The organism is Exiguobacterium sp. s133 (assembly GCF_018618595.1).
Lineage (GTDB): Bacteria > Bacillota > Bacilli > Exiguobacteriales > Exiguobacteriaceae > Exiguobacterium_A > Exiguobacterium_A oxidotolerans.
The window spans coordinates 403441-461111 of sequence record NZ_JACSMK010000001.1 but is presented as its reverse complement, the minus strand read 5'-3'; the positions used below and the strand labels follow the sequence as shown (position 1 = coordinate 461111).

55 protein-coding genes and 1 tRNA gene (2 of these 56 only partly in view) are annotated in these 57671 nt (G+C 47.2%); 48 read left to right on the top strand and 8 right to left on the bottom strand.

The genetic code is table 11. The annotated features are described in order from the left end of the window. The 6 genes from KNP96_RS02310 to trxA form a co-directional block, all read left to right on the top strand. Positions 1 to 344, top strand: the final stretch of a protein-coding gene (locus tag KNP96_RS02310; protein ID WP_034800851.1) for a YitT family protein. 550 nt of this gene lie to the left of the window's left edge; only the last 344 of its 894 coding nucleotides appear in the window; its start codon lies off the left edge, out of view; it ends in the stop codon at positions 342 to 344. A 219-nt stretch (positions 345 to 563) separates the two neighbouring features. After that, a complete protein-coding gene (locus tag KNP96_RS02305; RefSeq protein ID WP_214768712.1) occupies positions 564 to 2237 on the top strand; it encodes an AMP-binding protein in 1674 nt (557 codons plus the stop codon). 72 nt (positions 2238 to 2309) lie between these two features. Then, positions 2310 to 2888 (top strand): fatty acid metabolism transcriptional regulator FadR, encoded by a 579-nt coding sequence (locus KNP96_RS02300; RefSeq protein ID WP_051667299.1) that lies wholly within the window; start codon positions 2310 to 2312, stop codon positions 2886 to 2888. 77 nt (positions 2889 to 2965) lie between these two features. Further along, on the top strand, positions 2966 to 3739 hold the full coding sequence (locus KNP96_RS02295) for an electron transfer flavoprotein subunit beta/FixA family protein (protein ID WP_214766538.1): 774 nt from the start codon (positions 2966 to 2968) through the stop codon (positions 3737 to 3739). A 15-nt stretch (positions 3740 to 3754) separates the two neighbouring features. Continuing rightward, complete coding sequence (locus tag KNP96_RS02290) at positions 3755 to 4717, top strand: electron transfer flavoprotein subunit alpha/FixB family protein (RefSeq protein ID WP_214766536.1); 963 nt, start codon at positions 3755 to 3757, stop codon at positions 4715 to 4717. Between the two features lie 190 nt (positions 4718 to 4907). Next, positions 4908 to 5216, top strand: coding sequence for a thioredoxin (trxA, locus tag KNP96_RS02285; RefSeq protein ID WP_029331102.1), 309 nt, complete (start codon positions 4908 to 4910; stop codon positions 5214 to 5216). 453 nt (positions 5217 to 5669) lie between these two features. Here trxA and KNP96_RS02280 read toward each other — a convergent pair whose 3' ends face one another. Next, positions 5670 to 6047, bottom strand: a complete 378-nt coding sequence (locus KNP96_RS02280; protein ID WP_214768710.1) for a VOC family protein — start codon at positions 6045 to 6047, stop codon at positions 5670 to 5672. 20 nt (positions 6048 to 6067) lie between these two features. Next, entirely contained in the window at positions 6068 to 7390 is a 1323-nt protein-coding gene (locus KNP96_RS02275) for a dihydrolipoyl dehydrogenase family protein (RefSeq protein ID WP_214768708.1), read from the bottom strand. 82 nt (positions 7391 to 7472) lie between these two features. Between KNP96_RS02275 and uvrC the strand changes: the two genes are divergently transcribed. Continuing rightward, on the top strand, positions 7473 to 9257 hold the full coding sequence (uvrC, locus tag KNP96_RS02270; protein WP_214768706.1) for an excinuclease ABC subunit UvrC: 1785 nt from the start codon (positions 7473 to 7475) through the stop codon (positions 9255 to 9257). Between the two features lie 108 nt (positions 9258 to 9365). Here the strand turns inward: uvrC and KNP96_RS02265 are convergent, their stop codons facing one another. The 3 genes from KNP96_RS02265 to KNP96_RS02255 form a co-directional block, all read right to left on the bottom strand. Continuing rightward, positions 9366 to 9521 (bottom strand): hypothetical protein, encoded by a 156-nt coding sequence (locus tag KNP96_RS02265; protein ID WP_214768704.1) that lies wholly within the window; start codon positions 9519 to 9521, stop codon positions 9366 to 9368. A 66-nt stretch (positions 9522 to 9587) separates the two neighbouring features. Further along, complete coding sequence (locus tag KNP96_RS02260) at positions 9588 to 10202, bottom strand: PH domain-containing protein (protein ID WP_214768702.1); 615 nt, start codon at positions 10200 to 10202, stop codon at positions 9588 to 9590. Between the two features lie 95 nt (positions 10203 to 10297). Next, positions 10298 to 10717: a YslB family protein gene (locus KNP96_RS02255; protein WP_214766528.1), complete on the bottom strand. Its 420-nt coding sequence runs from the start codon at positions 10715 to 10717 to the stop codon at positions 10298 to 10300. Between the two features lie 224 nt (positions 10718 to 10941). Between KNP96_RS02255 and KNP96_RS02250 the strand changes: the two genes are divergently transcribed. From KNP96_RS02250 to KNP96_RS02125, 26 genes are all read left to right on the top strand, one after another. Then, positions 10942 to 11559 carry a succinate dehydrogenase cytochrome b558 subunit gene (locus KNP96_RS02250; protein WP_088838509.1) on the top strand — a complete coding sequence of 206 codons (618 nt, stop codon included), beginning with the start codon at positions 10942 to 10944 and terminating at the stop codon, positions 11557 to 11559. A 19-nt stretch (positions 11560 to 11578) separates the two neighbouring features. Then, a complete protein-coding gene (gene sdhA, locus KNP96_RS02245; protein ID WP_159173051.1) occupies positions 11579 to 13342 on the top strand; it encodes a succinate dehydrogenase flavoprotein subunit in 1764 nt (587 codons plus the stop codon). Continuing rightward, on the top strand, positions 13342 to 14148 hold the full coding sequence (gene sdhB / locus KNP96_RS02240; RefSeq protein WP_088837567.1) for a succinate dehydrogenase iron-sulfur subunit: 807 nt from the start codon (positions 13342 to 13344) through the stop codon (positions 14146 to 14148). Before sdhA ends, sdhB begins: the two co-directional genes overlap by 1 nt. Positions 14149 to 14203: 55 nt before the next feature. Beyond that, a complete protein-coding gene (locus tag KNP96_RS02235; protein WP_088837566.1) occupies positions 14204 to 14659 on the top strand; it encodes an acyl-CoA thioesterase in 456 nt (151 codons plus the stop codon). 65 nt (positions 14660 to 14724) lie between these two features. Beyond that, positions 14725 to 14988 (top strand): phosphocarrier protein HPr, encoded by a 264-nt coding sequence (locus tag KNP96_RS02230; RefSeq protein WP_012371023.1) that lies wholly within the window; start codon positions 14725 to 14727, stop codon positions 14986 to 14988. An 83-nt stretch (positions 14989 to 15071) separates the two neighbouring features. After that, entirely contained in the window at positions 15072 to 15881 is an 810-nt protein-coding gene (gene racE, locus KNP96_RS02225) for a glutamate racemase (protein WP_214766522.1), read from the top strand. Further along, on the top strand, positions 15878 to 16633 hold the full coding sequence (gene rph, locus KNP96_RS02220; RefSeq protein ID WP_214766520.1) for a ribonuclease PH: 756 nt from the start codon (positions 15878 to 15880) through the stop codon (positions 16631 to 16633). The genes racE and rph overlap by 4 nt, the downstream gene beginning before the upstream one ends. Continuing rightward, entirely contained in the window at positions 16630 to 17226 is a 597-nt protein-coding gene (locus KNP96_RS02215; protein WP_214766518.1) for an XTP/dITP diphosphatase, read from the top strand. The genes rph and KNP96_RS02215 overlap by 4 nt, the downstream gene beginning before the upstream one ends. Positions 17227 to 17232: 6 nt before the next feature. Then, positions 17233 to 17739 (top strand): metallophosphoesterase family protein, encoded by a 507-nt coding sequence (locus KNP96_RS02210; RefSeq protein ID WP_214766516.1) that lies wholly within the window; start codon positions 17233 to 17235, stop codon positions 17737 to 17739. Between the two features lie 67 nt (positions 17740 to 17806). After that, positions 17807 to 17880, top strand: a tRNA-Arg gene (locus KNP96_RS02205). 104 nt (positions 17881 to 17984) lie between these two features. Continuing rightward, complete coding sequence (locus KNP96_RS02200) at positions 17985 to 18509, top strand: hypothetical protein (RefSeq protein WP_235195165.1); 525 nt, start codon at positions 17985 to 17987, stop codon at positions 18507 to 18509. 26 nt (positions 18510 to 18535) lie between these two features. Further along, on the top strand, positions 18536 to 19543 hold the full coding sequence (locus KNP96_RS02195) for a hypothetical protein (RefSeq protein ID WP_214768701.1): 1008 nt from the start codon (positions 18536 to 18538) through the stop codon (positions 19541 to 19543). 112 nt (positions 19544 to 19655) lie between these two features. Then, the gene (gene tig, locus KNP96_RS02190) at positions 19656 to 20948 is read left to right on the top strand and encodes a trigger factor (RefSeq protein WP_088837559.1); all 1293 of its coding nucleotides are present in this window, start codon (positions 19656 to 19658) and stop codon (positions 20946 to 20948) included. 233 nt (positions 20949 to 21181) lie between these two features. Beyond that, the gene (clpX, locus tag KNP96_RS02185) at positions 21182 to 22447 is read left to right on the top strand and encodes an ATP-dependent protease ATP-binding subunit ClpX (protein WP_088837558.1); all 1266 of its coding nucleotides are present in this window, start codon (positions 21182 to 21184) and stop codon (positions 22445 to 22447) included. Between the two features lie 69 nt (positions 22448 to 22516). Continuing rightward, positions 22517 to 24826, top strand: a complete 2310-nt coding sequence (gene lon / locus KNP96_RS02180; RefSeq protein ID WP_088837557.1) for an endopeptidase La — start codon at positions 22517 to 22519, stop codon at positions 24824 to 24826. Position 24827: 1 nt separating this feature from the next. Continuing rightward, the gene (gene yihA, locus KNP96_RS02175) at positions 24828 to 25409 is read left to right on the top strand and encodes a ribosome biogenesis GTP-binding protein YihA/YsxC (protein WP_088837556.1); all 582 of its coding nucleotides are present in this window, start codon (positions 24828 to 24830) and stop codon (positions 25407 to 25409) included. A 268-nt stretch (positions 25410 to 25677) separates the two neighbouring features. Then, entirely contained in the window at positions 25678 to 26829 is a 1152-nt protein-coding gene (locus tag KNP96_RS02170) for an AI-2E family transporter (RefSeq protein ID WP_214768700.1), read from the top strand. Positions 26830 to 27029: 200 nt separating this feature from the next. Continuing rightward, positions 27030 to 28370 (top strand): glutamyl-tRNA reductase, encoded by a 1341-nt coding sequence (gene hemA, locus KNP96_RS02165; RefSeq protein WP_088837554.1) that lies wholly within the window; start codon positions 27030 to 27032, stop codon positions 28368 to 28370. An 82-nt stretch (positions 28371 to 28452) separates the two neighbouring features. After that, the gene (hemC, locus tag KNP96_RS02160) at positions 28453 to 29379 is read left to right on the top strand and encodes a hydroxymethylbilane synthase (protein ID WP_088837553.1); all 927 of its coding nucleotides are present in this window, start codon (positions 28453 to 28455) and stop codon (positions 29377 to 29379) included. Next, positions 29369 to 30055 (top strand): uroporphyrinogen-III synthase, encoded by a 687-nt coding sequence (locus KNP96_RS02155; RefSeq protein WP_214768699.1) that lies wholly within the window; start codon positions 29369 to 29371, stop codon positions 30053 to 30055. Before hemC ends, KNP96_RS02155 begins: the two co-directional genes overlap by 11 nt. Continuing rightward, positions 30052 to 31041, top strand: a complete 990-nt coding sequence (gene hemB / locus KNP96_RS02150) for a porphobilinogen synthase (protein WP_214768698.1) — start codon at positions 30052 to 30054, stop codon at positions 31039 to 31041. Before KNP96_RS02155 ends, hemB begins: the two co-directional genes overlap by 4 nt. Next, on the top strand, positions 31038 to 32348 hold the full coding sequence (gene hemL / locus KNP96_RS02145) for a glutamate-1-semialdehyde 2,1-aminomutase (protein ID WP_214768696.1): 1311 nt from the start codon (positions 31038 to 31040) through the stop codon (positions 32346 to 32348). The genes hemB and hemL overlap by 4 nt, the downstream gene beginning before the upstream one ends. 334 nt (positions 32349 to 32682) lie before the next feature. Then, the gene (locus tag KNP96_RS02140; protein ID WP_214768694.1) at positions 32683 to 35319 is read left to right on the top strand and encodes a valine--tRNA ligase; all 2637 of its coding nucleotides are present in this window, start codon (positions 32683 to 32685) and stop codon (positions 35317 to 35319) included. A 56-nt stretch (positions 35320 to 35375) separates the two neighbouring features. Continuing rightward, complete coding sequence (locus KNP96_RS02135) at positions 35376 to 36626, top strand: bifunctional folylpolyglutamate synthase/dihydrofolate synthase (protein ID WP_214768692.1); 1251 nt, start codon at positions 35376 to 35378, stop codon at positions 36624 to 36626. Between the two features lie 73 nt (positions 36627 to 36699). Continuing rightward, positions 36700 to 40296, top strand: a complete 3597-nt coding sequence (locus KNP96_RS02130; protein ID WP_214768690.1) for a DUF5057 domain-containing protein — start codon at positions 36700 to 36702, stop codon at positions 40294 to 40296. A gap of 17 nt (positions 40297 to 40313) precedes the next feature. Continuing rightward, positions 40314 to 41003, top strand: coding sequence for an ankyrin repeat domain-containing protein (locus KNP96_RS02125; RefSeq protein ID WP_214766497.1), 690 nt, complete (start codon positions 40314 to 40316; stop codon positions 41001 to 41003). A gap of 42 nt (positions 41004 to 41045) precedes the next feature. On the opposite strand, the gene KNP96_RS02120 is transcribed toward KNP96_RS02125, so the two are convergent. Genes KNP96_RS02120 through KNP96_RS02110 form a run of 3 tightly spaced genes read right to left on the bottom strand, consistent with a single transcriptional unit; the run spans position 41046 to position 43739 of the window. Then, entirely contained in the window at positions 41046 to 42617 is a 1572-nt protein-coding gene (locus KNP96_RS02120) for a type II secretion system protein (RefSeq protein WP_214766495.1), read from the bottom strand. Between the two features lie 17 nt (positions 42618 to 42634). Continuing rightward, complete coding sequence (locus KNP96_RS02115; RefSeq protein WP_088837546.1) at positions 42635 to 43252, bottom strand: PilW family protein; 618 nt, start codon at positions 43250 to 43252, stop codon at positions 42635 to 42637. Next, complete coding sequence (locus tag KNP96_RS02110; protein ID WP_214768689.1) at positions 43215 to 43739, bottom strand: type IV pilus modification PilV family protein; 525 nt, start codon at positions 43737 to 43739, stop codon at positions 43215 to 43217. Before KNP96_RS02110 ends, KNP96_RS02115 begins: the two co-directional genes overlap by 38 nt. 173 nt (positions 43740 to 43912) lie before the next feature. Here KNP96_RS02110 and KNP96_RS02105 point away from each other — a divergent pair, with 173 nt between their 5' ends. The 15 genes from KNP96_RS02105 to KNP96_RS02035 form a co-directional block, all read left to right on the top strand. Next, positions 43913 to 45247, top strand: coding sequence for a VanW family protein (locus tag KNP96_RS02105; protein WP_251135702.1), 1335 nt, complete (start codon positions 43913 to 43915; stop codon positions 45245 to 45247). Positions 45248 to 45272: 25 nt separating this feature from the next. Then, positions 45273 to 45590, top strand: a complete 318-nt coding sequence (locus KNP96_RS02100; RefSeq protein ID WP_088837544.1) for a hypothetical protein — start codon at positions 45273 to 45275, stop codon at positions 45588 to 45590. Between the two features lie 8 nt (positions 45591 to 45598). Next, entirely contained in the window at positions 45599 to 47263 is a 1665-nt protein-coding gene (locus KNP96_RS02095) for a GspE/PulE family protein (RefSeq protein ID WP_088837543.1), read from the top strand. After that, on the top strand, positions 47260 to 48303 hold the full coding sequence (locus KNP96_RS02090; RefSeq protein WP_088837542.1) for a type IV pilus twitching motility protein PilT: 1044 nt from the start codon (positions 47260 to 47262) through the stop codon (positions 48301 to 48303). Before KNP96_RS02095 ends, KNP96_RS02090 begins: the two co-directional genes overlap by 4 nt. A gap of 4 nt (positions 48304 to 48307) precedes the next feature. Then, entirely contained in the window at positions 48308 to 49525 is a 1218-nt protein-coding gene (locus tag KNP96_RS02085; RefSeq protein WP_088837541.1) for a type II secretion system F family protein, read from the top strand. A gap of 136 nt (positions 49526 to 49661) precedes the next feature. After that, positions 49662 to 50186 (top strand): type II secretion system protein, encoded by a 525-nt coding sequence (locus KNP96_RS02080; protein WP_214768688.1) that lies wholly within the window; start codon positions 49662 to 49664, stop codon positions 50184 to 50186. 55 nt (positions 50187 to 50241) lie between these two features. Beyond that, positions 50242 to 50997, top strand: coding sequence for a prepilin peptidase (locus tag KNP96_RS02075; RefSeq protein WP_088837539.1), 756 nt, complete (start codon positions 50242 to 50244; stop codon positions 50995 to 50997). 18 nt (positions 50998 to 51015) lie between these two features. Beyond that, positions 51016 to 52737: a type IV pilus biogenesis protein PilM gene (locus tag KNP96_RS02070; protein WP_088837538.1), complete on the top strand. Its 1722-nt coding sequence runs from the start codon at positions 51016 to 51018 to the stop codon at positions 52735 to 52737. Further along, positions 52734 to 53456 (top strand): hypothetical protein, encoded by a 723-nt coding sequence (locus KNP96_RS02065; protein WP_214766489.1) that lies wholly within the window; start codon positions 52734 to 52736, stop codon positions 53454 to 53456. The genes KNP96_RS02070 and KNP96_RS02065 overlap by 4 nt, the downstream gene beginning before the upstream one ends. 107 nt (positions 53457 to 53563) lie before the next feature. Further along, positions 53564 to 54142 (top strand): Maf family protein, encoded by a 579-nt coding sequence (locus KNP96_RS02060; RefSeq protein ID WP_088837536.1) that lies wholly within the window; start codon positions 53564 to 53566, stop codon positions 54140 to 54142. A 47-nt stretch (positions 54143 to 54189) separates the two neighbouring features. Beyond that, entirely contained in the window at positions 54190 to 54822 is a 633-nt protein-coding gene (radC, locus tag KNP96_RS02055; RefSeq protein ID WP_204251439.1) for a RadC family protein, read from the top strand. Between the two features lie 162 nt (positions 54823 to 54984). Next, entirely contained in the window at positions 54985 to 56019 is a 1035-nt protein-coding gene (locus KNP96_RS02050; protein WP_029331054.1) for a rod shape-determining protein, read from the top strand. 14 nt (positions 56020 to 56033) lie between these two features. Beyond that, positions 56034 to 56918, top strand: a complete 885-nt coding sequence (gene mreC / locus KNP96_RS02045; protein ID WP_088837534.1) for a rod shape-determining protein MreC — start codon at positions 56034 to 56036, stop codon at positions 56916 to 56918. Next, complete coding sequence (gene mreD, locus KNP96_RS02040) at positions 56911 to 57414, top strand: rod shape-determining protein MreD (RefSeq protein WP_088837533.1); 504 nt, start codon at positions 56911 to 56913, stop codon at positions 57412 to 57414. Before mreC ends, mreD begins: the two co-directional genes overlap by 8 nt. 3 nt (positions 57415 to 57417) lie before the next feature. Continuing rightward, positions 57418 to 57671 carry the beginning of a septum site-determining protein MinC gene (locus KNP96_RS02035; protein WP_214768687.1) on the top strand. The gene runs 421 nt beyond the window's last position, so only the first 254 of its 675 coding nucleotides appear in the window; its start codon is at positions 57418 to 57420; its stop codon lies beyond the right edge, outside the window.

Here is a 57671-nt window from a genome sequence, read left to right as displayed (position 1 = left end):
GTGAAGAAACGATGCTGTATACATTGATTGCAATCATCATCGGCTCTTATTTGATTGATCTCGTCAGCGAAGGCCTGAATGTTCGAGAAGCGGTCACAATCATTAGTCACCGTCAAGAAGAGATTGCGACTGTGCTGACGGAAACACTCGGAAGAAGTGCGACTGTCATCCATAGTCATGGTCATTTTACGAAACAAAAAAATGACATGCTCTATATGATTGTCGATAAACGCCAACTCGCGCCACTAAAACAAATCGTCGAAGCAGCAGACCCACGAGCTTTCGTCGTCATTCATAAAGTACGTGAAGTCATCGGAGAAGGATTTACGTATCCTTCACGATAAGATGAAGCGAGGTCAGGCTAAAATTAAATGTTATGTTTCAAGCCTATTGTTCATATGTTGTGAACGGTAGGCTTTTTTTGATGAAGTCCTTAATCATAAGAAAACCCGTTTTCATGAAAAGAGGAATTTTTTAACTTTTTTTAGCCAATAGTAGCCGTAAAGGGGAAATAACACGTATAATAAAAATGAATAGTAATTCAGTCACAGGGAGGGATTTGAATGGATTCAGTATGGTTAAAGGATTATCCAGAGCAAGTACCCGCATCAATCGACTATCGTGAGATTCCGTTGTACCAAGCTTTAGATGAAGCGGCAGATGATTTTCCGGAACGACGGGCACTGAGTTTTCTTGGGAAACGAATGACTTTCAAGGAAGTACGACAAGAAGCAAGAAGTCTAGCACACGTTTTACAAGAAGCTGGGCTCGAAAAAGGGGACCGTGTCGGTTTAATGTTGCCGAACTGCCCGCAGTATATGCTGAGTTATTATGCGGTATTATACGCCGGTGGAACAGTCGTCCAAGTAAACCCGCTCTATACGGACCGTGAGCTCGAGCAAATTCTAGTCGATTCTTCTGCGAAAATGCTCATCACCCTCGATCTTCTCTACCCGAAGGCGACACGAGTCAAGTCATCGACGCCCTTGACGACGGTCGTGACGACGAGCATCGCAGACTATCTGTCATTTCCAAAAAACAAACTATATCCAATCAAATCACGCAAGGACAACAACATCATCGTCGATACGACGGGATCCATTCCTTTTTTGGCACACCGAGAGCACCCTCCGATTGAACCGGTCGAGATTGATCCAAAAGAAGATATTGCTGTTTTACAATATACCGGTGGCACGACAGGAGCACCGAAAGGCGTCATGTTGGCGCATTTCAATTTAAGCGCGAACGTCGAACAAATTGGGCACTGGTTCTATAAATATTCACGCGGTGATGGGCGTAAATTATTAGCGGTCGTTCCTTATTTCCACGTGTATGGCATGACCTGCAACTTAAACTTTGGGATTTTTAATGCGTATGAGCAAATCATCTTACCAAAGTTTGATATTGAACAAGTGCTGAAAACGATTGATAAAGAAAAACCGAACTTGTTCCCGGGTGCACCGACGATGTACGTCGGTTTATTAAATCATCCGAAACTGAAAAAATATGATCTTTCGTCCATCGAGGCTTGTATTTCCGGTTCGGCACCACTTCCGGTCGAAGTCCAGGAGAAATTTGAAAGTGTGACGGGTGGACGGATCGTCGAAGGATATGGTTTGTCAGAGACGAGCCCTGTCACACATACGAACTGCATTTGGGATAAACGCGTTTCAGGATCAGTTGGCATTCCGGTTCCAGACACGATCGCAAAAATCGTTCAAGCCGATGGTGAGACGCTAGCAGCACCAGGTGAGATTGGTGAGATTCTTGTCCGAGGTCCGCAAGTCATGAAGGGATATTGGAAACGTCCGGAAGATACGCAGGCAGTCTTGCGTGATGGGTGGTTGCACACGGGGGACTTAGGATATGTGGGGGAAGACCATTATTTCCGGATTGTCGACCGTAAAAAAGATTTAATCATCGCTTCAGGATTTAATATCTATCCACGTGAAGTCGAAGAAATTTTATATGAACATCCTGCAGTCAAAGAGGCTGTCGTGATCGGTGTACCTGATGCGTATAGAGGTGAGACGGTGAAGGCCTTTATCGTCCTTAAAGATGAAATGAGCGTGACGGAGGAAGAACTTGATCAGTTCTGTCGAAAAAACTTAGCATCGTTCAAAGTACCAAAACGCTACGAATTTAGACAAGAGTTGCCGAAAACATTTGTCGGGAAGATTCTCCGCCGTGTCCTAGTCGAAGAAGAACGGGCAAAACAGCTGGAAGAAAGCAGTTGACAGTAAAGAAAGACATGGTAGAATAAATATGAATGAACCATCATTCATTTTATTTGTTAGGAGATATCTTTTATGAAAAGAACAATGTCTAAGAGTGATCGCATCATTGATGCAGCAGTCAAAGTGATTGCAAAGAACGGTTATCATGGCGCGAAAGTAACAGCCATCGCGAAAGAAGCAGGTGTCGCAGACGGGACGATTTATCTTTACTTTAAAAACAAAGAACACCTGTTGATCTCTTTGTTCGAAGCGAAGATGGGGAGTTTCATCGAGTATTCAGAAGCTCAAATCGCGAATCATCAATCAGCGACGAAACAACTCGCTGCATTGATTGAGGCACATTTGGAGCAACTATCCGTCGATTATGATTTGGCCGTCGTCACACAAATCGAGTTACGGCAGTCAAATCAAGAGATGCGGCAAAAGATTGCGACCGTCCTCAAACCATATCTTCATTTAATTGACCGTGTCATTCACAATGGGATCGCATCAGGCGAGTTCTCAGCCGAACTGGATTATCGGTTGGCGAGACAAATGGTCTTCGGGACGATTGATGAAGTCGTCACGAGTTGGATGGCGAGTGGCTTTAAATATGATTTATTGGAAACGCAACATGGTATTCATCGAATGCTGATCAAAGGGCTGAGTTAAGCCCTTTTCAAGACAAGCTTTTTGTAAGCGGATACAACGGGTGATGGTGAATAGAAGTTGACAAGGGGGAGCTAGTGATGGAAATCTATGTGTTATTAAAACGGACGTTTGATACGGAAGAAGCAATCCAGCTCGAAAACGGTAAGATTGAGGAAGACGGAGCAGAGTTCATCATCAATCCATATGATGAGTATGCGGTCGAGGAAGCGATTCGGGTGCGGGATGCACAAGGGGGAGTCGTAACCGTCTTAACAGTAGGACCGGAAGATGCGGATAAAGAATTACGAACAGCACTTGCAATGGGGGCTGACAAAGCGGTTCGTATTTCGATTGAGGACGATGTAGAAGAAGCGGATCATTTCTCGGTTTCTGAAGTCCTTGCAGGTTATCTGAAGGAACAAGACGTTGACTTAATCATCGCCGGGAACGTAGCGGTTGATGGGGGAAGCGGACAAGTCGCACCACGTGTCGCACAGTTGCTTGACATACCATATGTCACGACGATCACGAAGTTAGAGATCGACGGAACGGATGCTGTCGTCACACGTGACTCGGAAGGGGACACGGAAGTCATCAAAACGTCGTTACCGTTACTCGTCACGGCACAACAAGGGTTAAACGAACCGCGTTACCCTAGTCTTCCTGGAATCATGAAAGCGAAAAAGAAACCACTCGAAGAATTAGATCTCTCAGATCTTGAACTGGACGAAGATGAACTAGCACCACGTCTCGAGACAGTCGAACGCTTTTTACCACCGAACAAAGCCGCTGGTAAAGTGCTCGAAGGAGAGATCTCGACACAAGTCGAAGAACTCGCTGCGCTATTACGAAACGAAGCAAAAGTAGTCTAAGGGGGAATGAACGATATGTCAAAAGCACTTGTACTTGCAGAATCACGTGATGGTAATTTACGAAATGTTTCGTTTGAAGCGATTGCGGCCGCGAAACTTGTAGCAGATGAAGTCGTCGTTGCCTTGATTGGGGAAAACGTAGCAAAAGATGCGGCACAACTCGCGACGCGTGGGGCGAACCAGGTTCTCGTCGTAGAGGACGCACGTCTTCTTCACTATACACCGGACGGTTATGGACAAGTCTTCATGCAACTGATTGACCGTGTGTCACCGGACGTACTTGTCTTCGGTCATACGTCGCTCGGAAAAGATTTGTCACCCAAAATCGCAGCGAAGCTCGAAGCCGGTTTAATCAGTGATGTCACATCAATCGAGGGAAGCGGAGCGGATGCGTTGTTCATCCGACCGATTTACTCAGGGAAAGCCTTTGAAAAGGTAAAAGTCACAGAAGGTAAAACACTGTTTACGGTCCGACCAAATAACATCGAACCGTTAGCGGAAGGCAGTTCGGACGGATCGATTGAAGCAGTAACGGTCGAACTAAAAGATTTACGGACCATCGTTTCTGAAGTCATTCGTAAAGCAACGGGCGGGGTCGACTTATCAGAGGCGAAAATCATCGTTGCGGGTGGACGTGGTGTCAAGAGTGCCGATGGGTTTGCACCGTTACAGGAATTAGCGGATTTACTTGGCGGGGCAGTCGGTGCTTCTCGTGGCGCCTGTGACGCTGATTACTGTGACTATGCGTTACAGATTGGCCAGACGGGGAAAGTCGTTACACCGGATCTCTACATCGCCTGTGGCATTTCCGGAGCGATTCAACATTTGGCAGGCATGTCGAATGCGAAAGTCATCGTCGCCATCAACAAAGATCCGGAAGCGAATATCTTCTCGGTCGCAGATTATGGCATCGTCGGAGATTTGTTTGATGTTGTGCCATTATTGACAGCAGAATTCAAGAAAATGCTCGTTCATTAATTTAAAAAGTGGGGCGGAGGAATCATCCTCTGCTCCTCTTTTTCTGCACGGTGGGCGGCGTAAAAATCGTCGTGAGCAGTTTCTTTTATCGAACGACATCGCTGTGCTATACTCAAATCAGTAAACAGGTTGATTTCACTTTTGCTGTAGCAAACATGAAATGAATCTAAAATTTAGGGGGTAATATTTTATGGCAATCGTACACGCAACTAGCCAATCATTTAAAGAAGATACACAAAAAGGACTCGTCCTCGTTGACTTTTGGGCAACTTGGTGCGGACCTTGTCGTATGCTCGCTCCAGTTCTCGAAGAACTCGATGCGGACATGCAAGACGTAACAATCGTTAAAGTTGATGTCGACGCTAACCCAGAAATCGCTGGCGCGTTCCAAGTACAAAGTATCCCGACACTCGTTCTCTTCAAAGACGGTGAGCCGGTTAATAAAACAATGGGCTTCATGCCTAAAGATGCATTAAAAGAATTCGTTGAATCAAACTAATTCGTTGAATGTTTCATAAAGAAGAGAGTGTCTCCTGAAATACGGAGGCACTCTTTTTTCAGACTGTAAACAACGTGATATTGGAAGATCCAGCGTCTTTTTTCGTTGCTTTCCTCGGGCGAGGCGCAAGCCGTTGCTCCTTGGTCCTCACGGACAACGAGCAGGGTCTTGCCTGCCTCTGAACGTGCGTTGAAAACGCACGTTTTCCCGTAGGAGTCAACGAAACGTGACGCTTTTTAGGTCATACCGTGAAGGAAACTCATGCTTACAGACGCTTTAGATTGCAAGCTGTCGCGACCCTGCAGCTTTGCTGTAGCTTCTTCATAAGAGTTTGTCCATACGCCGCAAAGAGAGTGCCTCCTGAACTACGGAGGCACTCTTTTGGTCGTTCGTTTAATCGAGTGGGACGATCCCGCCGAAAGATGTCGCTGACGATTGTCTAACGGCGCATTGTCAAGACATCGGTGAACAAAGCTCGACGAGGTGACCGTCCGGGTCAAGTACATAAGCGACGGTTTGCCCCCATGGCTTGGTAGTCGGGGGGAGAACGGAAGTATGTCCTGCTGCGATGATTCGTTCGTATACACCCTTAACATCATCAGTAACGAATCCGATTTCGAGGGACTGCGGTCCGGTCTTGTCCGGGATGTCGTACGCAATCAGCGTTCGTACATCTTCTTTCGTATTAAAGGCGAGTGTCGTCGTGCCCGTGTCAAATTCGACATAACTTCCATGCTGCGCTTTGATTGGTAGACCTAATAATTCATGATAAAACATCAATGTCTGTTTGGGGTCATCAATGTAAAGGATCGTATAGCCGTAACGAATCATCGGAACCTCCTGACAAAAATTTAATCAACGAGTAACGAAGAAATATCGGAAGCGGGTGTCGGATAAGCGAAACTCGTTTGTTGCAAGGCGGAACTTGGGATTCGGTGTTGCATTGCGAATGAAAAATAGTTCGCAAGTTCAGCGGCGTGAACCCCGATGAAATGAGCGCCGAGAATTTGATCATCGTCACCAATCAGTACTTTAGCACGCGCGAAGGGATCTTTGATGCGGACATTCGTCTGCCAGGAAGAGGTATCGATCAAGTGACCGCGATAAGATATGTTGGCTTTTTTCAAAGCCGCTTCCGTTTGCCCGACTTGCGTGACGTTCGGTGCAGTAAAGACGACGCTCGGCACCGGTAATAACTCCAGTTTTCGAGAAGGTCCTTTAATCATGTTATGTGCCGCAAGACTCCCTTCGGTTCCTGCAAACGGGGTTAAGGCAGGATTGCCACTGAGCGCGACATCACCTGCAGCAAAGATGTTTGAAGTAGACGACTGGAGGTATTCATTGACATGGATGCCTTTTTCTTCGTATTCGACACCTGCTTTTTCTAGGTCGAGCTGGTCGACGCTCGCGACGCGACCGGTAGCATTTAAGACGACATCGGTTTCGACCGTCGTATCATTTGATAGTTGAAGCGTCGTGCCATGATAGGAGACAGCTTCTGCACTATGCACGATTTTAATCCCGAGTGCTTGAGTCGCTTCGAGCAACACTTCGACAAGTTCCTGTTCAAACTGTTTTAAAGGACGGGACCGTAACACGATCGTGACTTCTGCCCCGGCGATGCGGGCGAGGTGAGCGAACTCAAATGAAATATATCCGCCGCCGATGCAGACAAGGCGCCGCGGGACATCTCGTAATTCTAAAAATTCATTGCTCGTCAAGAAGCGTTCGCTTCCTGGAATCGACAATTCGCGTGGTCGTAAGCCAGTGGCAATCAAAAAGTGTTTCGCTTCGAGTTCAGTGTCATCGACTACGATCCGTTCCTTCGAGAGAAATCGGGGTTCACCGTGGAAATAGTCGATTCCGATCTCGTCATAACGCGCACGTGTTTGTTCCGGGATGGCACGTGTATATTCATTTTTTCGTTCCATCAATTGACGCCAATCGATGGAGATGAGTCCTTTAAGACCATAACCGAGCAATCTCTCGACAGCATCTTTCGTTTCACTGCCAGTCAAAAGAATTTTTTTTGCATCACACCCACGTTGAGCGCATGTTCCACCTGGAGTGAAATTTTCGATTATCGCGACGCGAAGTCCTTTCTCGACGAATTTATAAGCTGCTTGATTCCCAGCAGAGCCTGTTCCAATTATAATGCAATCATATGTACGCATATTTTATCCTCCATGTGTCATAATCGTTGTAAGATCTTTACCCTATAAGGCAAAACTAAAAACGGTGGAAGGAGACATTTTTGTGAGCCATCAAGAACATATCAAGGCGAAACTATCCCTCTTACCTGACGAACCAGGTTGTTATTTGCATAAAAATGAATTTGGAGAAGTCATTTATGTCGGAAAAGCCAAAAATCTAAAGAATCGGGTCCGGTCCTATTTTACAGGAGCGCATGATTTGAAAACAGAACGACTTGTCGCGGATATCCGTGATTTTGAATATATCATCACAGGGAGCGAACTCGAAGCGTTACTCCTCGAGATGACGCTGATTAAAAAACATGATCCGAAATACAACATCATGTTAAAAGATGATAAGTCCTATCCGTACCTAAAAATTACGAATGAAACGTATCCGCGGCTGATTACGACCCGGAAGTTAAAAAAAGATGGAGGACATTATTTCGGACCTTATCCGAATGCGTATGCCGCTAACGAGACGAAGCGTCTGCTTGATCGCCTTTATCCGCTACGTAAGTGTCAGCCGATGCCGAAGAAACTTTGTCTCTATTACCACATCGGACAATGTCTTGGACCGTGCGAAATTCAGGGTTTAGAGACGGAACAGAAAGAACTCGTCTCAGAAATCCGTCGTTTTTTATCGGGAGAAACAAAAGAGCTCGTCGCATCTTTACAGACGAAGATGGGCGAAGCGGCAGAAGCGATGGAATTTGAACGGGCAGGCGAACTACGTGATCAAATCCGCGCCATCGACTCCATCATGAACAAACAGAACATGATTACGGCAGATTTGACGTCCCGTGACGTTTTTGGAATTTACGTCGACAAAGGGTGGATGTGTGTCCAGGTCTTCTTCTTACGGGGAGGGAAAATGATTGAACGAGACGTGTCTCTGTTTCCGATTTACGGGACACCCGCGGAAGAATTAGAAAGTTTCATCGTTCAGTTCTACGAAAAGAATATCAAACCGAGCGAGATGTATGTTCCGCCACTCGTCAACCAACTGTTATTGAAAGAGGCGATTGGAATTCGCGTTCATGTACCGGTCCGTGGATCGAAGCGGAAGTTACTCGATCTAGCGACGAAGAATGCCGAAAACGCAATTGGAGAACGGTTTGAATTGATTGCGCGTGATGAAAAGAAAACGGTCCAGGCAGTCCAGGAACTGGCTGACGCGATTGATGTTCATCCGTTATCGCGAATTGAAATCATCGATAATGCCAATATCCAAGGGGCGGACGCCGTTTCGGCGCTCGTTGTGTTCGAAGACGGAAAACCGCTTAAAAAAGAGTATCGTAAATTTAAGATTAAGACGGTCAAGGGACCGGATGATTATGAATCGATGCGCGAAATCGTCCGTCGTCGTTATCGTCGCTTATTGCTAGAAGGGGCACGTCTTCCCGATTTAGTGTTGATTGATGGGGGTCTCGGACAATTGAATGCAGCGCTGGAAGTCATTCAAGACGAGCTCGGTTTGGATTTACCCGTCGGTTCGCTCAAAAAAGATGATAAACACCGGACGAGCCAACTATTATTTGGTGAAGGTGGGCAACTGATTGAACTCCATCCGCGCTCGAGTGCCTTTTATCTTCTCCAGCGCATGCAAGATGAAGTTCACCGTTTTGCAATCACCTTCCACCGATCATTACGTTCGAAAGGGATGACCCGCTCGGTACTCGATGACATACCGGGTGTCGGCCCAAAACGCCGTCAGCAGTTGATTCGCCATTTCGGTTCGATGCGCAGCTTAAAGAAAGCGAACATTGAACAGCTGACGGAAGCGGGGTTACCCGTCAAATTAGCGGAAACGGTTGCGGAATATCTCAGTCAGGCGAATGAGGAATAGATTTTGATTTCTTAAATCATTGGATGAAAAATGCGAACCCGCTTTTTAGACAAGCAGCGGGTTCGCATTTTTTGGCGTCAGGATTCAATCTGGAAAAAGTGTATGTTGTTACTTTGTGAACCACCAGGTTAAGAACAAGGCGACGGCGATTAAAAAAATCACGAGAACAGCGTACTGTTTTTTATCGGATTTTTTCTGGGAATTTGCTACAGTGATGCTTGTGACTAAGACAATTGCGATTGCCAACCACGCCCAAAAGCTCATGTTTCCCCTCCATTCCGTATACAAAATCAGACACACGAAGTATCCCGTGTGTATGATGATCTGCATTTAATTGTTAATATATTTTTCGTAAAACGCCCCGAAGTCTTTTTGATTCCATCTGTAATAATGGCCTTGTAACCAGTCGAATGACTCTTGCGACAAGTCCTTGAACGCTTGCGGGACATCCATTTCAGCTTGACGGATACCGCCGAGAATCGTCACGGAATGATTGAGTGAACTGTTTGCGAACTCAATCATCTTTTGTCCTTCATATTGCTTTTCAGCAATCGCAAGAAGTGCTTTATAAAGGTCTTTGACATGTTCGAGCTGTTTTTTATCAACGTCGATCGAGTAATGCTTTCCGCCGATTTCGAATTTGATCTCGACATCCAAGTCGACCGTTCCTGCTGTTTCGAACATGACATGACGAATCGGATAATGGGCGTACGGATAACGGTAGAGGACACGCTTTGAACTGACTGCGCTTTCCCCGTCGAGGTGAATCAATGCTAAATTCGTAAAGCAGTACTCATCACTTTTGGATTTGATTAAAAAATAAATTTTTTCGCCGTCCTCATGGAGCACGTAATCGTCGGCGGCGGCTTTATCAAAATCGTCCGGATGAATGACTTGACCGATATCGCTGAATCCTGTTAAGTCTGCTGCTAATTTCTTGAACATCGTAATTCCTCCTCGAATATATGATCGACTACTTTATACGATTACGTGACGAAAAAAGTTTCATGCTAACACGAATCGTCTTAGAGAAACACGTATCAGTTCGAACGATCAAGAGGATCTTTCGGATCGAATTGGATGGTAATATGTACGCACTCTTTCCCCATCTCAGCATATCCTTCAGCGACAAATCCGTTCAACTTGGCAACCTGTTCGGCTAAAAAGCCTGCCTCAAGTTGAAAATAGCCGGTCGGTCGCTCGGCTTTAGTTGATTCCGGTGGTAAAAGTTCAAAAGAAAAAGTCGTCCCCTTTTTTTTCGTAAGGGAGAGGGTACCCCAACCGGCCTCTACGAAAAAAGGAATTAATTCGTCCTCGTTCAACACGGGGAATTGCCGGGCAAGTCGCTTACCTGCCCAGTAGATGACTTGACGATAATCGTTACCGAGTAGATCGCTTAACACGTAATCGCGGATCAGTTCGATGCCGAATGTTGGCGCAGTGTTTGGTGTTGATTCCATGATGATTCACTCCTATCTCTGAAACTATTATAGCGAGCTAATTCTCGATGGTCATTGTTTTCCTAAAAAAATTTGCAGTTATTTGCAGTTAAATGCAACGGCTCGGGTTGTCTTATAAAAAGGACAGGAGTAGAATAAGTGATGAAAAGACGAATTTCCTTATGAAAGCGCTTTTCTACCAAAATGCGCCAACGTTTGATTGGCAAACAAAAGGGGGGATTTGGATGGCGAACAATCGTGATTTCGTGAGTCGTAAAATACACTCACTGCTCGGCGTCATTCCAATCGGGTTATTTTTACTTTCTCATCTTACGACGAACTATTTCATCGTTAGAGGGGAGGAAGACTTCAATAAGGCTGCGGAATTCGTGGGGAACGTTCCGTATCGACTGTTTCTAGAAGTGTTTGTCATCTTCATACCCATCATTTTACATGGTGTCTACGGTGTTTACATCGCATTCACAGGTTCCGCGAACACAGGACGTTATACATACTTCCGGAACTGGATGTATGTCTTACAACGCTTCACAGGTGTCTTCCTCGTCGTGTTCATTACATGGCATGTCTGGGAAACGCGGATTGCGGCAGCAATGGGGACGGAAGTTAATGCAAGCATGATGCAAAACATCGTCGATAACGGATTCATGCTCACGTTTTATATCGTCGGGATTTTAGCGACGACATTCCACCTTGCGAACGGACTTTGGACGTTCTGCATCACATGGGGAATCACACAGTCACCAGCGTCTCAACGCGCGATGTCTTATGTGGCGGCCCTCGTATTCATCGGTTTATCGTTTGTAGGCGTACGCTCGATTTTAACGTTTGCAGGCGTGTTGTAAGGAAAGGGGAACTGACAACATGGCGAACAAAAATCTTGTCATCATCGGTGGAGGGCTTGCCGGGTTGATGGCTACGATAAAAGCAGCAGAACAAGGAGTACCAGTAAAGTTATTCTCACTCGTACCCGTTAAACGATCACACTCCGTATGTGCCCAAGGCGGCATCAACGGTGCGGTCAATACAAAAGGGGAGGGTGACTCACCCTACCAGCATTTAGATGATACGGTATATGGTGGCGACTTCCTCGCGAACCAACCGCCTGTTCAAAAAATGACAGAAGCGGCTCCGAAAATCATTCATATGTTCGACCGGATGGGCGTCATGTTTAACCGGACACCGGAAGGCTTACTCGACTTCCGGCGTTTCGGAGGAACACTCCATCACCGGACGGCTTATGCGGGAGCGACGACAGGACAACAATTACTGTACGCACTTGATGAGCAAGTACGTAAGTTTGAAGCGCAAGGTTTGGTAGAAAAATATGAAGGATGGGAATTCCTTCGCGCAGTCATTGATGAAGAAGGGATTTGTCGTGGTGCGGTGTGTCAAAATCTACGTTCAATGGAAATCGAAGCATTCGCAGCGGATTCGGTCATCTTAGCGACGGGTGGACCCGGTGTCATCTTCGGTAAATCAACGAACTCGGTCATTAATACGGGACAAGCGGCAGCGGCTGTTTACCGGCAAGGTGCGATTTATGCGAACGGTGAGTTCATCCAGATTCACCCGACAGCGATTCCTGGTGACGATAAGCTCCGTCTGATGAGCGAATCGGCACGTGGTGAAGGCGGACGTGTCTGGACGTATAAAGACGGGAAACCGTGGTACTTCCTCGAAGAAAAATATCCGGCATACGGGAACCTCGTCCCGCGTGATATCGCGACACGTGAAATCTTTGATGTCTGTGTCAATCAAAAGCTCGGTGTCAACGGGGAGAACATGGTGTATCTCGATCTCTCACACAAAGACGCAAAAGAGCTTGATGTCAAACTCGGCGGTATCTTAGAAATTTATGAGAAGTTCGTTGGTGACGATCCACGGAAAGTACCGATGAAAATCTTCCCGGCCGTCCATTACTCGATGGGTGGATTATGGGTCGATTACGATCAAATGACGAACATCCCAGGATTGTTCGCGTCTGGTGAGTGTGATTACTCGATGCACGGTGGAAACCGTCTCGGTGCGAACTCACTTCTCTCTGCCGTTTATGGCGGAATGGTTGCGGGTCCAGCAGCGATTGCCTATATGAACGAACTTGAAACTTCTGTCCATGATATGCCGGAAGAGGTCGTTGAAGCGCATAAAATCGCTGAAATCGATCGATTCAATGATATCTTGGCGATGGAAGGGACAGAAAATGCGTATCAAATCCACCGTGAGCTCGGTGAAGTCATGACGGATAACGTAACCGTTGTTCGTTATAACGATAAGCTCGAACAGACGTTGACGAAGATTAAAGAATTACGGGAACGTTTCACGCGGATCTCGGCGACGGATACGGCACGCTGGAGTAACCAGGGCGCATCCTTCATCCGTCAGCTAGATCACATGCTTGATTTAGCGGAAGCAATCACACTCGGTGCCCTTCAACGTGACGAGAGTCGTGGCGCCCACTATAAGCCAGACTTCCCAGAGCGTGATGATGAGCGGTTCTTAAAAACGACGATGGCACGTTATACAAACGGTCATCCTGAAATCTATTACGAAGAAGTCGATACATCACTGATTCCACCACGCAAACGCGACTACAGCAAGAAGTCGAAGAAAGAGGTGAAAGCATAATGGCGACACCACTCGAACAAGAAACAAAACAAAAACCGGTTCAGTTCATCGTGCAACGTCAGGATGGACCAGACGGAAAAGCCTATGATGAAGCTTTCGAAGTCCCGTATCGTCCGAACATGAACGTCATTTCAGCATTGATGGAGATTCGCCGGAATCCCGTCAATGCGGCAGGCGAAAAAACGACACCGATCAACTGGGACATGGGTTGTCTTGAAGAAGTATGCGGGGCGTGCTCGATGGTCATCAACGGGACACCACGTCAATCCTGTACAGCGCTCGTCGATAAGCTCGAACAACCGATTCGTTTGCAACCGATGCAGACGTTCCCGATTGTGCGCGACTTACAAGTTGACCGTCAACGGATGTTTGACGCACTCAAAAAAGTAAAAGCATGGGTTCCGATCGATGGGACGTATGACCTTGGTCCAGGACCACGGATGCCAGAGAACAAACGGCAATGGGCGTATGAACTTTCAAAATGTATGACGTGTGGCGTTTGTCTTGAAGCATGTCCGAACGTCAATGACCGTTCAAACTTCATCGGACCGGCGTCGATCTCACAGGTTCGTCTCTTCAACTCACACCCGACAGGTGCCTATCATAAAGAAGAGCGCCTGGAAGCATTGATGGAAGATGGCGGTATCATGCAATGCGGTAATGCACAAAACTGTGTTGAGGTCTGCCCGAAAGGGATTCCGCTTACGACATCGATTGCGGCAATGAACCGTCAGACGACATTACACTCGTTCAAAAAATTCTTCGGTAGCGACGAAGGTCGTACAGGAGAAGCGGTTAGCAATTAATTCATAAAAAAGAAGGGGCGCTGCTCCTTCTTTTTATATTCAGGAGGGAATTTACGTGCGTGTACCTAGTTATATCGAAGATTTAGATGGGTGGTTAAGTCAAATGAAACACGGGACGAGACTCGATGTTGCGGTTCGCTTCGCTGAGACGGATGCCTACGGTCATATGAACAATCGAGTCCCGTTCGTCTATTTTGAGGATGTCCGGACGTTGATGCTTGAAGAGACAGGCTACTCGTTAGCAGATGACGGAATCGTCGTCGTCGCGGATGCGCAGTGTAACTACATCCGCCAAGTTTATCCACGGACGCGGCTTGCAGTCTACGCCTATCCTGTTCAAGTCGGAAAAGCCTCGTGTGACGTCCATTACGCGGCATTCGATGACGAAGAGCAACTGATGTTTACGGGACGAACGTCGATGGTACAAATCGATCGTGCTGGGAATGCTTTTCCATGGGATAAAGCCTATAAAAATTCCTTGCAGAATCGATTCGAATCCGTTATCATTTGATAATGAGTTCACATATTCGAAAACGACTCACTAGTACGTTATTAGTGGAGGGAGATTTCTTAATCATGGAAAAAACATTCAAAGTCATCGCAGATTCAGGCATTCATGCTCGTCCTGCAACACAACTTGTCAACACAGCTTCAAAATTCCAATCAGATATCAACTTGGAGTACAACGGAAAGACTGTTAACCTTAAGTCGATCATGGGTGTACTTTCACTCGGTATCGCTAAAGATTCAGACATCAAAATCGTTGCAAACGGTGACGATGCTTCTGAAGCAATCACGACTCTTTCAGACATGCTGACAAGCGAAGGTCTTGCTCAGTAATCCTTTTATCTACATTCTCGGACGCCGGTCTTGCACCGTCGTCCTTTTTTGTTACCATAGAGGATAGGAAGGTGAGATATGACGTGAACAAACCAATTGGAGTATTAGATTCTGGGGTCGGCGGCTTGACGGTCGCGCGTGAGCTGATGCGGCAGCTTCCTCATGAACAAATCATATATGTCGGGGATACATTACGCTGTCCCTATGGACCACGACCGGAAGAAGAAATCCGGCAATTTACATGGGAGATGATTGATTATCTTGTCGCGCAGGATGTCAAACTGATTGTCATCGCCTGTAATACAGCGACGGCAGTCGTCCTGAAAGAAGCACGGGAAAAATTGACGATTCCAGTCATTGGCGTCATCGACCCAGGAGCACGGGCGGCAGTCAAGGTAACGCGATCGAAACGAATCGGTGTCATCGGGACGAAGATGACGGTCGAGAGCAATTCTTATGAAAAGGCATTACGACATGTCGAAGGGCAAGTTGTTGTCGAATCACTTGCATGTCCGCCGTTCGTCCCGCTCGTCGAGTCCTCACAGACGACAGGTGCTTACGTCGAACGTGTCGTCGCCAATACATTACGTCCATTGCTTTCGTACGACATGGACACGTTGATTTTAGGGTGTACCCATTATCCGCTGCTCGCAGATGTCATTGGACGAGTCATCGGACCAGACGTCCAATTGATTTCTTCAGGAGACGAGACGGCGCTCGAAGTCGCGGCTCTCCTCGACTACAATGGAATTGCAGCAGGAAATGATTTTATACCGGAACATGTGTATCATGCGACAGGTGACACGCGTTCCTTTGAACGGATCGCGACCGATTGGTTGAGTCAACCAATCCAAGCAAAACGATTAGTACTCGGAACGGAGGAAACGACATGAGAATCGATCAACGAGAATCTACGATGATGCGAGCGATTGCGTTTGAGACGAACGTGAATAAACATGCGGAAGGTTCCATTATGATCGCAGTCGGAGACACGCGGGTCTTGTGTACGGCAACGGTCGAAGAGAAAGTCCCACCCTTTTTACGGGGGAAACGTCATGGCTGGATCAATGCGGAATATGCGATGTTACCACGTGCGACGGCGCAACGGACAGCGCGCGAGTCGGTCCGTGGTAAACAGACAGGTCGGACGATGGAAATCCAGCGTTTGATCAGTCGGGCGTTACGTGCTGTCGTCGACTTAGAAAAACTAGGTGAACGAACGGTCTGGATTGATTGTGATGTCATTCAGGCGGATGGCGGAACGAGAACGGCTGCGATCACAGGCGGTTTTCTTGCCCTCGTCCTCGCAGTAGACGGTCTGATTCAAAGCGGGAAACTGACGGATACACCAATCAAAGAAGGAATCGCAGCCGTCTCGATTGGAAAGGTCGGTCAAGAGCTGCTCCTTGATCTCTGTTATGAAGAGGATGCTGCAGCCGATGTTGATTTGAACTTAGTCATGACCTCTTCCGGGAAAATCGTCGAGATGCAGGCGACAGGTGAAGAGGCGACATTTTCGAAACGTGAAATGCTCGATATGCTCGAACTTGGGGAAAAGGGTATTGAAGAACTCCTGCGTGCCGGTCAAGACGCATTAGGTGCTTCGTGGTGGTATGTTGGAGAAGAAGTGGGGGAACATCGATGAAAATCATCGTCGCGACCCGCAATGCTGGGAAAGTGAAAGAACTCGAAGCGATGCTCGGGAAACTAGGTTATGACGTATCTTCTTTACTGGATTACGAAGCTGCACCTGAGACGGATGAAACGGGTGTAACTTTTGAAGAAAATGCTGAACTGAAAGCGAAAGAAGCAGCTGCTTACTTCGGTCACGCGGTTCTTGCCGACGACTCGGGACTCGAAGTCGACGCGCTCGACGGGGCGCCTGGTGTCTACTCAGCGCGTTTTGCAGGTCTAGAAAAATCAGATGCAGCGAATAATGCATTGTTGCTCGAGAAATTGGGCAATCGATCAATCGAAGAGCGGACAGCGCGCTTCGTCTGTGCATTGTCACTTGCAAAACCTTCTGGGGAGACGTTGACTGTACGCGGTACGATGGAAGGTCTCATCGGATTCGAAGCGAAAGGTGAGCATGGTTTCGGTTATGATCCTTTGTTCATCGTCCCATCTCGAAATCAAACGGCCGCCGAGTTAACAAAAGATGAGAAAGCGGCGATTAGTCATCGCGGGAATGCGTTGAAAAAACTTGAATTAGCACTGACTACTTTTTTAGGAGAGTGATCAACGATGAAAGCGTTAATCGTTAGTGATAGCCATGGTCTCGAATCGGAACTTCTGACAATCGTCGAACGGCATCCGGAAGCAGAGGTTGCGTATCATTGTGGAGACTCACAGTTGACACGGATGGACGAATCATTATATCCCTATCGTGTCGTTAAAGGGAATTGTGATTATGGTAACGACTTTGCCGATGAGGTACTTGAGCCTTTTGGCACAGTCAATCTATTATGTGTCCATGGTCATCGTCAAGACGTGAAATACAGCCTCGATCAATTAGTCCATCATGCGGATCAAAAAGCAGCACAGGTCGTGTTGTATGGTCATTCGCACGTGGCGAAAGCGGAACAAAAGGATGGTAAACTCTTCATCAATCCGGGTTCGATTCGTATGCCGCGACACCGTCCTGAAAAAACGTATGCGATTTTGACGCTTGAAGAAGATGCGTATTCCGTTGATTTTTACGATCTGACAGGTGAACAGATTAATGCTTTACATTTAGAAGGCACGCTTTAAGAAAAGATTTTTTGTAATGTGATTGACACGAAAGAATTGTTTTAGTATAGTTTATTCGTGTTGACACGTCCCAATAGCTCAGCTGGATAGAGCAACGCCCTTCTAAGGCGTCGGTCGGGGGTTCGAATCCCTCTTGGGACGCTATAATTAAAATAGAGACTGCCCTTACGAGGGCGGTCTCTTTTTTTTATTATGATTTTCGATTATAATCAAGGTATCATGAACTTAAAAAGGGGATGTGGACAATGAGGAAACGAATCGGTGGAATCCTCCTTCTGACAGTTGCTCTAGCTGGTTGTAGCGAAATAACGAATACGGTCGACGACGCAAAACAACAAGTCGTCGAAGTGAAAAATAATGTTGATTATGCAGCGGAACTACAAACAATTGCGAAAGATACATCACGTGTCACGTCAGAGCTCTCGGCTAAGCTCGATCAAGCAGCGGAGAAGGCACGCGAATCGGCAAATCCAGAACAAACACTGGATCAACAAATGGAAAAGCTGAAAAATGATGAGACGGTTCAAAAGTTAGAGAAAGAGCTCGATCAAATCGACGAACGTCTGTCTAGTCTCGACAGTCCGCCGGCCGAACTAAAGAGTTTGAGTGATAAGTTAAAGCAGTATGTCGATCAATCAGAGTCGATGACACGTCTTCTTGAGACGGACGTCTCGCTTGATACGTTGAATCAGCTTGGAGTCGAACAAGGACAACGACTGCAAGACGCAATATCTAGTTGGACGGAACGACTCGATCCCTTCACAAAATAAGAATGATTGGTAGAGGAGGAGAGCGCATGAGTGAATCCCGTTGGATGGAACGACCGCTGGAACAGGAACGGATGCGACTCGCACGGATGACGAGGGCCGAGCGAGATGAACGGATGAAGCGACTCGATGACGTGGCGATGAGTGATGACGACATTTTGTATAGGGTATATACGATGCAAGATGCTTTTTCTGAAAGTAAAGAAGAACGAGAACGCTTCATCAAAATAGCGGAATCGTTTTTGACAGTCGAAGGAGTTGAGCAAGTGCTTGCGCTCTTCCTCTTTGAGCATGGACAGGCATACCCGCTTCGTGTCGCGCTTCGGACATCCTCACCATACTTACCATACGGTCTAGCAGTTAAGTTGGAGGAAGCGGCATCAATGCTTGGACGGCAAACGGAACCAGACAGGGAAGCACGTTCGGACGAATCGTTTTTAACGCGGAAATCGCTCGGGAAGTCGGAAGCGGAATGGATAAACGTTTTTCAAACAGGAACGTACGAACAACAATTCGAGCAGTTACGTGGACTGACGCTTGAAAAGGCGCCTGAATTGAGACGGTATCTTTGCACCTCTTATGCAATCGGCGAGGACGTAAGACAACAAAGTTTAATCGTCCTTCATACGTTATTATTGCAATTAATGACGGACGACTCATGTTTTCCTTTAACGCTTCGAATCGAACGTTTGCAGCTTGACGTGACATTCGATTCCGCCGAGCAGCTACGTAGACGGTTGGAACAACAGCAGGCGCAACTGCTCGGAGTGCAAGAAGTTTTATTTAGCTTGAGACGGCTCGATCCTTTTCGAGCGCTACTAATGTTGTCCTGGCATCAAATGCTCCACCTCAATCAGGAAGTCGATTTATTCGATATGAATCCGGTCGAGATGATTGAAACGCTTGATGCACTCGCTGGAATGACGTTCGAACGTGATGTGCCCGAAAAAGAACTCGGGGCACTTGCGCGTGACTTATACGATAGTGCTCACCAGATGTTAGAAGAGGGAAAAGCGTACGAGAAGACGGCGATATAGGAAATGCGAGGAATCCATTCGTTCAACAGTGGTAATGCTCGGAATGGATGTGCTATAATGTGACTTGTTGTACACACATGTACGCTAATTGACAATTTTGGAGGGACTCAGCATGACTGCAAAATGGGAAAAACAATCAGGTAGCCTCGGCGTTCTCACGTATGAAGCGCCTGCTGAAGCATTTGATAAAGCGGTAGACCAAGCGTTCAAGAAAGTCGTTAAGACTTTGAACACACCTGGTTTCCGTAAAGGAAAAATGCCACGCACAATGTTTAACAAAATGTACGGTGAAGAAGCACTTTATCAAGATGCTCTTGATATCTTGTATCAAGATACAATCGAAGGTGCTGTCGTCGAATCAGGTATCGAGCCAATCGCGCTTGAAAACATCGACGTTGAAACACTCGAAAAAGGAAAACCGGTTGAGTTTAAAATCACGTTCGTCATCGAACCTGAAGCAACTCTTGGTGAGTACAAAGGTCTTGAGTACACAGCTGTCGAAACTGACGTTACTGACGAAGATGTCGATGCTGAACTCAAAACAATGCAAGAGCGTGGAGCAGAGCTCGTCGTAAAAGAAGACGGCGTCATCGAAAATGGCGACACGGTCGTATTCGACTTCGCAGGTTTTGATGGGGACAACCAATTCGACGGCGGAACTGCTGAAAACTATTCACTCGTCATCGGTTCAGGAAACTTCATTCCAGGATTCGAAGAGCAAATGGTCGGTCTGAAAACTGGTGAGCAAAAAGATATCGACGTTACTTTCCCAGAAGAGTACCATGAAGCATCACTCGCTGGTAAACCAGTCGTATTCAAAGTAACAATCCACGAAGTGAAAGCACAAGAACTCCCTGAATTGACAGATGAGTTTGCTAAAGAAATGGACGAAGAAGTTTCTTCTCTTGATGAGTTGAAAACAAAAATTCGTACACGTCTTGAAAACACACGTAAACAAGAAGCTGATGCTTCAATGCGTGATGAGTTGGTTGAAGCAGCGACTAAAAACGCGACAGTTGATCTTCCTGCAGTTATGGTCGACAACGAAGTTGAGCGTATGGTCCAAGAATTCACACAACGCATTCAATCACAAGGTATCGAACTCGACATGTACTTCCAGTTAACTGGAACGACAGAAGAAGCGATGCGTACTGAAATGAAAGAACAAGCAGAAGAACGTGTTAAAGCACGTCTCGTTCTGAAACAAATTGTTGCAGATGAAAACATCGAAGTGAACGAAGAAGAAGCGCAAGCTGAACTTCAATCGATGTCTGAACTCTACAACATCCCTGCTGATCAACTTGAAACGATGCTCGCGCCACAAGGTGGTCTCGACACGCTTAAAGGTGATCTCCAGTTCCGTAAAGCAATCGACGTTCTCGTTGATAATGCTAAAACGAAATAAGTTTTTTAACTGAACTAAACGATTTCAAGACCTATTTCTGGTCTTGAAGTCGTTTTTTTTGTACGATAGGTCAAACAAGGACAAACATTATCAAAATCTTCAAATCAAACTGTAAAACGCTCGTCCAAGATTTGAAAGACTTTCCTTGTTCGTGCTACAATCATTAATAGTAAAACGTGAGATTGGATGCGAAACGTATCTATACAACTTCCACGTTAAAGGGGTGGACCTTTATGTTTAAATTTAACGAAGAGAAAGGTCAGCTAAAATGTTCTTTCTGCGGAAAGACACAAGAGCAAGTGCGCAAACTTGTTGCTGGACCTGGCGTTTACATTTGCGATGAATGTATCGAACTCTGCAATGAAATCGTTGAAGAGGAACTTGGTACAGAAGAAGAAGTCGAACTAAAGAACGTACCAAAACCGCATGAAATTCGTGAGACATTAAATGATTATGTCATTGGTCAAGAGAAAGCGAAAAAGTCTTTGTCTGTCGCAATGTACAATCATTACAAACGAATCAACGCCGGTGGTCGGGCAGATGATGTCGAGCTTTCTAAATCTAACATCGTCATGATTGGACCAACAGGTAGTGGTAAGACACTTCTTGCACAAACAATGGCACGTATCTTAAATGTTCCTTTCGCGATTGCGGATGCGACAAGTTTAACGGAAGCTGGATATGTTGGGGAAGATGTTGAAAACATCCTCTTGAAACTCATTCAAGCTGCTGATTACGATGTCGAGAAAGCAGAAAAAGGAATCATCTATATTGATGAGATTGATAAAATTGCCCGTAAATCTGAAAATCCTTCCATCACACGTGATGTATCAGGAGAAGGGGTGCAACAAGCACTTCTTAAAATCCTAGAAGGAACAGTTGCGAGCGTACCGCCACAAGGTGGACGTAAACATCCACATCAAGAATTCATTCAAATCGATACGACGAATATTCTTTTCATCGTCGGTGGAGCATTTGATGGAATCGATCAATCGATTAAACGTCGTCTTGGTAAAAAAGTCATCGGATTCGGAAATGATTCTGAAAACCGTAACTTTACGCAAAAAGAAATTCTTGCTGCCGCATTACCAGAGGATCTCCAAAAATTCGGACTAATCCCCGAGTTCATCGGTCGTCTGCCAGTCATGGCGACACTCGAACCACTCGATGAGGATGCACTCGTCCAAATCTTGACGAAACCTAAAAATGCGTTAGTCAAACAATATAAAAAAATGCTTCAACTTGATGATGTCGAACTCGACTTCACAGATGAAGGACTAATTGAAATCGCGAAACTCGCAATCAAACGGAAAACCGGTGCACGTGGTTTACGTTCGATCATTGAGGAAACGATGCTTGAAATCATGTTCGAAATACCATCACGTGAAGATATCGCAAAAGTCATCATTACAGCTGAAACGTTGACTGGTAAGCGTGGTCCGACGCTTGAGTTGAAAGATGGTACAATTGAACAAGGTAAAGAAAAAGAAACGGCGTAACACCGTGACAAATCGGCTCGGAGGCTACTTGTACGCCTTTCCGAGCCTTTTTTGTTTAGGAGGAATTTGATGAAGACAAAACAATATCCACTTTTACCACTTCGTGGCGTCGTCGCCTATCCATTAATCGGCTTGACGATTGATGTTGGTCGACCAGTTTCACTAAAAGCATTACTCGCTTCAAAGGAACATGAAATTGATTTGGTCGTCGTGACGCAACGCGACCCAGAAGCAGAACCATCGGTTGACGGACTGCATACAATCGGAACACTTGTCCAAATCGCGAAGATGAGTGAGCTTGGCAATGATACGGTCCGCGTTCGCGTCATCGGTAAGGAACGTGTTCGGATTGAACAAGTCAGTGAAACGGATGAAGGGTATCAAGCAGCCATCGAACCGATTGAGAAAATCGATATCAAAGGTGCAAAACAAGAGGCGCTCGTCCGCTTGATTAAAGAACAATTCGGTCAACTCGTCTCCCGTATCAAAGGCATCGGGACAGACGAACGACGTCGTTTTGAAACGTATGAACGCCTGGATTCTTTGACGGATTACATCACGTCGAAATTGCCGATTGAACTTGCAAAAAAACAAGAATTCCTAGAAGAAAATGATCCGGTCGAGCGGGGCTTGATGTTGCTCGATGTCATGAAGCATGAGTACGAAGTCGTTGAGCTAGAGCGAGAAATGCGGGAACGGACGAAAAAAACGATTGAACAATCCCAACGTGACTATTACCTTCGGGAACAGTTGAAAACGATTCAACAAGAACTCGGAGGGGAAGCAGTTTCTGCTGAAAGTGATGCTGTGAAGTATAAAGAACAGCTAGCGATGCTCGATTTATCAGACACAGCCGTTGCAAACGTTGAAAAAGAAATCAATCGGTTAGCCGTCGTACCGGCGACGAGTCCGGAACATGGTGTCATTCGAAATTACTTGGAATGGTTCTTCTCGCTTCCATGGAATGAGGCGACGGATGATTTCTTGAACGTCGAAGCGGCGTCGGAACAACTCGATGAAGATCACTACGGTCTCGAAAAAGTAAAAGAACGGATTCTCGAGTATTTAGCTGTCCGTCAATTGACGGATTCGTTACGTGGACCGATTCTATGTCTCGCAGGTCCTCCGGGGGTCGGGAAGACTTCACTTGCACGTTCCATCGCTACCGCTCTTGAACGGAAGTTCGTCCGTGTATCGCTTGGTGGTGTACGAGATGAAGCAGAGATCCGCGGCCATCGCCGGACGTATATCGGAGCGATGCCGGGACGAATCATTCGTGGACTGAAACAAGCAGGTACGAACAATCCGGTCTTCCTACTCGACGAAATCGATAAGATGTCGAATGATTTCCGTGGGGATCCATCGTCTGCGATGCTTGAAGTGCTCGATCCTGAGCAAAACAATAGCTTTTCTGATCACTATATCGAAGAGCCGTTCGATTTATCGAACGTGTTATTCATCGCAACGGCGAATGATGTCTCGAACATTCCAGGACCTTTACTTGACCGGATGGAATTGATTCAAATCGGTGGTTATACGGAGCAAGAGAAAGCACAAATTGCGGTCCGTCACTTGCTATCGAAACAAATCAAAGAACACGGCTTGAAAAAGAGTCAATTAACAGTCAAACCGGACGCGCTCGAGGAAGTCGTCCGACGGTATACACGAGAAGCCGGTGTCCGGAACTTGGAACGTGTGTTAGGGTCGCTTTGTCGTAAGGCGGCGAAACAAATCGCGATGGGTGAAAAGAAACGTGTCACGGTGACGAAACGGAACTTACCAGACTTCTTAGGGAAACCGATCTACCGGTATGGTCAAGGAGAATTAGAAGATACGATTGGCGCGGTGACCGGTTTAGCGTATACTGCATTTGGGGGCGACACACTGACGATTGAAGTCAGTCTTGCGCCAGGTAAAGGAAAATTGCAATTAACGGGTAAACTTGGTGATGTCATGCAAGAGTCGGCTCAGACAGCATACAGCTTCGTACGAGCGAACGCTGAAACAGTTGGAATTGACCCGAATTTCTATGAAACACAGGATATTCATATCCACGTACCGGAAGGCGCCGTACCGAAAGATGGCCCGTCAGCTGGGATTACGATTGCGACAGCCTTGATTTCTGCTCTGACGAAACGTCCAGTCCGGCGCGACGTCGGAATGACAGGCGAAATCACGTTACGTGGTCGTGTCTTACCAATCGGTGGTCTAAAAGAGAAATCGCTCGCGGCACATCGTGCAGGATTGACGACGATTTTAATGCCACAAGACAATACGCGCGATATCGATGAGATTCCAGAAACCGTTCGAGATGGGATTCGATTCATTCCGGTCGCTACGATGGACCAAGTACTCGAACATGCATTAAAAGGAGAGTAACATGAAAATTTATAAAGCAGATTTTATTACAAGTGGTGTCAATCCGGAGCATTATCCGGAACCACTTCTTCCGGAAGTTGCACTTGCGGGACGGTCGAACGTCGGAAAGTCGTCGTTCATCAATAAGCTCGTACAGCGGAAGGCGCTCGCGCGTACTTCATCAAAACCAGGGAAAACACAAACGTTGAACTTCTTCAATATCAATGATGAGCTCATGTTTGTCGATGTACCCGGATACGGCTACGCGAAAGTTTCGAAAACGGAACGGGAAGCCTGGGGAAAAATGATGGAGAAGTATTTCACGACACGTGAAATACTAAAAGGTGTCGTCTTACTCGTTGACATTCGTCATGAACCATCGGCAGATGATGTCATCATGTACGACTTCTTAAAGTACTATGATTTATCCGTCATCGTCGTCGCGACAAAACTTGATAAAATCAAGCGTGGTCAGCGGGATAAACAAATCGCAGCCATCAAGCGGAAACTGCAATTTGATGGTCAAGATACATTCATTCCGTTTTCTTCAGAAACGGGCGAAGGTGTCGATGCGGCATGGGAAGCGATTTATGCTCATTTGTAAGAGGTACAACTGATTGAAGGTAAAAGGCAATGTTCACAAGATGAACATTGCCTTTTAATTTATTATTTCGAAAATAATATAGATAAAAAATAGCGATGTATCTATACTTAATATTGTAAAAAGATAAAGATTATTTCCAGTTCTCTTTTGGACATAGCTTTCATCCAGCGTAAATCTTGATGAAAAAGATGAAATAATAACAAATTAATGGAATAGCAGCTTTAAAAAATATGCTATACCGGAATTGAAAACTGTAGGAGGCTTATTCGTGGACTTACTTCGAAACAAATGGTTTAAAGCATTACTTTGGATACTAACGATTTTCTTAGTCATCTGGGTCGGGACGAAAATCTCGTTTTTATTCCAACCGATTAAAGTGATGCTTGCGTTAATTTTCCCACCACTTATCATTGCAGGAATTTTTTATTACTTTACACTTGGAATCGTTGACACCTTACAAAAACGTGTCAAAAGACGTGGACTTGCCGTTCTGATTGTTTTACTCGCTTTTGTCGGGATTTTGACGCTCATCATTACGTTGATCGGTCCAATCCTCGTCAAACAGGTGACGGAGTTTGTCACGAGCATCCCGAATCTTGTCGTAGAACTACGTGATCAAACGTTGAATCTACGCGATCAATTGATGGACAATCGTTTTATTTCGAACTGGGTTCAACACAATACGGAATTGTTTGACGAGTGGACGAATGAAGCGACGTCATATATCGGAACGCTCTTCAAGTCCGTTTCGGCATCTGTCGGAACCATTTTCGGTGTCATCTCTTCGACGGTTCTAATCGTCGTGCTCGTTCCGTTCATTCTCGTCTATATGCTGCTTGACGGGTACAAGTTTCCTGACTCGGTCGTTAAACTTTTACCGAAAGGCTATGAGGCAGAAACACGTAACATCTTACATGACATGCACGTGACGGTTAAGCACTACGTCAATGGTCAAGTCATCGTCTCACTCTGCGTCGGATTGATGTCGTTAATCGGTTTCTTCATCTCAGATATTCAATACGCTTTGTTACTCGCATTATTTTGTACGGTGACGAACATCATTCCGTATCTTGGACCATATATCGGTGCTGTTCCTGCCGTCATCGTCGGATTCATCGATGATCCGATCAAGGCGCTTTATGCAATCATCACGATCGTTATCGCACAACAGATTGAATCGAATTTGATTTCTCCGTATGTTCAAGGGAAAACGTTAAAAGTGCATCCGTTGACGATCATCATCGTCTTGCTCGTCGCCGGTAAAATCGCCGGTATCATCGGCGTCATTTTGGCTGTTCCGACATATGCTGTCTCCAAAGTCGTCATCCAGAACATTGCTCGTATTTATCGTTTACGTCAGCAACAGTTCGACTTGCAGACCGAGAGCTCGACAATCATTACCGATTCTTCCAAATCCTAACGATAAGCCCTCTGCTGAAACATTCGAGCAGAGGGTTTGTGATTTATTCGAGAGAGGGATAGGATGAAAGAATACTTTTCACAACTTTGACTCATTTTAGTTTATAAATTGATTGGAATCTTTTTTATAATGGTTATAATGTAGAGTAGAGAACAAAAGATAGAGGAGAATGAAATCTTTAGACGTAAGGGGTAGAGCGCATGCATATCGTAGTTGTCGGTTTAAATAATAAGACGGCGCCTGTATCAATACGCGAACAAGTCTCATTTGGGGAACATGAGATGAAGGGAGCGGTCGTGGCGTTACGAGATGAAAAGAGTATTTTCGAGAGCGTCATCGTGTCGACTTGTAACCGGACCGAATTATATGTCGTGACGGATCAACCACACACAGGACGCTACTATACAAAACGTTTTCTTGCGAACTGGTTCGGTTTGACGATGGAAGAACTTGAACCGTATTTATTCATCCATGAAGGGTTTGATGCGATGAAGCACTTGTTCCGAGTGACGAGTGGTCTCGATTCGATGATCGTCGGGGAAACGCAAATTTTAGGTCAAGTGAAGACAAGTTTCTTTACAGCGCAAAAATTAGAAACGACGGGAACGGTCTTCAACAAACTATTTAAGGAAGCGGTAACGCTTGCGAAACGTGCCCATGCTGAAACAGGAATCGGGGAGAGTGCCGTTTCTGTCAGTGCTGCTGCCGTGACACTTGCAGAACAATTGCTCGGTTCTCTTGAAGATAAATCAATTGTCGTCATCGGTGCCGGTGAGACAGGTGAATTGACGACGTTGAACTTGTATGAGGCCGGTGCGCGAGATATCACGGTCTTTAACCGAACGCTTGCGAAAGCAGAAGAAGTTGCGAATCGTTTCGAAGGGTCTGCACATTCGATTAACGAAATGCAATGTGGTCTTCTTCGCGCTGATATCGTCATTTCTTCTACCGGTGCCAAACGGGCGATCATCAAGCGGGAAGATATCGCCGCTGCTCAACTGTTCCGCAGTGACCGTCCCTTCCTGTTGATCGACATCGCGGTACCACGTGATATCGAACCGACAGCGGGTGACTTACCTGGTGTTCATTTATATGACGTCGATGATTTAACATCAATCGTCCAACAGAACATGGCGGAACGGATGAAAGAAGCGGCTAAAATCGAGTTACGGATTGAAGCTGCCATCGCTGAGTTTGAAGGATGGATGACGACGCTTGGTGTCGTTCCAATCATTACGGAACTGCGCGATCAATCGCTTAAAATTCAGCAAGAGACGATGCAAAGCCTCGAACGGAAACTGCCGGACATGTCGGCCCGTGAAAAAGCCGTCATTGGAAAACACATGAAATCAATTATCAATCAATTATTACGTGAACCGCTCTCATACATTAAAGATGCCGCGGCAAAACCAGATGCAGAACAACGCATTGCACAGTTCATGGACACCTTTGCACTCGATGAAGAACTGTTTGATTCCTCGGTCGAAGACGTCGTGTTACAAGACGAAACTTCTGAACCACGCAAAGCTGTGAATCGGTGAACAAAGCTGTAATTGTGTTACAATAGAAAAGCATGGGGCGGACTTGTGCCGCCCCTTTATTATTGTACAGGGGGATTTTAGCATGCGAAAAATCATAGTAGGTTCACGCAGTTCGAAACTAGCGATGACACAGACGAAATGGGTCATCGAGCAATTGAAACAAGCGGGTGCTCCATATGAATTCGAAATCAAGAACATCATCACTAAAGGGGACCGAATCCTTGATGTGACATTGTCTAAAGTCGGCGGGAAAGGATTGTTCGTCAAGGAAATCGAACAACAGATGCTGGATGAAGAAATCGACTTCGCTGTCCATAGCATGAAAGATCTTCCGTCAGAACTTCCAGCAGGTCTTATCATCGGATCAACACCTGCACGTGTCGATGCACGGGATGCGCTCATCACAACAACAGGCGGCGGACTTGCGACCCTGCCTGAAGGTGCTACGGTCGGGACGAGCAGTTTACGCCGCGGCTCACAATTGCTTAAACTTCGTCCGGATTTGAAGATTGAATCGATTCGCGGAAACATTGATACACGTCTCGAAAAGTTGAAGACAGGACCATTCGACGGGATTTTACTTGCGGCAGCTGGTCTGCAACGGATGGGGTGGTCAGATGAAATCGTCTCGGAATACATTTCGACGGACGAGATGATTCCTGCTGTCGGTCAAGGTATCTTGGCAATCGAATGCCGTGAACAAGACCAGGAAATCCGTGATCTTTTAAATTTAATTCATGATCAAATGACTGAAAAAGTGGCCTTTGCCGAGCGGTCATTCTTATCCGCGATCGAAGGAAGCTGTCACGTCCCGGTTGGTGGTTTTGCGACGATCAACGAAGATTTATCGACGACACTCGTTGGTTTCATCGGTTCAGTCGATGGGACACAAATCTTGCTCGAACGCGAAACTTCGCTTGACCCGATGCAACTCGGTCAACTCGTCGCGGATCGGTTACTCGATGCCGGCGGTCGCGAAATTCTCGCATCGTTGCCGGATGACTTATAAACGGCTTGTCCTGACCGGGAGTCGGCCACCGAACTCGCAGCAAGTGCAGCGTTTAGCGGAACGGCAGATTGAAGTCATTCACGAACCAAGTATCGAGACGGTACCGGTTGCATTCGAATTGCCACCGGCACTTGATTGGTTGGTCGTGACGAGCCCGACAGGCGTCGAACGAATCGAGGCCGATTTACCACGATTACAAAAAACGAAAATTGCAGTTGTTGGGACAAAAACAGCGCAAGCCCTCGAACGAGCGGGGCGAACCGCGGACTTCATCCCATCTGCCTTTACGGGTGATGTTCTCGTCGCCGAGTTACAGCACCAACTATTGCCGAACCAACGGATTTGTTTTGCCCGTGGGAATCGGTCGCGCCAAGAACCACTCGAACACTTAAAACAATTCGTCTCAGCTGACGTCCTCGAAGTCGTGACATATGAAACGAACATCCGACGGATTCCACGAGAACGTTTGTCAGACGCAAATTTTATCGGATTACAAAGTCCATCGGCCGTCGAAGCACTCGCTTCGTTAGCACTTCAAACGTCTGCGACGTATGTCGCGATTGGACCGGTCACGGAACAAGCAGCGCGAGCAGCAGGACTGTATCCTCTGCGCATCGCGAAGACGTTTACGCTCGACGGATTGATTGACTGTATTTTAGAGGAGGAACTGTTATGAACACATTAGAATTCGCACGTCACCGCCGTTTGCGAAATACGGCTTCACTTCGCTCACTCGTACGAGAAAATCATTTGCATAAATCAGATTTGATTTATCCACTGTTTATCGCAGAAGGAGAAGACATTAAGCGGGAAGTTAGTTCGATGCCTGGTGTGTTCAACCTATCGCTTGATCATCTCGAAGCAGAAATCAACGAAATCGTAAAACTCGGTATCGAGTCGGTGATTTTATTTGGTGTCCCACATGATCATTTAAAAGATGAACAAGGCACAGGGGCATTCCATGATCACGGGATCGTTCAAGAAGCAACGCGTCTCGTCAAGAAACTCGCACCGCAATTGACGGTCATCGCGGATACATGTCTCTGTGAATATACATCGACAGGACATTGCGGCATAGTTGCGGACGGTACAGTCGATAATGACGCCTCACTCCCACTGCACGTCCAAACGGCCGTCTCACAAGCGCGTGCCGGTGCAGACATCATTGCCCCATCCTCGATGATGGACGGTTTTGTCGCTGCAATCCGTCAAGGGCTTGATGAGAATGGGTTCAGCCATATTCCAGTCATGAGTTATGGCGTTAAGTACGCTTCTGCCTATTATGGGCCATTCCGTGACGCAGCCAATTCAGCACCGGGTGAAGGTGATCGTAAAGGATATCAAATGGATCCGGCGAACCGCCGTGAAGCATTCCGGGAAGCAACGTCTGACGTAGAACAAGGGGCAGACTTCATGATTGTCAAACCAGCGCTTGCCTTCATGGACATCATTCGGGACGTGCGCGAGCGGATTGATTTACCAATCGTCGCCTATAACGTCTCAGGGGAATATGCCATGGTCAAAGCAGCGGCACTCAACGGTTGGATTGATGAAGAACGAATCGTCATGGAGACGATGCTTGGCTTTAAACGTGCTGGAGCAGATTTAATCATCACGTATTTCGCGAAAGACATCTGTCGTTACTTGGAGGAATCGAAATGAGCTTAACCAATCAGAACTCAAAATCAAAAGCTGCCTTTGAGCGGGCATTACCACTCATGCCGGGTGGCGTGAACAGTCCAGTCCGTGCCTATAAATCAGTTGGTATGACACCAATCTTTGCCGAACGGGCAAGTGGTTCAAAATTATACGATATCGATGGGAAAGAATACATCGATTACGTTTTATCATGGGGACCGATGATTTTAGGTCACGCCGATCCGATCGTCACGGCGGCGATTCAAGAACAGGCAACACGCGGTTGGAGTTACGGGACACCAACTGAAATCGAGTCAGCGATGGCAGAACTCGTCATCAGTCGTGTCCCGTCCGTCGAGGTCGTCCGGATGGTCAACTCGGGGACCGAAGCAACGATGGCGGCATTACGTCTCGCGCGTGGGTTTACAGGCAAAACGAAAATCCTGAAATTTGAAGGATGTTACCACGGACACGGCGATTCGTTGTTGATTAAAGCCGGTTCAGGCGTCGCGACGCTCGGTCTTCCCGATTCACCGGGAGTTCCGGCACAAATCGCCAGCATGACGCTGACGGTTCCGTATAACGATATGGACGCTGTCCGGACTGCCTTTGAAAAACATGGCGACGATATCGCAGGTGTCATCGTTGAACCGGCAGCAGGTAACATGGGCTTCGTCCCGCCGGCAGCCGGATTCCTCGAAGGGCTTCGTGAAATCACGGAAGCACACGGTACGTTGTTAATTTTCGACGAAGTCATGACCGGTTTCCGTGTCGGCTTCAACTGTGCCCAAGGATACTTCGGTGTCACGCCAGACATCACATGTCTCGGTAAAGTCATCGGTGGTGGTATGCCCGTCGGTGCCTACGGTGGACGCCGTGACATCATGGAGCAAATCGCGCCGCAAGGTCCAATCTATCAGGCAGGTACCCTGTCGGGGAATCCGCTTGCGATGGCAGCGGGGCTTGCGACCTTAACGCAATTAAAACCGGAGCACTACGAAGTGTTTGACCAAAAAGCAAATCGTCTAGCAGAAGGCTATTTACAGGCTGCTGCGAAATATAACATTCCGTTGACGACGAACCGGGCCGGCGCAATGTTCGGTGTCTTCTTCACTAATCAACCCGTGACGAATTTCGAACAAGCGAAAACATCGAACCTCGAGATGTTCCGTTCGTACTATCAAAAGATGGCGGCGCGCGGAATCTTCCTCCCACCGTCACAATTCGAGGGACTCTTCTTATCGACCGTCCACTCGGATGATGATATCGAACGGACGATTGAAGCCGTCGAACTGACGTTCAAAGAACTCCAGGTCGAATTTAACCGTTAAGGAGTTCTTGACGGGTGATGGACGTCTCGGATAAAATAAGGAAAGAATAATTTGGAAACAGCGTTGACGGGAAGAGTAGTCAGACAACAGACTGTAAGAGAGAACACATCCACCGGCTGAGAGATGTGACAGTGTGTCCCGACGAAGGTCACCCCACGAGCTGGTATCGTAAGCGCGAGCGAGCGATATCCGGATTCCGCACGTTACGCGGGCTAGAGGGCACTCCCGTTTTCGGGGTGAACTAAGGTGGTACCGCGGAAGAGCAACGGCTTCTTTCGTCCTTAGATGAGGACGAGAGTAGCCGTTTTTATTATGGATAAAAGGAGCGATTTAGATGCAGGAATTATCAATGCCGACGAAATATGATCCGCAGGCGACGGAAGAAAAATGGTACGATTTTTGGTTGGAAGGGGAATATTTCAAAGCCGATCAAGATCCGGAGAAAGCACCGTACACGATCGTCATCCCGCCACCGAACGTGACAGGGAAACTACACCTCGGTCATGCTTGGGATACGACGTTACAAGACATGCTGACACGGATGAAACGGATGCAAGGGTTCGACGTCCTGTACTTACCGGGAATGGACCACGCGGGAATCGCGACGCAAGCAAAAGTTGAACAAAAATTGCGGGCAGAAGGACAATCGCGCTTAGAAATGGGACGTGAGAAATTCCTCGAACAATCATGGGCATGGAAAGAAGAATATGCGTCAACGATTCGTGCGCAATGGGCGAAACTCGGACTTGGTCTGGATTACTCACGCGAGCGCTTTACGCTCGACGAGGGTTTATCTGAAGCGGTCCAGGAAGTATTCGTTAAGCTGTATGAAAAAGGTTTGATCTATCGTGGCGAATACATCGTCAACTGGGACCCGGCGACGAAAACTGCGATTTCCGATATCGAAGTCATCTATAAAGATATCGAAGGTGCGTTCTACCACCTCAGCTATCCGTTGACGGACGGAACAGGTCACGTTAAACTCGCGACGACGCGCCCGGAGACGATGCTTGGGGATACGGCAATCGCCGTCAATCCGAAAGATGAGCGTTACGCTCACCTCGTCGGTAAAACGATCATGCTCCCGATCGTCGAACGAGAAATTCCGATCGTCGCTGACGAATATGTCGATATGGAATTCGGAACAGGTGTCGTTAAAATCACGCCTGCCCATGACCCGAATGACTTTGAAGTGGGGAACCGTCATGACTTACCACGTGTCCTCGTCATGAACGAAGACGGAACGATGAACGAAAACGCCGGTAAATACGAGGGTATGGATCGCTTCGAGTGCCGCAAACAAATTGTCGAAGATTTGAAAGCCTCGGGCGTCTTGATTAAAGTCGAGCCGCACCTGCACTCGGTTGGTCACTCGGAACGGTCGGATGCAGTCGTTGAACCGTACTTGTCGCTGCAATGGTTCGTCAAGATGGAGCCACTCGCTGAAAAAGCACTTGCTGAACAACAGGGCGAGGATAAAATCAACTTCGTCCCACAACGGTTCGAAAACACCTACGTCCGCTGGATGGAGAATATCCGTGACTGGTGTGTCAGCCGTCAACTCTGGTGGGGACACCGTATTCCAGCCTGGTATCATAAAGAAACAGGTGAAGTGTTCGTTGGGAAAGAAGCACCTGCCGACATCGAAAACTGGGAGCAGGACAACGATGTCCTCGATACGTGGTTCTCGTCAGCGCTCTGGCCGTTCTCGACGATGGGTTGGCCGAATACGGATGCTGCGGACTACCAAAAATACTTCCCGACGTCGACACTCGTTACGGGGTACGACATCATCGCCTTCTGGGTATCGCGGATGATTTTCCAATCGTATGAATTCACAGGCGAACGTCCATTCAACGATGTGTTGATTCACGGTCTGATTCGTGACTCGGACGGACGGAAGATGTCGAAATCACTCGGGAACGGAATCGATCCAATGGACGTCATCGAAAAATATGGTGCCGATTCACTCCGTTGGTTCTTAACGACAGGTTCGACGCCAGGAAACGACCTACGTTTCTATTGGGAAAAAATCGAAGCGACATGGAACTTCTCGAATAAATTGTGGAACGCAAGCCGTTTCGCACTGATGAACATGGATGGTCTGACGTATGAAGAAATCGATCTGACGGGCGAAAAATCATTAGCCGATCAGTGGATTTTGACACGTCTGAACACGACGATTGCTGATGTGACACGATTATCCGATAAGTATGAGTTCGGTGAAGCCGGTCGAGTCCTCTACCACTTCATCTGGGAAGATTTCTGTAACTGGTACATCGAGATGGCGAAGTTACCGCTGAACGGTGAAGATGAGGCCGCTAAATTGACGACGCGTTCGATTCTTGCGTACACGCTCGACCAAATCATGCGTCTGATGCACCCGTTCATGCCGTTCATCACGGAAGAGATTTGGCAGCACTTGCCGCATCAAGGGGAAACGATCACGCGTGCGGCTTGGCCGACACGTAATGAGACACTCGACTTCCCGCAAGCAGTTCCTGCGTTTGAAGCTGTCCAAAACGTCATCCGGTCGGTCCGCAACATTCGTGCCGAAGTGAACGCACCGATGTCAAAACAAATCCAGTTGATGATTTCGACGAGTGACGACCAAGTACAGCATGACTTAGAGACGAACGTCTCATACTTGAAAAAGTTCACGAATGCTTCCGAATTACTTGTCGAACGCAGCATGGCAGCACCGGAAAAAGCACTCAGTGCCATCGTGACCGGCGCAGAATTGTTCATTCCGTTGGCTGATTTAATCAACATCGAAGAAGAAATCGCCCGCTTGAACAAAGAACTCGTCAAGTATACGAAGGAAGTCGAACGGGTCGAGAAAAAACTCAACAACCCAGGTTTCGTCGGAAAAGCACCGGCACATGTCATCGAAGAAGAACAAGCAAAAGCACAGGATTATAACGAAAAACGTGCGGCAGTCGAAGCACGGATCAACGAACTATCTCAATAATTTCAACAGTGGCTCAAGTTTCCTTGAGCCACTTTTTTTAAAGGAGCGGAGACAGAGTGGAGACGAGAGAAGACGTATTAGAGTGGTTGTCACGGTTACTGGCATTCGGTATCAAACCGGGATTAAGTCGGATGGAAGCGTTACTGGAAGAACTAAAGATTGATCCGGATGCTGTTCCGACGATCCATGTCGCGGGGACGAACGGGAAAGGGTCGACCGTCGCCTTCTTACGGGAGATGGGAATGGCGGAAGGGTTACACATCGGGACGTTTACATCCCCATACATCATTCAGTTCGAGGAACGGATCATGCTGAACGGAGTGCCGATTGCTGAAGCGGATCTCGTTAAGGCAGCTACTGCAGTGAAGCAAGCAATGACCGAGCTTGAGCCGACGATTGGTACAGTCACGGAATTTGAAGCGTTGACGGCACTTGCTTTCTATCATTTCAATCAAGTTCGTCCAGACTTCGTCATTTACGAGGTCGGACTCGGAGGGCTTTATGACTCGACAAACGTACTGAAGCAACCGAAAGCGGCCATCATCACCTCAATTGGTCACGATCATCAAGCGATTCTCGGAGATACGCTCCAAGAGATTGCCCTTCAAAAGTTCGGCATCATCAAACGGGGAACATCGGTCATTGCCGGGAAACTGCAAGAGGAATTGACGGTCCCGTTGATGGCCTATTGTGGCGACCGGGCGGCAACGTTGAAGTGGAGTCAGGAAGCCATCGTCTCGTACCGACTGAATGCGACCGGAACATGGGCGACGTATGAAGGAATTCCCGAAACACGACTTGGACTCGAAGGGCACCATCAAGTCGAAAATGCAGCGAACGCCGTCATCTGTGCAAAGAAACTCGGTTGGTCGAAGACGGCAATTCGTCGTGGTCTCCGAAACGCCAAACATCCGGGACGGTTTGAGACGATTTCGCGCGAGCCGCGCATCATCTTAGACGGGGCTCATAATCCGGAAGGTGTTAAAGCGCTCGTCGACCGTCTAAAACAGGAAACAATGCCAATCGTCATCCTTTGCTCCATCCTGCGGGATAAAGATCGCCTTGCGATGATTAAACAATTTCAGGAAGTGACACCAACGATTATGGAGACGACGTTTGATTTTCCGCGAGCCCGGTCGCTAGAAGAACTGACTGCGGATGGGGCAAATGTCATAGAACTCGATTCGTTTCTCGCTGAATACGAAGGAACAAATCAAACACTCATCGTAACAGGATCTCTTTACTTCATCAGTGTCGTTCGTGAAAAAATACTGCGACAACGTTTTACAAAAAAGGGAAAACGCTAAAAGTCCTTGTATACTAAGGTTGGGGTAATATAGTCCTATATTTTATGATCTTACGACGAGGAGACGATGGAAGATGAAACGGTGGTTACGTCTGTTTTTAGTCAGTGTACTGATCTTTACGAGTTTTAGTTATATACAGGAACCACATACGAAGGCTGCTGCGGCAGATAAGTTGAAAATTCTTGAAATCCGGGATGCATGGTCGACGACGAACCGGATTGATCCAAATACGACAATCACCTCATTGCTCAACGGGCTCGATTCGACCCGCTATGAGATTGAAATGATGACGGTCAAAGAATTGAACGCTTCTCGTTTTCCGTTAGATGGTGCGTTTGATGCTGTTGTCTTTGATCCATCCGTCTTCACAGGAACCGACCGTTATTCAATGACAATCTCGGATACGAAGAAAGCACATAATACGAGTAAGATTGAGAACGACATCACGAAGTTAAAAGGAAATGAAATCGTCAGTGCCTTCGTCAATAAAGGGCTGCCGGTTTTTCTACATCAAGATGTCTTGACACATACGTCAAGCAATTTTAATGCCATCTTTAAAGATCTTAAATCAAATGCATTGATGCGATATACGGATATTCAGACAGTCATGACGAAGTTAAAGACTCAAAAGGTCATCCGTCCGCGGCTAGAAGGTGTTTCCGTCAAACAAAACGGTGTGTCATTAACAGGAATCGATAAAGGGAAGTCAGCTGTTCCGAACGTTCCAATCGACTTCATGTACACGACGACGCTCGAGAACACGAATCAGTTAGCGCAACTGTATATCGACTTTGATAGCAATGACCAATTTGAAGAGTCGGAAAAGGTTGATGAGAAGCCGGCTACCAAAACGGGGGCATTGAGCTATAATTTCGATGCCCCGAGTTACACGGGACCGCGGAACTGGATGATCCGTGTGTCGAGTAGCGACGGACTGACCGACTACAAAACAGGTAGTTTCTTAATGAAGGACCAAGTCGCAGAAGCAAAAATCTTACAGGTGACGCGCAGTGGATCGACGGGTTCAATCAATGGCTTCATGAACACCGGTACGTTATTGAAAGAAACCGGGTACTATGATTTTAACGTCGAAGTCATTACGGCAGATACATTTAACAGTACGTACGCATCACGAAACTTAAATACGACGTACGACATGTTAATCTTTGGATTTCAAGATTCGTACGGAGCGGCGTCGCTGAATGATGCGGCCTCGAATGCAATCCTTGATTTCACGAACACCGGGCAAGGACTGATGTTGTCCCACGATACGATTTTCCGTCCAAGTCAGTCAGCGAATCCGGAACTGTTCTGGGAAAAGAAATTTGCCGGACTTGCCGGACAAAAGAACTTCACGAACATGGGGTACGGAGCACAGCGGACGTCAGGGAAGGCGGTCAAACAAAATGACGGTGTCATGACGTCGTATCCGTTTACGTTAGCGGATGAAGTCTCAATCGCAACAACCCATGACCAATACTTTGGTCTTGATTTAGAACAACCCGATTTAATTCCGTGGTACAACATTCGGGAAAATAGTACGGCTGATTCGAATCAGTCAGCCGGACGCACAATCGGCGATGCCCGTAACCATTACTACATGTATACAAAAGGCAATGTGACGTATTCTGGTGCAGGACATACCTCGACGTTCAACCAACAACAGGAAAAAGAACTGTTCTCGAACACGATGTACCGCGCCTTTATCGGGGCGAATCATAAACCGCTCATTAAAAATATCCTGCCAGCCAATCAAGCGAGTTATTTAGACAATGAACCAATCACGGTATCTTATAAGGTTAATGACTATGACTTACGCGATCGGGAATTGAAGACACGAATCTACATCGACAATGAAAAAGTGTATGAAAATAATAAACTAAAAAACAATTCGTTTGTCAGCCAAAGCTTCGATGCTAAGTTGACAGGGAAAACAACCGCGACAATCCGGATCGAAGCAGAGGATCAACGGGGGGCGAAAACGATTGAGACACGTACCGTCCAAATCGTTCAGCCATCCGCTTCATCTCCGTTCACGTTATCACGGTCAATCGATCCGGCAACGATTCCGCAAGGGGAAACAGCAACGATTACGTATACGGTCAAAACAAGCCCGATGCTTCAAAAAGATGCAATCGGTAACAACGGCTACATCATGGGACAATTTTCAGTAACGATGGAAGATATTTTGTTTACAGAAAACTTCCCGAGTAATGTCGAAGTCGTCTCAGCAACAGGTCTTAACGGTGCGAAAATCGTCAATCAAACATTGACTGGGAATGTACCGGACATCGAATATGATGAAGCGATTGAAGGGCTCCACAAAGGATTATGGATTGCAAAGCCGTCGGAACTGACTTTTACCGTAAAAGTACGAGCGAAGGATGCGGCAGGTGTTCATGTCTTCGATGAAAAAGAGAATACAATTGTTTCAACGAAGACCATCTACCGTGATAAAAAAAATGGCGTCGATAAATCGACTTCACTTGCGAACGATGTTCAGTCGTTCCCGAGACTAGGATATGCCTTATCGACCCGCTTTGCGACGGAAGCTAAAATTCCAGCTGTCCGGATGGATATCAACACGCCGTCTTATAAGGTATTGCCAGAAATCAATCCGGCAGGTAGCCAGTACGGCACATTGAGATGGTCGATTGAAGATACGAGCATTGCGAAGATTAACGATCAAGGCATCATCGAACCGAAGAAAATCGGAACGACGGAAATTAAATTGATTGTCCCCGTCGCGAATGGACGTGAGTTAGTCGCGACTTCGAAGTTGACGATTAACGATGTCTTTGGTGGATTGATCGTCCGTGGTGTACCAAGCGAGTTATACGTCGGACAGACGAAAGCGATGACGGGCGAAGCAGCCATGTTGTCCGGGACGGATGCACCGATTAAATGGCTTGTCACGAACAACGATTTAGTCGAGGCTACCGGTCTGACAACAGATGAGTTATCGCTAACAGGAAAAAAACCAGGCACAATGACCGTTCAAGCCGTTGTTCCGGCATCGAGCGGCAGCACGACCTATTTAGCACAGTCGCAAATCTATACGATTGAAGTTAAATTACCGGAACTAGCCGTAACACCGAATAACCTAGAGTTATGGGTCAACACGACGCAAGATGTCACAGCGACCTTTACACCGAGTATTCGATTACCGTTCACCGTTTCGACGTCTAGTCCGGCGATCGAACTCATTCAAACGGCGGCTGGTTACACAGTCAAGGGAATAACGGGGACACCGGCTGGTCCAGTCGACGGCTTATTGAAACTTCGAGATTTTACAGCGACACAAGCCATCACGAAAATCATGGTACGTGAAAATCCAACTGATTTGACGGCGAACGATTTAACACTTTCCATGCAGGATGTTCAAAAGCAGCCTGTCTTGAACTGGTTACCCGTGACGGCGACAGAGCGTTTTTATCGGTTGGAAGTGCTTCAGGGAAAAGAGTATGTGAAGATTGATTCATCGGCACAAGCCTTAAAACCGATTCGCCCAGGTGTCGCACGTGTCAAAGTGACGGCATTAAAAGCAGATCAATCGGTCCTTGAAGTCATCAAAACCGGTGCGACGGAGAAACAACCGTTGACGGCGACCTTTAAAGTGACGATTTCTTCTGAAGGTTCGAGCACTTCACCAGATACGGATGTCTATTAAGTGACGGGGGAAATGACGTGAAGAAAAAGCAAATCATTAGCGTCGTTCTCCTGTTTCTAATCGGAATTGGAGCAGCGACCTACTTGTTGATCGAACAGCGAAACCAGCAAGCGTTTGAAAAGAGTATCGATACGTCAGATGTTAACGCATTTGCGTCAGCAGTCGAACACGTTTCTTTATCGACAAAAGACCGGAATCAGTACATTCAGCAGTTCCAAGAAGCACTCGACTATGACAAAGCACTCGTTTTGTTGGACGACACGAGTGTTAAAAATCAAGTTAACTGGTTTTATGTCGCCCGGTTCGGACCAGCTTCTGTAGTCAAGAAATGGCTTGCTACGGGGGCTTCCGTCGAGCAAACGAATGAGCAACAACAGACAGTCTTGCATGTTGCGACGAGCGTGAACCAACCTGCGGATGCTTATGCTTTACTGATTAAAGAAGCTACACGAAAAAATATCAATGCGCTCGATAAAGCCGGAAATTCGCCTCTCTACTATGCGACGGTCGATCAAAATGAGACTGTGATTAAGCAGTTACTGGCAGCAGGAGCAAATCCGAACGTCGGAAAGCATCAGCCGATTTATGAAGCAGTCAAACAAGACCGACAGGATATTTATCAGTTGTTGGTAAAACAAGGTGCAGAAGTCAAGAAGACCAAAGTCAAAAAGTTGGCACGAGCGTATGGTGCGACAACATTTCAATGAAAAAACCCCTCGACATCCATCAATGTCGAGGGGTTTTTAGCGTCAAGGAGTTGTTCGTTTCGGAGTCTCGACATACATTTTGACAGCCCGACTGAGTGGAAGCATCGACGTCGGATTTTTCAGGACACTCGCATCATATTTCAGGCGGAGACGAGATTGTACCGCGTCAGCAGATTTTTTCGTGTTCATCAAAGTGGTCAACGCGGTGACGTCTGCCGGGTAGTTCGCTTCCGGTAAGTCCAGCGTCCCGCGATACGCATTAACCTCAAGCTGTCCTTTTGTGAAGATACCGCCTTGTAAGTTCATCGTCGACCCGACTGAATAAATGCGATTCAAGGTAGGCGAATCACTGTAAAGAAAGGCATTCATGTCCGGTGCGGTTGTTTTAGGTGCGGAAAACTTATTGACACGATTGATCGTTAACGTTCCTTTGCTGAGTAAAATCAGAGTGTTTTGATTCGTTGAACTCGTGATGCCTTGAATGTTGGCATCATCTAACCGGCTTGAACCGGTCGAGAAGATGGTTGTCGCAAAACTGACGTTACCCCGAATCAATAAATCACCGAGGACGACGATTGGACGTTTAATCTCAAGCGGTTGCGTAATCGGATTGAGTGAAGAAATCGTCAAGTTGCCGTCGATGATTAACGGTTCGAGCGATTCTTTAACGATATCATCGGTAATCGTCACTGTATTTTGCTCAGTCGGAGCTGGGATGATGATTTGTTTCTTCGTACTCAATTCATTCAAGAATGGTCCTGTCAGCACCGATTTTTCAATTGATTGACTCTTTAAGTAGGTCGGAACGGAGGCGAGTGGTGTGTTACTTGGAATCGTTAAGAAATCATTCAGGGCAAATTCAAAATCGAACGGAACGAGCGTATCTTTCGTTGAAACAAGATCCGTTTTGGTGGTCGGATCAAAGACGGTCGCATCACATGGTAAAAAGTCTGTACATGTTAGAAGCGGTTGAGTTTGCGGCTGGAAAACACGAACTTGTCCATCAATGTATGGATGGGCCAGCTTATCTGTATAGTGGCCTATCTGACCGTTATAGATGAAGTTTGGCGTCGCAGAAACTTTGAGTGCTTCCCGCGAGAAGACGTTCCCTTCGATTCGTGGTGCTCCATTTAAGATGACTTGATTGTCGGACCCGAGCGTATAGTATAGAAAACTAGGAATCGCTGATAAATAGACCCGTTGAGTATAGGTCTTTTTGACCGTCGGTTGATCACCTTTCGTCTCTTCGACGTGAGCGGTCAAATCGAACGCTTTAACACGGACGTTCGAGGCGGCTTCATTTAACTGAACTTCAACAAGAGGAGCCGACGTCTTCAAGGGGAGTATGATTTTATTCGGGATATCTGCAAATAGCTCTTTTGAGGAACTGGTTGGATTCTCTTGACTGGTTTTTGCGACGAGTTGTTGGAGTGCTGCGATCGCTTGATCAAGCTCGTTTCGCGTCGCTGTATCGACTTCGATATTCGTTCCGCGAATTTCCGTCAATCGTGTCGATTGTAGGCTGACACCAATCGTCGCGATTGCTAAGACCGATAGGACGGTCAATGTCACGAGTACGAACAATAGCGTATAACCTTCTTCAGATTTTTTCATGGGTCGTCCTTTCTGAACTAAAATCCAATCGTACTATTCAAGGTCTGTGTTTCTTCATTATCCGTCGACTGAATTCGGAGCGTCATCGTCAAAATGCCATGGACGACGTATCTGCCCGGGTAGTCACCGGTCGTGATGTCGACGTACTCGGGACTTGAAATCGTAAAGGTCTTTTTGATTTCTGTTTGATCATTGATGTTTTCGAGTGCACCTTCGTAGATGAGTATGTTTTCGTCAAGTCGTTGTGTTGCGAATGTATAGGTGATTGGAGTTGATGTGACTTCATTTTGTTGTTCGACATTGGCGTTGAACGGAATGAAGCCGTCCGTTCGCTCGAGTAGACCGGAATCTAGGTTAAGGCTAGGCAATGTCTTTTTATAGAAAGACAGCTCATTCGCTGTTGTGATGCGAATGGCATCGAAGCCGGTGATTTCATTTAAAATGAGTCCGACCGAACTATCGGCTTCGCTTCTGAGCTCACTGATGATTCCCGTCGCCTGAAAACTCTTTGTACCGGAGATGAAGACGGTCAGGATGACTCCGCTAAAAATAGCAGCGATGACGATGGCAACGAGCAGTTCGACGAGGGAAAATCCGTCATTTTGTTGCGGGAAAACTTTGGTTGAGCGTCGCATTCGTAATCGATCCTTTCAATGATGTAATCGGTTCAGCTTGACCGTCGAGATAGACATAGACGTATAAATCGAGGAGGTTCGGATTTTCGATTCCTTCGATTTTATGCGGGGTAACACTGATTTTTACATCGAATGGCATATTATTTATTTCCGCATCATTGAAGATTGAGTCACAAATAGCCGATACACCACATGACGGCGTGTTCGGCGTCGGTATTGTATAGCTACCATTCTGATATGGGGTGCCTTTCGTCTGTTCAAGAAGTGTATCGAATACGAAGGGGCCGTTCTCCGCTTCGACGGCTTCCTGTTCGATATAAGAAGCGGCATTTTTCGCCAGGTAATTCGCAAACGTCAATTCCGTGCTATCACGAGAAGCGGATAAGGATTGGGAAAAAATGCTGATGAGTGAAACTGAAATGATTGAAAGAATCGTGATACTGACTAATACTTCGATTAATGAAAAGCCTTGTTGCTTGTTTTGCATGGATTCACCTCGTATCTGACTCAATATGAATTATCTATTCAAAAATAAAAAACGGTATGTATTCACACATGATGAAAGTTATTGTCAGGATAGGACTTATGTTTCATCATAATATTCATTATAATGGAAATACTAGACACCTGAAATGGTTATTTCATAAGGAAAGGAAACAGATGATGATAAATCCTAAACGTTTTGCAGTACATACGCTTCTTTTAGTCCTCTTGATTGCCTTAATCTATGTTCCTTCGTTTGCGCTGATTTCGTTTACGGGACAAGCAAGCGTCAGTGAAAAGTTTTCTGAAAGTGCGCGGATTGCCTCTGTTCCGGTTAGTGGTATGACACGGGAAGAAGCAAAACCGAAAGTTCAAAAAGCCATCACGACCTGGTCGAACAAAACGCCATTGACGATTGGGACGGGAGAAGAACTTGTTCCTGTTCCGACGACGCTCGTGACGTTTAAAGTGGATGAGGCCGTCGAAGCAGCTGCTTTAAAAAAGGGAGGCGACTTGGACATCACGCTTGACGAACCGGGCGTTGAAGCATTCCTCTCGACGCAACCGGTCGTATACACGCCGGAACAAACGACGGCATTTAAAGCATGGCTGACGAACATGGGACAACAACTCGAAGAGGGCAACTATGATCCGGCTGTCTCGACAACATCTCCATCAACGGAAGAAGTCGTTTCCTCGGTGTCCTTTACAACACGTTCAGTCGCCGAAGAACAGATGGTTGAGGCGATGACGCAAGTCGATTTAAAAGCCGGACAGTTGATGAATACGAAGACATACGGAATGGACGGTGTGGCGGCTTCATATATCGGCAGTAAACTATATGAACTCTTCGCAAAAACACCGTTTGAAATCGTCGAGCGGATGCCGCATGATCAATTGCCTGAGGGAATCACACTCGGCTACGATGTCCGAATTGATGAAAAAACAGATTTTGCCGTACGGAACACACAAGCAGTGAACTACCAGCTTGTCGCAACGAAAAATGGTAGTGACGTGACGCTTGAACTACGGGGAATGCCGTTCAAAGACACGGTCACAGCAGTGCTTGAAGGTGAAAAATCAATTCCGTACCGGACGATCACCCGCTATTCAGCGACACTATCTGCTGGAACGACAAGTGATACACAGTCCGGGTCGGAAGGGACATCGATTGAACTGTACCGCATCATCAAGTCGAACAAAGGCGAAGAGAAAATGCTGGTCGCACTTGATTTTTATGCCGCGACACCGGCAATCGTCACGAAGAGCAGTCAAGCGGAGCAAGCGCCGGTCGTCACACCACCTGCTGAAGATCCACAGGACGGGACGACGGATCAAACCGATGCTGAGTCCGATACGACGGATCAAACGGACCCAGAGTCAGATGTGACAAGTCCAGACGCACCGGCAACTCCCGATACACCGACGTCACCGGATACACCAGATGCTCCGACAGAAGGCGATCCAGCTTCTCCCGCCGAAAGTGATCCAGCGGAACCAGCAGTTGGCTAAAAATCAATAGAAAATGAGGGATCCTATGAACTGGACAGATTTAGCAATTGAGCTCGGAATCATTATTGGTCTGGCGACGATTATTTGTGGCTTGATGTTTGCGGTTCAAATCCCATTCATCGTGACGTCACGTGCGAAAGTTATTCTCTCGGTGATGGCACTTGTACTAGTGTTAGCACTTTACATGCTCGTCAAATTCGATTGGATGGCGAATCCGTTTGTCATTGCGGGATATATCGTCACACTCCTAATCGTTACAGCGATCACGAGTACGATTGACGAAAAACAACAACAGCGACCGACAGTACTTGATGAAGAAGAAACATGGCACGCGGAAGGGTGACGAACTAAATGGCAATGAAACGGAAACGTCTCGGCGAGATGCTGCTTGAAGAAAGTCTCGTCACGGAAACTCAGATTGAAGAAGCCTTGACGGTCAAACGGGCGACTGAAAAATTAGGGGATGCGCTCTTACGATTAGGGCATTTGACGGAGCAACAACTACTCGAAGCGCTCCATCATCAATTGAAGATACCAATCATTCAACTGTATAACTATCCGGTCGACGTGGCAGTCACGAAGCTGATTTCAAAAGATCTTGCTCAGCGCCATACGCTCGTCCCGGTCTACCGGGAAGGCAACCGTTTATTCATTGCGATGGCGGATCCGCTCGATTTGATTGCGATTGATGACCTGCGGCTTCAGACGGGGTTGATGATTGAAGTCGGCATCGCGACACGCGATGAAATCCGACGGACGATTTTAAAGTATTACGATATCGATTCATCACTCCGGGAGTTACTCGAATCCGATGAAATGATGGAGTCTGATGCGACGCGGGATGTCGTGACACGAGAAGATGCGCCAATCATTCGTCTCGTTAATCAAATTCTCGAGAATGGGATTTCGCAACGGGCATCCGACGTCCACATGGATCCGCAGGAAGCCTCCTTATCGATTCGGATTCGGATTGACGGGGAGTTGCGGACGGAAAACAACTACCCGAAACAAATTCAGAACATCTTGACGACCCGGATCAAGGTTATGAGTGAGCTTGACATTACGGAATCACGCTTGCCGCAAGACGGACGGATCAAGTACATCTATAATGGTCTCGCCTACGATTTCCGTGTCTCGACACTTCCGACCGTCTATGGTGAGAAAGTCGTCATCCGGATTCTCGACAGTTCGAACTCGAATATCTCGATTTCGAAAATCGGATTTAGTGAACGCAATGAATCCCAGTTCCGGGAGATGCTGAAACGACCGAACGGCATCATCTTGATTACTGGACCGACAGGGTCTGGTAAGTCCTCGACATTGTATGCGGCTCTAAACGAATTGAATGATGAGAGCCGTAACATCATTACGGTCGAAGATCCGGTCGAGTACCAAGTCGACGGCATCAATCAAGTTCAAGTGAACAGTAAGATCGGCTTGACGTTCGCGAGTGGGTTACGCTCGATCTTACGACAAGATCCGAACGTCGTCATGGTCGGAGAGATCCGTGATATTGAAACGGCGGAAATTTCGATTCGGGCCTCATTGACGGGACACCTTGTCCTGTCGACGTTGCACACGAACTCGGCCATCAGTTCGATCACCCGTCTGATTGACATGGGAGTTGAACCATTCCTTGTCGCGGCGTCGGTTACCGGATTGATTGCGCAACGTCTCGTCCGTCGCGTCTGTCGTGACTGCGGGGAAGTCCAACCCCTTTCAAAACGCGAACAAGAGTTGTTTGCGCAAGAAGGGATCGAAGCGACGACCGTCATGCGCGGACGCGGCTGTTCGTCTTGTAACATGACGGGGTACCGGGGGCGACTCGCGATTCAGGAAGTCGTCATGATCGATGAAGTATTGCGACGGATGATTATGAACCAATCGACGGAAAGCGAAATCACGATGTACGTCAAGTCGCAAGGTCAACGGTTCCTTTTAGCGGATGGACTGACAAAAGTCGCCCAAGGAATTACGACGACGGAAGAAATCTTACGGACGGTGATATCAGAATGAGTACGATGGAACGCGCACAAATCGAAGACATTCTCAGATCGTCAAAAGAAAAAGGGGCTTCTGACGTCCATTTGACGGCAGGATCTCCCCCCGTCTTTCGCGTCAATGGAACATTGATTGCTTACGGGACGGATAAACTCAAACCGGTCATCATCGACGGGTTCGTTCAGTCGCTGATTACCGAGGAAATGTACCTTCAGCTCAAACAAGATCGTGACATCGACTTTTCCTTTGGTGTGACGGGTGTCGCCCGTTACCGCGTCAATTGTTTTTATCAACGTGGTGCACTCTCAATGGCTTTTCGAACGATTCCGACTGAAGTGCCGACACTCGAACAATTGGCGTTACCTCCTGTCCTCAAACGGTTTTTAACGAAACCGCATGGCTTGATTCTCGTCACGGGACCGACCGGGTCAGGGAAGTCGACGACGCTCGCTGCGATGATCAACGAAATCAATCAGACGATGTATAAACGCATCATTACGCTCGAGGATCCGATTGAATACTTACATAGTCATCATAAAAGTTTGATTGACCAACGTGAAATCGGCATTGATGCCCCGCGATTCGCGAGTGGCTTACGTTCTGCACTCCGTCAGGATCCGGATGTGATTTTGCTTGGTGAGATGCGCGACTTAGAGACGATTTCGACGGCAGTCACAGCTGCAGAGACGGGACATCTCGTCTTCGCGACCGTCCATACGTCGACCGCTGCCTCGACAGTCAGTCGGATCATCGATGTTTTTCCATCGGAGCAACAGGATCAAATTCGCGCCCAACTTGCAAATGTCCTGGCGGGTGTCGTCTCGCAACGCTTGATGCCCCGGTCCGATGGTACAGGCAGGGTCGCGGCGCTTGAAATCATGGTCGAGACACCAGCCGTCTCAAACTTGATTCGCACAGGTAAGGAATATCAGATTCAATCCGTTTTGCAGACCGGAAAACAGTATGGGATGCAGACGATGCAAATGGCCTTACAAGACTTAGTTAGTCGGGGACTGATCCCAGCATCAGCCGCGACACCTTACATATCGGGGTGAGCAGATGGCAGTATTCATGTATGAAGGTCGGACGATGGCCGGTAAACGGAAAAAAGGTAAGATTACAGCATTAACGAAACGGGAGGCGGCAGAACGTCTCCGGACAGAACAAATCGCCGTCACGTCACTTGAGAAACAAGAATCAAAAGGCTTAAATACCGAGATCACATTCTTAACGGCAAAACCGAAAATCGAACATTTAGTCATGTACGCACGTCAATTTGCGACGCTCGTCCGGTCCGGTGTCTCAATCGTTAAAGCGACCGAAATTTTACGGAAACAGACAGAATCGAAGCCGCTCGAGCGGGCACTCGTCGAAGTCGAAGATGATTTACGGAGCGGGATTCAATTTTCGCAAGCGATTGAGAAACATCCGCGCGTCTTTGATACATTCTTCGTCAGTATGGCGATGGCGGGTGAGGCGAGCGGGAATTTAGAAGAAGCCCTCGATAACATCGTCACCCAGCTTCAAAAACAGTACGAGATTAAACGGAAAGTCATTTCGGCATTGATTTATCCGGCCGTCGTTTCAATCGTCGCGATTGGTGTCGTCGTCTTCCTGATGTTGAACGTCGTCCCGACGTTCGCGTCGATTTTCGATCAACTCGGAAGCGAACTTCCATTAATTACGAAACTTGTTGTTGCCGTATCGGACTTTTTTGTCGCTTACTGGTGGGTCTTGTTGCTTGTCGCCTTCGGATTGCTCGGTCTGCTGTATTTTAATTTAAAAAATGAGCGGCAACGGGTCATCTTCGACAGCTTACTGTTAATGTTGCCGGTCTTCGGACCATTGATTCAAAAGTCACAGATTGCTTTGATGACGCGGGGACTCGCTGTATTACTGAATGCATCGGTCCCGATTCTTGCTTCGCTCGACATTACGGAGCGAATCGTCACGAACCGAATCATCCGTAAAGGAATCGCCGGTGCGAATGAAGCGATGTCGCGCGGGATTCCGATGCACGAACCATTAGAAAAAAACAAATATTTCCCACCTCTCGTGACACAGATGATTGCCATCGGGGAGGAGTCCGGGCGCCTGGACTCCATGCTGACAGAGGTCGCAGACTTTTATGAGACGGAAGTTGAAACAACGACGGATCGCTTGAAGTCAATCATCGAGCCGCTGTTGATTGTCGTCCTCGCCGCAATCGTTGGTGTCATCGTCATCGCCGTCGTCGTCCCGATGTTCAAAATCTATTCGGATATCCAGGGCGAATAACAACTGCGAAATCATTTACCTGTTGTCTAAAAAAGACATAATTAACTAAAATTATGGTGCTACTATAATAGTATTCATATGGATAGTATTACCTATACATCGAACTCAGAAAAAAGCACTAGGGAGGAATACTAAAATGTTAGAACGGTTCAAAGAAATTTGGTTAGATGCAAAACAAATGCGCGATGAGCGGGGCTTGACGTTGATCGAGTTACTCGTCGTTGTCGTTATCCTCGGAATTATTGCCGCAATCGCGGTAGTAGCGATTGGCGGATTGATTGAAAACTCACGTAAGGATGCAGTTGTATCCGATGCGAAACAATTAGTAGCGGCAGCGAAGTTGTATACATCTTCAAATCCAGTTCAACCTGGAGAAACTGTGAAAGTTGGTGTGAACGAGGCAGGAAAAGCTATTAAAACTAACAAAGTTGCTAAGGGAACAGATGCTACTCCACGAGTTGATTCATTAAGCAAATATATCGATGACATGAAGGACGCATTGAACTCTGATGCCGACTACAAAGATTCTTATGTTACGGTTACTGAAAAAAATGGAACGTACACTTATGAGGTTACATTAGCAAGTAAATCAGATGATTATACTTACTTCACAAAAGCTGCTCCTGGAGAACTAAAACGAACTGGCGTAGTCGAAAAGTAATACTCCCCCCACCTCGGGGGTTTTTTTCTGAAGTTTTTTAAGAAAGGAGCCTAACATGACAATCGTTTTTACAGTCTATTTTTTCATTATTGGCATGTTAATCACGTCGTTTACAAATGTCGTCGGACTCCGGATTCCGGTGGGGGAATCGATTGTGCGACCGCGCTCGCATTGCCCGAATTGTGGTCACGTCCTCGGTGCGCTCGAACTGACACCGGTCATCGGCTATCTCGCTTTACGCGGAAAATGCCGTGTCTGCCAACTGCCGATCTCCGCGAAGTATCCGGCGCTGGAACTGCTTGGTGGCGTGCTTTACGCCTATGCGTTCTATCAATTCGGATGGTCGATGCAATTCGTGTTGACACTTGTCCTGACGAGCCTGTTATTCATCCTCGTCATGTCGGATCTTGCCTACATGCTCGTTCCGAATAAAATATTACTCTTCTTTTTACCGATTAGTCTGATAGTTCGCTACCTTTCTCCATACGAGAACTGGTATAATCCAATTATTGGCGGAATCGTCGGTTTTAGTTTATTGTTTGCAATTTTTCTCGCATCACGTCAAGGGATGGGCGCAGGGGACGTCAAACTGTTTGGTTTACTCGGTATTTTTCTCGGACCACTCGACGTCGTGATTGCCTTATTCGTCTCGGCACTTGTCGGTTCCGTCATTGGGCTGACATTGCTCGGATTGAAGCGCGTCGAACGCAAGCAACCGATTCCCTTCGTCCCGTCGATTGCGATCGGGACATTACTCACTTATTATTTCGCGGACGATTGGGTGACGTTATACCTCGATCTGTTCCTATGAGAAAGGACGAACCTACATATGGCGCAAGCTAGGCGTAGAGGTACATATATTTATTTCAACTTCACGGATGTCGCCGTCTTCGGCGCCGTCGTCAAGAACGGTGTCATCAAACGACGCGCTGTTGCGTCCCTGCCTGCCGGGACACTCCAAGGTGGATGGTTGCAACCGGAAGCGTCACTTGATTTGATTTTTGACAGCCTGTTGACGAAATTAAAGGTTCCGCGAGGTTCGCAAGCTGTTCTTGCCCTCGATGGTTCACTCGTCCTTGCCCGAAAACTTGAAATCCCGGAGTCGGTCGAGACGAATCAAATCCGCGGGTACTTGTTCATGGAGCTTGGTCACAGTATCGTCCTGCCGTTTGAAGAACCGTACTTCGATTACACTCTGCTCGAAGAAGACGGCAAACGGGAAATCATGCTGTATGCGGCACCGAACGAAGCGATTCAACAATACATGCAATTGTTTAAGCAAAAGCACCTGCGGCTTGTCGCAGCTGAACCGCAACCGCTCGCTACGTTTTTCGGAATCGAGTCGCTCTATGAAGTCGAAGACAGTAGCAGCGTCTTGATTTGGAACGTCAATGCGACGAATCATCAACTGATCATCATCGAAGACAAAGTTCCGCGCTTAATCCGTTCCGTCGATACGTTCAGTTCGAACGTCTGGGAAGTTGAAGTGATGGAGGATCGTCTCCATTACCGGTATCGCTTAGATGACGCACAAGTCGAGATGACGCTTGACGAAATGCTGCTCGAATTTTCACGTGTGCTCGATTTCTACCGGTTTTCGCTCGCACGCGACCAACGGGAAATCAGCCGTGTCATTCTAGCGGGAGACTTCCCGTTCCAGGAGGAGCTCGTCAAACGGTTCGAAGCGAATTTTGATCTCCGACTCGAACAGCTTTCGGAGCAGCTCGAAGTCGCGCCACAACCGATTCCGCGTGCGTATTTACCGCTGATCGGACTCGCGATTCCACAAAAAACTCGAATCAATCTGTTACCAGAGAACGACGTCATGCCGAAGTTTCCGCTCGTCGCGTCGCTCGTCCTGTTGTTATTTGGCGGAATGATTGGCGGCTACTTGTTCTGGCAAACGGACCAGTTCGCGGACCGAATCGAGACGGCAAACAATCAAGTGCAAATCGTTCGTGCCCTTCAAGCGGAATCGGCACAATCAGCAAAACAAGAAATTGCCCAATTGAAGCAGACCGTCGACGGATTAGAGGAGACGCCGCGCCCGGCAGTCCCGACGCTTGAACGGATTACCCGCTACTTACCGGAACGCGGCTACATCTTACAGTTCGCCTATGGTGCCGATCATCTCGTGACGATGAATGCACAATTCGAAACACTGGAAGAGTTGAATGGTTTTTATCGTCAACTCTTGACGGATGACGTCTTTACAGGAGTTTCATTGACAGGTATCACAACGAAGACGATGAACGAAGAGGCAGATGTCGTCACGTCGACGACGATCGACCCGGCAACAGGGGAAGAAATTCCGACGACGACGATTACACCATCGGCTGATGAAAAAACGGAAGAACCGCGTTACATCGGGCAATTCACGTTGTCAGTCTTACCGGCGGAGGTCGTCAAAGGTGAAACGAATGAAGCGAATCCGGATGTACCAAAAGAAGATGGCGAGACGGAGTCGGCAACGCCAGACGGTGAAGTGACACCGGAAGACGGAACAGGCGAAGTCGTCTCGACCGAGATTGAGGAGGTGGAGGATAATTGAAGCGCTATAGTAGTTACCTTCTCCTCGGATTGACGCTCCTGCTCGTAATTGGAGGAGTCGCCTATTTCGGTTATACGACCTATACGACGTACGAAGAATTGAATGAAACGGAAGCGACGCTTGACCGGGAACAGATGGCCCTCGAAATCGCAAAAGCGAATGAGCAAAAAGTCGATGTCGCCGAATCAAGCTTCTTACAGAAAAAAGTGCCTGTCCTCCCGGCGAATGATGACGTCATCGACGCCATCAATGCCTCGAGTCAAATCGCAGGAGTCAAAGTCCAGTCGATTACGTTCAGCCAAACGGATGTTGCACCTGCTCCGGTTGTCGAGTCGACACCGGTCGTCGACGGAGCGATGGCGACAGAGTCTGACATCGATGCGGATGGAGCAGAAGCACCCGTCGCGACAACGGCCGCGACACCGCTTCCGGCATCGTTATCCGTCGAAGCACCATCCTATCTCGAACTGATGGCATTCCTTAAACAAATCGAACGGACGGATCGGATTACGATCTTGCGTCAGATTCAATTGACGGGGCCGGATGAACCGGGTGCCGGAAGTGAGACGATTCTTCTTGACGATGAGATGATGGCGTTTACGATTGAAATCGAGACGTATTACCGACCTGATCTAACACAACTCGTTCCAGATAAGAAGACACCACTCAAGGAGACGACCCCGAAATCAGATCCCTTTGTTGATGTCACAGGAAATTAGTTTGGAAACAAGTGCTTCCCTTCACGGGAGAGGCACTTGTTTTTCGTTATACTACCCGTTGAGTGAATTAAGCTAGTTCGAAATCTATCAGAAAGAGCGTGATACTAATGGTAACGCAACCACCCTTGATTCTTGCTTCGGCGTCTCCGCGCCGGACACAGCTTTTGGACCAAATCGGGATACAGCATGAGGTTCGTCCTGCTGACGTCGTCGAAGAAGCGCCCTATCCGATGGCGCCTGCCGAATACGTCGCCTACTTATCCGACAAAAAAGCACGTGCTGTAGCTAAGGCGGATGAAATCATTCTGGCGGCAGATACCGTCGTGTCGATTGACGGTTTGATTTTGGAAAAACCGCTCAATCGCTTAGCCGCAAAGCAGATGTTGCTTCAATTATCTGGTCGGACCCACCATGTCTTGACGGGCGTGACGATTGTGATGAATGATCATGTCGAAACATTTACCGTGACGACAGAAGTCCGTTTTGCCAAATTGTCGCAGGACTGGATTATGCGCTACACGGAGACGGATGAGCCGTATGATAAAGCCGGTGGATACGGCATCCAGGCGGTCGGAGGATTATTCGTCGAAGCGATTTCAGGCGATTATTATAATGTCGTCGGATTACCGATTCATCCGATTGCGAAACGACTCGAAGCATTCGGAATCAAGCCGGAATTTGCGTAACGCCTATTAAAGAGAGGTCGGATGCAGTGATTGAATTGCCGAAGGATATGATTCAACTAAAAGGGCTGACCCGTGCGACGACAGTCGAATTGCTAGCATGTCTCGTTCGAAGTGGAACGAGAAATCAATCGCCGCTTGAAATCGCGGAAGAATTACTTGATCGTCATCCCTCGTTGATTGAGCTTGAGGCAGCGGGAGTCGGAGGACTGGAGAAGTCACCCGGCGTCGGCAAGGCGAAGGCGCTCCAAATCATGGCGGGACTCGAGCTCGGCCGCCGGCTCGTCACAGAACCGAAGTGGGTCCGACCGGTCGTTCGTTCACCGGAGGATGCAGCGGAGCTGTTGTTAGAAGAGATGCGCCTGTATCAACAGGAACATTTCATCTGTCTGTATTTGAATACGAAAAATGAGGTCATTTCCAAAAAGACGCTCTTCATCGGAGGATTGAACACGTCAATCGTCCACCCGCGCGACATATTTCGGGAAGCCATCCGCTGTTCGGCGGCCAGCTTCATCGCTGTCCATAATCATCCATCGGGTGATCCGACGCCAAGCCGGGAAGATATCGAGGTGTCGGAACGGATGGTCGAGGCGGGCAGATTGATTGGAATCAGTTGTATCGATCACCTCGTCATCGGTCACGGACAATTTATTAGTATGAAACAACGCGGATTTATGTAAGAATAACGTCTGAGGGGGAAGTGGACTTCCTGACCTCAGGCGTTTTTATGTTTTGAAAAATAGGTGAACTGTAAACAAGCTGTAACGTTTTAGCGCTTTTCTAAGAGTGCTTTTCCGTTATAATTAGTGGAGTTGTATTTTCAGAGAGGGGTTTTTTGAATAATGTTTGGATCATTTAGCCGTGAAATCGGCATTGACTTAGGTACGGCAAACACGCTCGTTTATGTAAAGGGGCAAGGAATCGTTGTACGCGAACCTTCTGTTGTCGCTTTCCGTACCGATACAGGTAAGATTGAAGCAGTCGGGAACGCAGCGAAAAACATGATTGGACGGACACCGGGCAACGTGACGGCACGACGGCCGATGAAAGATGGCGTAATCGCTGATTATGAAACAACTGCGACGATGATCAAGTACTTCATGGATCAAGCGTCGAAGAAAAAAGGATTGTTCTCTTCGAAGACGAACGTCATGATTTGTGTGCCAAGCGGCATCACATCAGTCGAAAAACGTGCCGTTGAAGATGCAGCAAAACTTGCCGGGGCGCGTGAAGCCTATACGATTGAAGAACCATTCGCAGCGGCAATCGGAGCTGGACTCCCAGTATCTGAACCAACAGGATCGATGGTCGTCGATATCGGTGGCGGAACGACGGAAGTCGCAGTCATCTCGCTTGGCGGCATCGTAACGAGTCAATCAATTCGTGTCGGTGGAGATGAAATGGATGAGTCAATCATTCGTTACATCAAATCGAAATATAACTTGATGATCGGTGAACGGACAGCCGAGACACTCAAGATGACGATCGGTTATGCACGAATCGACGAAGAGTCAGAAAACGAAACGATGGAAATTCGTGGTCGCGACCTCGTCACAGGTCTTCCGAAACAAATCGAAGTAACGAGTGCAGAAATTTGCGACGCGTTATCCGATACGGTCGATGCGATTTTAGCAGGTGTCAAGCACACGCTTGAACAGACACCGCCGGAACTTTCAGCTGATGTCATGGACCGCGGAATCGTCTTGACAGGCGGCGGTGCGCTCCTTAAAAACCTTGATTCTGTCATCGAAGACGAAACACGCATCTTGACGCTTGTTGCTGAAAACGCACTCGATTGTGTCGCAATCGGTACAGGAAAATCACTTGAGATGATGAATGTCCTTCGTTCGAAATCAGGCATCTCACAAAAAAGATAAGGACGGGATGAGCGATGAAGCGATTTTTAAATAATCGAAAACTGCTCATCACACTCCTTAGTTTTCTCCTTTTGGTGATATTGATCGGTATTTCGTTGCAAGGGCGTAACCAATCCCACTGGTATCAAAGTTTTGTCCGTGATACCGTCGGGGTCGGTCAACGTCTTTTCGCGACACCGATTGGCTGGATTGATGATACGGTCACTTCGATTACAGAAGTGCGTGACGTGTATAAGGAAAATGAGTATTTAAAATCACGTTTAAATGACTATGCGGAAAATTCCGTCAAAGTTCGTGATTTAGAACGTGAGAATAAAGAGTTAAAAGATATGCTCGACCTGGGTGGCTCGATTCGCGACTATACGTTACTTCCAGCTGAAATGATTGGTCGCACACCGTCCGAGTGGCAACGTTTCGTGACCGTGAACATCGGCGAACAAAAAGGGGTCAAGTCCAATATGGCCGTCGTGACGGCAGATGGATTGATTGGACGTGTCATTCAGACGAGTGCCTACACTTCGCTCGTTCAGTTGTTATCTGACACGAGTCGTACGAACAATGTCTCAGCTGTTGCGGACGATACAAAAGGAAAAGGGGTCTTCGGAACGATTGAAGGGTTCGATGAGGAAACAAACTTGTTGAAATTCACGAAAATTCCGAATGACGCGAAGTTAAAAAAAGGGCAGATTGTCGCGACATCCGGTCTCGGAGGAAAATATCCAAGCGGTGTTGTCATCGGCAAAATCGAGGAAGTGAAGTCGGATAAATACGGTGCTTCGAAAATCGCATACGTCAAACCGGCAGCAGACTTCGAACAGTTTGGTCACGTCTTCGTGATTGAACGAGAGGCGGAGGAACCTTTCGCTGAGACCGATAAGGGAGGGGACACTAGTGAATAACGTCAAGTTGTTTTTCGCCGTGTTCCTTCTTTTTATCTTGGAAGGAACGATTTTTGCAGGTCCGCTCGGTGACGGGTCACCGTATGCGGTCCACCTGACTTTGATTGCCTTGATGTTTCTCGGACGCTACGGCAAAATCGAACAGGCACTTGGTTTCGGCTTAGTATTCGGTCTGTTATATGACTTCGTCTATTCCGATATCATCGGTATTTACTTATTTGCGCTATCTGCCATTCCGCTTTTTAGTAGCTTCGTGCTAAAATATGTAAAGGAGAACGTATTGACGATTATCGTCACCTTTACGTTCAGTGCCTTATTATTCGAATTTGATATTTATTTCTTTACGGCTTCGGTCTTAGGTGTCGATGTTCCGTTTAAAGAACTGGCGACACAAATCATTCCGAAGAGTCTCATTGCACAGCTGATCGGGATTATCATTCTGTATTATCCGATGACCCGACTCGTGCAATCCACACTTGACGAGAAAAGAGGATGAGTCATGATTGAACGTAAGCGTTATGTAACGATGAAAGGTCATCGTGGTGGCCTTGCCGTTTATGTAAACGAACGGTGCAGTGTGGATGAATTTCTTGACGACTTAGAATTGACGCTTGCCGATAAATCCGTCGAGAACGGACGCGCCGTACCGATTACGTTCTTCTTTGGGCGACGTTACGTCGACGAAGGTGTCGTGACAGCGGTCGAATCGATTGTCGGACGACATGATTCCTTTTCATTTAACGGGTATGACAG

Excerpts from the sequence above, each read along its gene's own strand:
- KNP96_RS02210 (WP_214766516.1), top strand. The coding sequence starts at position 17,233 with ATGAAAGCGTTAATCGTTAGTGATAGCCATGGTCTCGAATCGGAACTT.
- KNP96_RS02090 (WP_088837542.1), top strand. The coding sequence starts at position 47,260 with ATGAGTACGATGGAACGCGCACAAATCGAAGACATTCTCAGATCGTCA.
- KNP96_RS02280 (WP_214768710.1), bottom strand. The coding sequence starts at position 6,047 with ATGATTCGTTACGGCTATACGATCCTTTACATTGATGACCCCAAACAG.
- KNP96_RS02155 (WP_214768699.1), top strand. The coding sequence starts at position 29,369 with ATGACTTATAAACGGCTTGTCCTGACCGGGAGTCGGCCACCGAACTCG.
- sdhA (WP_159173051.1), top strand. The coding sequence starts at position 11,579 with ATGGCGAACAAAAATCTTGTCATCATCGGTGGAGGGCTTGCCGGGTTG.
- yihA (WP_088837556.1), top strand. The coding sequence starts at position 24,828 with ATGAAAATTTATAAAGCAGATTTTATTACAAGTGGTGTCAATCCGGAG.
- hemB (WP_214768698.1), top strand. The coding sequence starts at position 30,052 with ATGAACACATTAGAATTCGCACGTCACCGCCGTTTGCGAAATACGGCT.
- KNP96_RS02050 (WP_029331054.1), top strand. The coding sequence starts at position 54,985 with ATGTTTGGATCATTTAGCCGTGAAATCGGCATTGACTTAGGTACGGCA.
- KNP96_RS02120 (WP_214766495.1), bottom strand. The coding sequence starts at position 42,617 with ATGAAAAAATCTGAAGAAGGTTATACGCTATTGTTCGTACTCGTGACA.
- KNP96_RS02070 (WP_088837538.1), top strand. The coding sequence starts at position 51,016 with ATGGCGCAAGCTAGGCGTAGAGGTACATATATTTATTTCAACTTCACG.
- KNP96_RS02080 (WP_214768688.1), top strand. The coding sequence starts at position 49,662 with ATGTTAGAACGGTTCAAAGAAATTTGGTTAGATGCAAAACAAATGCGC.
- KNP96_RS02215 (WP_214766518.1), top strand. The coding sequence starts at position 16,630 with ATGAAAATCATCGTCGCGACCCGCAATGCTGGGAAAGTGAAAGAACTC.
- KNP96_RS02100 (WP_088837544.1), top strand. The coding sequence starts at position 45,273 with ATGAACTGGACAGATTTAGCAATTGAGCTCGGAATCATTATTGGTCTG.
- lon (WP_088837557.1), top strand. The coding sequence starts at position 22,517 with ATGAAGACAAAACAATATCCACTTTTACCACTTCGTGGCGTCGTCGCC.
- KNP96_RS02075 (WP_088837539.1), top strand. The coding sequence starts at position 50,242 with ATGACAATCGTTTTTACAGTCTATTTTTTCATTATTGGCATGTTAATC.
- KNP96_RS02105 (WP_251135702.1), top strand. The coding sequence starts at position 43,913 with ATGATGATAAATCCTAAACGTTTTGCAGTACATACGCTTCTTTTAGTC.
- hemA (WP_088837554.1), top strand. The coding sequence starts at position 27,030 with ATGCATATCGTAGTTGTCGGTTTAAATAATAAGACGGCGCCTGTATCA.
- KNP96_RS02140 (WP_214768694.1), top strand. The coding sequence starts at position 32,683 with ATGCAGGAATTATCAATGCCGACGAAATATGATCCGCAGGCGACGGAA.
- KNP96_RS02260 (WP_214768702.1), bottom strand. The coding sequence starts at position 10,202 with ATGTTCAAGAAATTAGCAGCAGACTTAACAGGATTCAGCGATATCGGT.
- KNP96_RS02295 (WP_214766538.1), top strand. The coding sequence starts at position 2,966 with ATGGAAATCTATGTGTTATTAAAACGGACGTTTGATACGGAAGAAGCA.
- hemL (WP_214768696.1), top strand. The coding sequence starts at position 31,038 with ATGAGCTTAACCAATCAGAACTCAAAATCAAAAGCTGCCTTTGAGCGG.
- KNP96_RS02255 (WP_214766528.1), bottom strand. The coding sequence starts at position 10,717 with ATGGAATCAACACCAAACACTGCGCCAACATTCGGCATCGAACTGATC.
- KNP96_RS02250 (WP_088838509.1), top strand. The coding sequence starts at position 10,942 with ATGGCGAACAATCGTGATTTCGTGAGTCGTAAAATACACTCACTGCTC.
- tig (WP_088837559.1), top strand. The coding sequence starts at position 19,656 with ATGACTGCAAAATGGGAAAAACAATCAGGTAGCCTCGGCGTTCTCACG.
- clpX (WP_088837558.1), top strand. The coding sequence starts at position 21,182 with ATGTTTAAATTTAACGAAGAGAAAGGTCAGCTAAAATGTTCTTTCTGC.
- KNP96_RS02200 (WP_235195165.1), top strand. The coding sequence starts at position 17,985 with ATGAGGAAACGAATCGGTGGAATCCTCCTTCTGACAGTTGCTCTAGCT.
- KNP96_RS02085 (WP_088837541.1), top strand. The coding sequence starts at position 48,308 with ATGGCAGTATTCATGTATGAAGGTCGGACGATGGCCGGTAAACGGAAA.
- KNP96_RS02195 (WP_214768701.1), top strand. The coding sequence starts at position 18,536 with ATGAGTGAATCCCGTTGGATGGAACGACCGCTGGAACAGGAACGGATG.
- radC (WP_204251439.1), top strand. The coding sequence starts at position 54,190 with ATGATTCAACTAAAAGGGCTGACCCGTGCGACGACAGTCGAATTGCTA.
- hemC (WP_088837553.1), top strand. The coding sequence starts at position 28,453 with ATGCGAAAAATCATAGTAGGTTCACGCAGTTCGAAACTAGCGATGACA.
- KNP96_RS02230 (WP_012371023.1), top strand. The coding sequence starts at position 14,725 with ATGGAAAAAACATTCAAAGTCATCGCAGATTCAGGCATTCATGCTCGT.
- trxA (WP_029331102.1), top strand. The coding sequence starts at position 4,908 with ATGGCAATCGTACACGCAACTAGCCAATCATTTAAAGAAGATACACAA.
- KNP96_RS02300 (WP_051667299.1), top strand. The coding sequence starts at position 2,310 with ATGAAAAGAACAATGTCTAAGAGTGATCGCATCATTGATGCAGCAGTC.
- KNP96_RS02290 (WP_214766536.1), top strand. The coding sequence starts at position 3,755 with ATGTCAAAAGCACTTGTACTTGCAGAATCACGTGATGGTAATTTACGA.
- mreC (WP_088837534.1), top strand. The coding sequence starts at position 56,034 with ATGAAGCGATTTTTAAATAATCGAAAACTGCTCATCACACTCCTTAGT.
- KNP96_RS02115 (WP_088837546.1), bottom strand. The coding sequence starts at position 43,252 with ATGCGACGCTCAACCAAAGTTTTCCCGCAACAAAATGACGGATTTTCC.
- KNP96_RS02130 (WP_214768690.1), top strand. The coding sequence starts at position 36,700 with ATGAAACGGTGGTTACGTCTGTTTTTAGTCAGTGTACTGATCTTTACG.
- KNP96_RS02095 (WP_088837543.1), top strand. The coding sequence starts at position 45,599 with ATGGCAATGAAACGGAAACGTCTCGGCGAGATGCTGCTTGAAGAAAGT.
- KNP96_RS02265 (WP_214768704.1), bottom strand. The coding sequence starts at position 9,521 with ATGAGCTTTTGGGCGTGGTTGGCAATCGCAATTGTCTTAGTCACAAGC.
- KNP96_RS02060 (WP_088837536.1), top strand. The coding sequence starts at position 53,564 with ATGGTAACGCAACCACCCTTGATTCTTGCTTCGGCGTCTCCGCGCCGG.
- KNP96_RS02110 (WP_214768689.1), bottom strand. The coding sequence starts at position 43,739 with ATGCAAAACAAGCAACAAGGCTTTTCATTAATCGAAGTATTAGTCAGT.
- rph (WP_214766520.1), top strand. The coding sequence starts at position 15,878 with ATGAGAATCGATCAACGAGAATCTACGATGATGCGAGCGATTGCGTTT.
- KNP96_RS02305 (WP_214768712.1), top strand. The coding sequence starts at position 564 with ATGGATTCAGTATGGTTAAAGGATTATCCAGAGCAAGTACCCGCATCA.
- sdhB (WP_088837567.1), top strand. The coding sequence starts at position 13,342 with ATGGCGACACCACTCGAACAAGAAACAAAACAAAAACCGGTTCAGTTC.
- KNP96_RS02275 (WP_214768708.1), bottom strand. The coding sequence starts at position 7,390 with ATGCGTACATATGATTGCATTATAATTGGAACAGGCTCTGCTGGGAAT.